This window comes from Kluyvera sp., assembly GCF_047971185.1.
In the GTDB taxonomy this organism is placed as follows: domain Bacteria; phylum Pseudomonadota; class Gammaproteobacteria; order Enterobacterales; family Enterobacteriaceae; genus Kluyvera.
In genome coordinates, this window is record NZ_JBKDZH010000035.1 from 57,672 (window position 1) to 114,715 (window position 57,044).

At 58.0% G+C, this 57,044-nt stretch carries 52 protein-coding genes and 2 pseudogenes (2 of these 54 cut by a window edge); 32 read left to right on the plus strand and 22 right to left on the minus strand.

Annotated elements, in window-relative coordinates; all coding sequences use genetic code 11:
* The 5 genes from ACK5JN_RS09895 to ACK5JN_RS09915 form a co-directional block, all read left to right on the plus strand.
* Positions 1-516 carry the 3' portion of a response regulator transcription factor gene (locus ACK5JN_RS09895; RefSeq protein WP_416870014.1) on the plus strand. It extends 159 nt beyond the left edge of the window, so 516 of the gene's 675 nt are visible here — the last part of the coding sequence; its start codon lies beyond the left edge, outside the window; it ends in the stop codon at positions 514-516.
* An 88-nt stretch (positions 517-604) separates the two neighbouring features.
* Entirely contained in the window at positions 605-1,099 is a 495-nt protein-coding gene (locus ACK5JN_RS09900) for a fimbrial protein (RefSeq protein WP_416870015.1), read from the plus strand.
* 103 nt (positions 1,100-1,202) lie between these two features.
* Positions 1,203-1,832, plus strand: coding sequence for a molecular chaperone (locus tag ACK5JN_RS09905; protein ID WP_416870093.1), 630 nt, complete (start codon positions 1,203-1,205; stop codon positions 1,830-1,832).
* 26 nt (positions 1,833-1,858) lie between these two features.
* Complete coding sequence (locus tag ACK5JN_RS09910) at positions 1,859-4,348, plus strand: fimbria/pilus outer membrane usher protein (RefSeq protein ID WP_416870016.1); 2,490 nt, start codon at positions 1,859-1,861, stop codon at positions 4,346-4,348.
* 6 nt (positions 4,349-4,354) lie between these two features.
* The gene (locus ACK5JN_RS09915; protein WP_416870017.1) at positions 4,355-5,362 is read left to right on the plus strand and encodes a fimbrial protein; all 1,008 of its coding nucleotides are present in this window, start codon (positions 4,355-4,357) and stop codon (positions 5,360-5,362) included.
* A gap of 74 nt (positions 5,363-5,436) precedes the next feature.
* Here the strand turns inward: ACK5JN_RS09915 and ACK5JN_RS09920 are convergent, their stop codons facing one another.
* On the minus strand, positions 5,437-5,928 hold the full coding sequence (locus ACK5JN_RS09920; RefSeq protein WP_416870018.1) for a winged helix-turn-helix domain-containing protein: 492 nt from the start codon (positions 5,926-5,928) through the stop codon (positions 5,437-5,439).
* Between the two features lie 270 nt (positions 5,929-6,198).
* The gene (locus ACK5JN_RS09925; RefSeq protein ID WP_416870019.1) at positions 6,199-8,457 is read right to left on the minus strand and encodes an FAD-dependent oxidoreductase; all 2,259 of its coding nucleotides are present in this window, start codon (positions 8,455-8,457) and stop codon (positions 6,199-6,201) included.
* A 62-nt stretch (positions 8,458-8,519) separates the two neighbouring features.
* On the opposite strand from ACK5JN_RS09925, the gene ACK5JN_RS09930 reads away from it, so the two are divergent.
* Positions 8,520-9,212, plus strand: coding sequence for an IclR family transcriptional regulator (locus ACK5JN_RS09930; protein WP_416870020.1), 693 nt, complete (start codon positions 8,520-8,522; stop codon positions 9,210-9,212).
* Here ACK5JN_RS09930 and ACK5JN_RS09935 read toward each other — a convergent pair.
* The 3 genes from ACK5JN_RS09935 to ACK5JN_RS09945 all read right to left on the minus strand — a co-directional run bounded on the left by ACK5JN_RS09935 (position 9,184) and on the right by ACK5JN_RS09945 (position 12,805).
* On the minus strand, positions 9,184-10,515 hold the full coding sequence (locus ACK5JN_RS09935) for an MFS transporter (RefSeq protein ID WP_416870021.1): 1,332 nt from the start codon (positions 10,513-10,515) through the stop codon (positions 9,184-9,186). The two genes, ACK5JN_RS09930 and ACK5JN_RS09935, sit on opposite strands and share 29 nt — an antisense overlap.
* A gap of 389 nt (positions 10,516-10,904) precedes the next feature.
* Positions 10,905-11,795 (minus strand): dihydrodipicolinate synthase family protein, encoded by an 891-nt coding sequence (locus ACK5JN_RS09940; RefSeq protein ID WP_416870022.1) that lies wholly within the window; start codon positions 11,793-11,795, stop codon positions 10,905-10,907.
* 122 nt (positions 11,796-11,917) lie between these two features.
* Entirely contained in the window at positions 11,918-12,805 is an 888-nt protein-coding gene (locus ACK5JN_RS09945) for a MurR/RpiR family transcriptional regulator (RefSeq protein WP_416870023.1), read from the minus strand.
* Positions 12,806-13,127: 322 nt separating this feature from the next.
* Between ACK5JN_RS09945 and ACK5JN_RS09950 the strand changes: the two genes are divergently transcribed.
* From ACK5JN_RS09950 to nanQ, 4 genes are read left to right on the plus strand one after another with little or no spacing between them, the layout of a single operon-like run.
* Complete coding sequence (locus ACK5JN_RS09950) at positions 13,128-14,618, plus strand: MFS transporter (RefSeq protein WP_416870024.1); 1,491 nt, start codon at positions 13,128-13,130, stop codon at positions 14,616-14,618.
* A 50-nt stretch (positions 14,619-14,668) separates the two neighbouring features.
* The gene (locus tag ACK5JN_RS09955) at positions 14,669-15,358 is read left to right on the plus strand and encodes an N-acetylmannosamine-6-phosphate 2-epimerase (RefSeq protein WP_416870025.1); all 690 of its coding nucleotides are present in this window, start codon (positions 14,669-14,671) and stop codon (positions 15,356-15,358) included.
* Positions 15,355-16,230 carry an N-acetylmannosamine kinase gene (nanK, locus tag ACK5JN_RS09960; RefSeq protein ID WP_416870026.1) on the plus strand — a complete coding sequence of 292 codons (876 nt, stop codon included), beginning with the start codon at positions 15,355-15,357 and terminating at the stop codon, positions 16,228-16,230. Before ACK5JN_RS09955 ends, nanK begins: the two co-directional genes overlap by 4 nt.
* Positions 16,227-16,694, plus strand: coding sequence for an N-acetylneuraminate anomerase (gene nanQ, locus ACK5JN_RS09965; RefSeq protein WP_416870027.1), 468 nt, complete (start codon positions 16,227-16,229; stop codon positions 16,692-16,694). Before nanK ends, nanQ begins: the two co-directional genes overlap by 4 nt.
* Before the next feature lie 90 nt (positions 16,695-16,784).
* Here the strand turns inward: nanQ and ACK5JN_RS09970 are convergent, their stop codons facing one another.
* The 3 genes from ACK5JN_RS09970 to ACK5JN_RS09980 form a co-directional block, all read right to left on the minus strand.
* Complete coding sequence (locus ACK5JN_RS09970) at positions 16,785-18,053, minus strand: MFS transporter (protein ID WP_416870028.1); 1,269 nt, start codon at positions 18,051-18,053, stop codon at positions 16,785-16,787.
* A 372-nt stretch (positions 18,054-18,425) separates the two neighbouring features.
* On the minus strand, positions 18,426-19,181 hold the full coding sequence (locus tag ACK5JN_RS09975) for an SGNH/GDSL hydrolase family protein (RefSeq protein ID WP_416870029.1): 756 nt from the start codon (positions 19,179-19,181) through the stop codon (positions 18,426-18,428).
* Between the two features lie 200 nt (positions 19,182-19,381).
* The gene (locus ACK5JN_RS09980; RefSeq protein ID WP_416870094.1) at positions 19,382-19,606 is read right to left on the minus strand and encodes an ECs_2282 family putative zinc-binding protein; all 225 of its coding nucleotides are present in this window, start codon (positions 19,604-19,606) and stop codon (positions 19,382-19,384) included.
* A gap of 156 nt (positions 19,607-19,762) precedes the next feature.
* Between ACK5JN_RS09980 and ACK5JN_RS09985 the strand changes: the two genes are divergently transcribed.
* Positions 19,763-21,067 (plus strand): diguanylate cyclase, encoded by a 1,305-nt coding sequence (locus ACK5JN_RS09985; RefSeq protein WP_416870030.1) that lies wholly within the window; start codon positions 19,763-19,765, stop codon positions 21,065-21,067.
* On the opposite strand, the gene ACK5JN_RS09990 is transcribed toward ACK5JN_RS09985, so the two are convergent.
* Positions 21,068-22,276, minus strand: a complete 1,209-nt coding sequence (locus ACK5JN_RS09990) for a multidrug effflux MFS transporter (RefSeq protein WP_416870031.1) — start codon at positions 22,274-22,276, stop codon at positions 21,068-21,070. It lies immediately after the preceding gene.
* A 187-nt stretch (positions 22,277-22,463) separates the two neighbouring features.
* Here ACK5JN_RS09990 and ACK5JN_RS09995 point away from each other — a divergent pair, with 187 nt between their 5' ends.
* A complete protein-coding gene (locus ACK5JN_RS09995) occupies positions 22,464-23,585 on the plus strand; it encodes a JmjC domain-containing protein (protein WP_416870032.1) in 1,122 nt (373 codons plus the stop codon).
* 133 nt (positions 23,586-23,718) lie between these two features.
* Here the strand turns inward: ACK5JN_RS09995 and ACK5JN_RS10000 are convergent, their stop codons facing one another.
* Entirely contained in the window at positions 23,719-24,861 is a 1,143-nt protein-coding gene (locus ACK5JN_RS10000; protein WP_416870033.1) for a cytoplasmic protein, read from the minus strand.
* A 132-nt stretch (positions 24,862-24,993) separates the two neighbouring features.
* On the opposite strand from ACK5JN_RS10000, the gene ACK5JN_RS10005 reads away from it, so the two are divergent.
* From ACK5JN_RS10005 to tauD, 9 genes and pseudogenes are all read left to right on the plus strand, one after another.
* Positions 24,994-26,544 (plus strand): bifunctional metallophosphatase/5'-nucleotidase, encoded by a 1,551-nt coding sequence (locus ACK5JN_RS10005; protein ID WP_416870034.1) that lies wholly within the window; start codon positions 24,994-24,996, stop codon positions 26,542-26,544.
* 167 nt (positions 26,545-26,711) lie between these two features.
* Positions 26,712-27,257: pseudogene (locus ACK5JN_RS10010) on the plus strand (outer membrane protein OmpK); the annotation flags it as partial.
* Positions 27,246-27,773 (plus strand): annotated as a pseudogene (locus ACK5JN_RS10015) (5'-nucleotidase C-terminal domain-containing protein); the annotation flags it as partial. The pseudogenes ACK5JN_RS10010 and ACK5JN_RS10015, both read left to right, overlap by 12 nt.
* 133 nt (positions 27,774-27,906) lie before the next feature.
* Positions 27,907-29,316 (plus strand): S-methylmethionine permease, encoded by a 1,410-nt coding sequence (gene mmuP, locus ACK5JN_RS10020; RefSeq protein ID WP_416870035.1) that lies wholly within the window; start codon positions 27,907-27,909, stop codon positions 29,314-29,316.
* Positions 29,303-30,235: a homocysteine S-methyltransferase gene (gene mmuM, locus ACK5JN_RS10025; RefSeq protein ID WP_416870036.1), complete on the plus strand. Its 933-nt coding sequence runs from the start codon at positions 29,303-29,305 to the stop codon at positions 30,233-30,235. The genes mmuP and mmuM overlap by 14 nt, the downstream gene beginning before the upstream one ends.
* A gap of 249 nt (positions 30,236-30,484) precedes the next feature.
* A complete protein-coding gene (gene tauA, locus ACK5JN_RS10030) occupies positions 30,485-31,450 on the plus strand; it encodes a taurine ABC transporter substrate-binding protein (protein WP_416870037.1) in 966 nt (321 codons plus the stop codon).
* Between the two features lie 10 nt (positions 31,451-31,460).
* Entirely contained in the window at positions 31,461-32,228 is a 768-nt protein-coding gene (tauB, locus tag ACK5JN_RS10035) for a taurine ABC transporter ATP-binding subunit (RefSeq protein ID WP_416870095.1), read from the plus strand.
* A complete protein-coding gene (tauC, locus tag ACK5JN_RS10040; protein ID WP_416870038.1) occupies positions 32,225-33,052 on the plus strand; it encodes a taurine ABC transporter permease TauC in 828 nt (275 codons plus the stop codon). The genes tauB and tauC overlap by 4 nt, the downstream gene beginning before the upstream one ends.
* Positions 33,049-33,900: a taurine dioxygenase gene (gene tauD, locus ACK5JN_RS10045; protein WP_416870039.1), complete on the plus strand. Its 852-nt coding sequence runs from the start codon at positions 33,049-33,051 to the stop codon at positions 33,898-33,900. The genes tauC and tauD overlap by 4 nt, the downstream gene beginning before the upstream one ends.
* 37 nt (positions 33,901-33,937) lie before the next feature.
* On the opposite strand, the gene ACK5JN_RS10050 is transcribed toward tauD, so the two are convergent.
* From ACK5JN_RS10050 to hypA, 9 genes are all read right to left on the minus strand, one after another.
* Positions 33,938-34,813 (minus strand): [formate-C-acetyltransferase]-activating enzyme, encoded by an 876-nt coding sequence (locus tag ACK5JN_RS10050; RefSeq protein WP_416870040.1) that lies wholly within the window; start codon positions 34,811-34,813, stop codon positions 33,938-33,940.
* Complete coding sequence (locus tag ACK5JN_RS10055) at positions 34,779-37,076, minus strand: formate C-acetyltransferase (protein WP_416870041.1); 2,298 nt, start codon at positions 37,074-37,076, stop codon at positions 34,779-34,781. The genes ACK5JN_RS10050 and ACK5JN_RS10055 overlap by 35 nt, the downstream gene beginning before the upstream one ends.
* 253 nt (positions 37,077-37,329) lie before the next feature.
* A complete protein-coding gene (locus ACK5JN_RS10060; protein ID WP_416870042.1) occupies positions 37,330-38,265 on the minus strand; it encodes an alpha/beta hydrolase in 936 nt (311 codons plus the stop codon).
* A gap of 180 nt (positions 38,266-38,445) precedes the next feature.
* Positions 38,446-40,527, minus strand: a complete 2,082-nt coding sequence (flhA, locus tag ACK5JN_RS10065; RefSeq protein WP_416870043.1) for a formate hydrogenlyase transcriptional activator FlhA — start codon at positions 40,525-40,527, stop codon at positions 38,446-38,448.
* Positions 40,528-40,603: 76 nt separating this feature from the next.
* Positions 40,604-41,614: a hydrogenase expression/formation protein HypE gene (gene hypE / locus ACK5JN_RS10070; RefSeq protein WP_416870044.1), complete on the minus strand. Its 1,011-nt coding sequence runs from the start codon at positions 41,612-41,614 to the stop codon at positions 40,604-40,606.
* Entirely contained in the window at positions 41,611-42,732 is a 1,122-nt protein-coding gene (gene hypD, locus ACK5JN_RS10075) for a hydrogenase formation protein HypD (protein ID WP_416870045.1), read from the minus strand. Before hypD ends, hypE begins: the two co-directional genes overlap by 4 nt.
* Positions 42,732-43,004, minus strand: a complete 273-nt coding sequence (locus ACK5JN_RS10080) for a HypC/HybG/HupF family hydrogenase formation chaperone (protein WP_416870046.1) — start codon at positions 43,002-43,004, stop codon at positions 42,732-42,734. Before ACK5JN_RS10080 ends, hypD begins: the two co-directional genes overlap by 1 nt.
* Entirely contained in the window at positions 42,995-43,867 is an 873-nt protein-coding gene (gene hypB, locus ACK5JN_RS10085; protein ID WP_416870047.1) for a hydrogenase nickel incorporation protein HypB, read from the minus strand. Before hypB ends, ACK5JN_RS10080 begins: the two co-directional genes overlap by 10 nt.
* 3 nt (positions 43,868-43,870) lie before the next feature.
* Positions 43,871-44,221, minus strand: coding sequence for a hydrogenase maturation nickel metallochaperone HypA (gene hypA / locus ACK5JN_RS10090; protein ID WP_416870048.1), 351 nt, complete (start codon positions 44,219-44,221; stop codon positions 43,871-43,873).
* A 215-nt stretch (positions 44,222-44,436) separates the two neighbouring features.
* Between hypA and hycA the strand changes: the two genes are divergently transcribed.
* From hycA to hycI, 10 genes are all read left to right on the plus strand, one after another.
* Positions 44,437-44,904 carry a formate hydrogenlyase regulator HycA gene (hycA, locus tag ACK5JN_RS10095; RefSeq protein WP_416870049.1) on the plus strand — a complete coding sequence of 156 codons (468 nt, stop codon included), beginning with the start codon at positions 44,437-44,439 and terminating at the stop codon, positions 44,902-44,904.
* Between the two features lie 83 nt (positions 44,905-44,987).
* Positions 44,988-45,596 carry a 4Fe-4S dicluster domain-containing protein gene (locus tag ACK5JN_RS10100; protein ID WP_416870050.1) on the plus strand — a complete coding sequence of 203 codons (609 nt, stop codon included), beginning with the start codon at positions 44,988-44,990 and terminating at the stop codon, positions 45,594-45,596.
* Entirely contained in the window at positions 45,593-47,419 is a 1,827-nt protein-coding gene (gene hycC, locus ACK5JN_RS10105) for a formate hydrogenlyase subunit 3 (protein WP_416870051.1), read from the plus strand. The genes ACK5JN_RS10100 and hycC overlap by 4 nt, the downstream gene beginning before the upstream one ends.
* 2 nt (positions 47,420-47,421) lie before the next feature.
* Complete coding sequence (locus tag ACK5JN_RS10110; RefSeq protein ID WP_416870052.1) at positions 47,422-48,345, plus strand: respiratory chain complex I subunit 1 family protein; 924 nt, start codon at positions 47,422-47,424, stop codon at positions 48,343-48,345.
* Positions 48,346-48,361: 16 nt separating this feature from the next.
* The gene (gene hycE, locus ACK5JN_RS10115) at positions 48,362-50,071 is read left to right on the plus strand and encodes a formate hydrogenlyase subunit HycE (RefSeq protein WP_416870053.1); all 1,710 of its coding nucleotides are present in this window, start codon (positions 48,362-48,364) and stop codon (positions 50,069-50,071) included.
* A 169-nt stretch (positions 50,072-50,240) separates the two neighbouring features.
* Positions 50,241-50,783, plus strand: coding sequence for a formate hydrogenlyase complex iron-sulfur subunit (locus ACK5JN_RS10120; RefSeq protein WP_416870054.1), 543 nt, complete (start codon positions 50,241-50,243; stop codon positions 50,781-50,783).
* Positions 50,783-51,550, plus strand: coding sequence for an NADH-quinone oxidoreductase subunit B family protein (locus ACK5JN_RS10125; protein WP_167576556.1), 768 nt, complete (start codon positions 50,783-50,785; stop codon positions 51,548-51,550). The genes ACK5JN_RS10120 and ACK5JN_RS10125 overlap by 1 nt, the downstream gene beginning before the upstream one ends.
* Positions 51,547-51,957 carry a formate hydrogenlyase maturation HycH family protein gene (locus ACK5JN_RS10130; RefSeq protein ID WP_416870055.1) on the plus strand — a complete coding sequence of 137 codons (411 nt, stop codon included), beginning with the start codon at positions 51,547-51,549 and terminating at the stop codon, positions 51,955-51,957. Before ACK5JN_RS10125 ends, ACK5JN_RS10130 begins: the two co-directional genes overlap by 4 nt.
* 34 nt (positions 51,958-51,991) lie before the next feature.
* Positions 51,992-52,690: a class I SAM-dependent methyltransferase gene (locus ACK5JN_RS10135; RefSeq protein WP_416870056.1), complete on the plus strand. Its 699-nt coding sequence runs from the start codon at positions 51,992-51,994 to the stop codon at positions 52,688-52,690.
* A 16-nt stretch (positions 52,691-52,706) separates the two neighbouring features.
* Positions 52,707-53,183, plus strand: coding sequence for a hydrogenase maturation peptidase HycI (hycI, locus tag ACK5JN_RS10140; RefSeq protein ID WP_416870057.1), 477 nt, complete (start codon positions 52,707-52,709; stop codon positions 53,181-53,183).
* Between the two features lie 42 nt (positions 53,184-53,225).
* On the opposite strand, the gene ACK5JN_RS10145 is transcribed toward hycI, so the two are convergent.
* Together ACK5JN_RS10145 and hemB are read right to left on the minus strand one after the other, a co-directional pair.
* Entirely contained in the window at positions 53,226-54,932 is a 1,707-nt protein-coding gene (locus tag ACK5JN_RS10145; protein ID WP_416870058.1) for a lysophospholipid acyltransferase family protein, read from the minus strand.
* A gap of 111 nt (positions 54,933-55,043) precedes the next feature.
* Entirely contained in the window at positions 55,044-56,018 is a 975-nt protein-coding gene (gene hemB / locus ACK5JN_RS10150; RefSeq protein ID WP_065357864.1) for a porphobilinogen synthase, read from the minus strand.
* A 393-nt stretch (positions 56,019-56,411) separates the two neighbouring features.
* On the opposite strand from hemB, the gene ACK5JN_RS10155 reads away from it, so the two are divergent.
* On the plus strand, positions 56,412-57,032 hold the full coding sequence (locus tag ACK5JN_RS10155; protein WP_416870059.1) for a helix-turn-helix domain-containing protein: 621 nt from the start codon (positions 56,412-56,414) through the stop codon (positions 57,030-57,032).
* Here ACK5JN_RS10155 and ampH read toward each other — a convergent pair.
* A protein-coding gene (gene ampH, locus ACK5JN_RS10160; protein WP_416870060.1) for a D-alanyl-D-alanine-carboxypeptidase/endopeptidase AmpH crosses the window boundary here: on the minus strand, positions 57,029-57,044 show its 3' end. It continues 1,148 nt past the right edge of the window; 16 of the gene's 1,164 nt are visible here — the last part of the coding sequence; its start codon lies off the right edge, out of view; its stop codon occupies positions 57,029-57,031. The two genes, ACK5JN_RS10155 and ampH, sit on opposite strands and share 4 nt — an antisense overlap.

A 57,044-nucleotide genomic window follows, 5' to 3' on the forward strand; every position in this document is an offset into this window, starting at 1 on the left:
GCCGTTAACAACTGTAGCGCGCTGATTGTAGATATTCATGACGATCTCAGTGCGCAGACGATTAGCATTCTCAGCAGAATAAAAAGAGAGTATCCGAAGATTCGTGTGATGGTTATCGTAAATGAATTCTTTGACTATCAGAACCCTTTTACCAGAGTATTAATGTCATTATGCGACATTCTGGTTAATCGCCATGAAAGCATTTCAGGGATAAAGCGTAACCTGGTACAGTTGGGCGCATTAATGCAGCGCCGTTCAACGTTAATGTTGAATCGTTTTTCACGCTCAAAGCGTTTAATGATCAACTGCTCAGAATCTATGTTTTCAGGGCTGTCGAAACGAGAGCTGGAAGTGATTAACCATCTGGCGCAGGGAAAAACCCCGGCGGAAATTGCCGAAGAATTATATATAAGTACAAAAACGGTTTACACCCATCGACAGAGAATTTATGCCAAGTTGGGTGTGAAAAATATTATTGAGCTACATAAAATAATGCGTATCTCCTCAATAATATAAGCCCCTGGTTATGAATTAACATCATCAACAGCACCTCCATCAGCGGCATAAAAAAGCCGGGGAGGTTTTTATTTAGAAGGATACTTCCATGAAACACATCGCGTCTTTAGCATTTTTATTATGTAGCGCCAGTGCCTTTGCGAGCGATGGCACCATTACTTTTACCGGTAATATTACCGATACCTCCTGCACGATTTCCACGTCTGACGTCACCGTGGATTTCGGTACCATTGCCGCCAGCTCTTTTGCGGCAAAAGGGGATTCGGTTGGTGGACGTTCCTTCCAACTGACCCTGACCAACTGCCCTTATGAAAGCGCTACCGTTCGCTTTGACGGTAATGCCGACCCGGAAGGCAAACTGTTCCTGATCGATAGCGGTACGGGTAAAGCGAGCGATGTCGGGATTGCGCTCTATGATGCGAATAACCAGCTGGTGCTGCCCAATACGCCGTCCAGTGCTTATGTGCTGTCAAAGACTGCGGCAAATACGCTGAATTTCTCGGCCAAACTGCAATCTACCGCGGCCACCGTGACCAGCGGGGATATTTCTGCAACCTCTAACTTTACCATTGTTTATCCATAATTTATTGCGGGCTGGTGCTGAGCCAGCTCTTTTACTCCGGTTAATCTGCTCTGGAGAATAATAATTGAAATTATTAACTTCGCTACTGCTGATTATCTGCGGTATGCACCCGGTATGGGCGGGTATTACATTAAGCGCGACGCGTGTCATTTATAACGAGTCGGAAAAAGAAGCGACAATAACGATTAGCACCTCAGGAGAAAACCGACCTTATCTTGTTCAGTCATGGCTGGAGAATAGCGATCGCGGTACGTCGCCGATACCTTTCGTTATTACACCACCGCTTTTTAAATTAATGCCAGATACGACCTGGAAAATCCGCATGACAAAAATTCGCGAGGGGCTGGCGAGCGATCGTGAATCGTTATTCTGGCTTAACGTGAAAGCGATACCCGCGTCGGATAATCGTGAGCATAACCGCATGCTCATTGCCACCAAGAGCGTGCTGAAATTGATCTGGCGTCCGGCGTCGCTGAATGCAATGGCGGCGAGCTACTCGGTGAAGCAGGTTAGCGCTCAGGGCGATGGAAAAAATATCACGCTGCGCAATCCTACTCCCTACTTTATCAATATCGGTTCGCTGCGGGTGAATGGGCTTCCTGTGAATTCGCCGGGCTATATTGCGCCTTTTGCCACCCATGCCATTCCACACGGTCAGCGGCAGGGGCAGCTTGAGATTCAGGCAATCAACGATTATGGCGGGTTAACACCAGCGGTCACGCTGAATTTCTGAGCATCAGCAGAATACGGACATTGAAGATGAGAGTAAAAAAGCTGGCGCTTTTGCTGACCTGGGGCTGTACGCCCCTGGTTGCGTATGCCGATCTCTATTTTGATACCAACGCCTTAGATCTGTCTGATGAGCAAAAGCAGCAGCTCAATCTTCAGTCATTCAGCGATGCCACGACCGCATCACCGGGTACCTTAAACGTTGATGTGCTGGTAAACGGCATTTCAACGGGGCAGAGTAACATCGCCTTCGACGCCTGCGGGAAGACGCTTTGCGCGGTCTATTCACCAACGCTGCTCGCTGAGCTTGGCGTGCGTACCGAGCAATTCCCATCGCTGGCGGCGCTGGGGGCTGACCAGACGCTGACCGATATTGATAAGTATATTCCGCAGGCAACGAGCCTCTTTGACCCGGCACGGCAGCAGCTGTTGCTCTCGGTACCTCAGGCGGCACTAAAACCGCAGATCCGCGGCGATGTCTCACCGACCCGCTGGGACGACGGGCTGCCGATGCTGTTTACCAGCTACAACCTGAACGGCATGGAGTCGCGCTATGACGAAGGTAAAGAGAGCTCGCAATATCTCAACCTGCGCAGCGGCGCCAATCTGGGGCCGTGGCGGCTGCGCAACTACAGCTATTACAGCCACGATAACCATGACGGCGATCGCTGGCAGAGCATGCAAACCTGGCTTGAGCGCGATATTCACGCGCTGCGCTCCCGCCTGAAAATCGGCGAAAGCGCGACGACGGCGCTGGTGTTCGACAGCTTTAACTTTAGCGGGCTGATGCTGGCTTCCGACGACGGTATGCTGCCGCAGAGCCAGCAGGGCTTTGCGCCAATTATCCGCGGTATCGCCATGAGCCACGCGCAGGTTGAGGTGCGCCAGAAGGGCAACATTATCTATCAGTCCTGGGTTCCGCCGGGGGCGTTTGAGATAACCGATCTCTACCCTACCTCATCAAGCGGTGACCTTGAGGTCATTATTCGTGAAGAAGACGGCAGCGTGCGCTCGTTTGTGCAGCCGTTTTCTTCCGCTCCAGCGATGGTGCGCGAAGGGCAACTGAAATACGCCTTCAGCAGCGGCAAATACCGCAGCGATAACGCCGATGCGACGCAGCAAAAATTTGCCCAGGGTGAGGTGGTTTACGGCCTGCTGAACGCCACCACGCTGTACGGCGGCATGATGGGCGCGGAACACTACGCGGCGGCGGCGATAGGCGTCGGCCAGGGGCTGGGCGAGCTGGGGGCGGTGTCGCTCGACTTTACCCATGCTCAAAGCCGCTTCTCTGACCGGGATGCAGCGCAGGGTAACTCCGTGCAGTTCCGCTACAGCAAAAATATCACCGCTACCGATACCACCATGACGCTGGCGGGCTATCGCTACTCGACCTCGGGTTATTACAGCTTTGAAGAGGCCAGCGAAGCCTGGCGCGCCAACGATTCGCGTCAGTACGGCCAGCCGAAGCAGCGTATGCAGGTGATTCTTAACCAGAGCCTTGGCGAGTGGGGCGGGCTGACTTTCTCCGCGTATCAGCAAAACTACTGGCAGGGCAACGGCGGTAAAACGCGTTCAATGACGCTCGGTTACAACGTGAACATCGCCGGGGTGGGCGTGTCGCTGAGCTACAGCGATAACCAGACCCAGGGGCGCGACGGCAACGACAGAATTGCCTCACTGAACCTCTCCTTGCCGTTGAGCCGCTGGCTGAGCCCGAATAACACGGCGCTGGTGAGCTACAGCCAGACGCATTCGCAAAACGGGCGTAGCCAGAGTCAGGCCACGCTGTCGGGGACCGCGTTACGCGACCACAACCTCAACTACGCTCTGTCGCAAAGCTACAGCCGTGATGACCAGTCAGGGCATAGCAACGGCAGCGCCGCCAGCCTTCGCTACACCGGCAGTAAAGGCGTGGCGTCAGCGGGCTATTCCACGGAATACGGTGAAAACCGGCGCTTTAACTACGGCCTACAGGGTTCCGTCGTGCTGCATCCTTACGGCGTGACGTTAGGCCAGGAGCTGCCGGAAGGCGGCGCCAGCGCGCTGGTGCATGCGCCGGGCGGCGGCAACCTCAAAGTGGAAAATACCACCGGCGTTGCCACCGACAGCGCGGGCAACGCCATTGTGCCGTGGCTGACCGTCTATCAGGAGAACATCATTCCGATTGACGCGCAAAGCGCTGATGACGACGTAGAGATTGGCAATACCCAGCAGCGCGTGGTGCCGAGCCGCGGCGCGCTGGTGCTGGCGGAGTTTAAACCGCAGCGTGGCAACCGTCTTTACGCCCGGCTGCGCTGGCAGGGGAAAAACGTGCCTTACGGTGCGGTGGTCAACGCCGGGGACGGCCATAGCGGTATCGTCAATGAACACGGCGAGGTCTATCTGAGCGGGCTGAACGATCGGGCGGTGCTCAGCGTCGCCTGGGGCAGCGGTCAGCGTTGTCTGGCTTCTGTCGATTTAAGCACCGTCAAAAAGGTTAACGGCATCGCCCTGATGGATGTTGAGTGCCGGGCGAATTAAGGAGTGATGATGAGAAAATATGCGGTCTCTGCGGCGCTGGTTGCGCTCTCCATCAGCGCGACAAACGCGCTGGCCACCTGCACGCTGCAAAACGGCGGAAAAGCCGGCAGCGTGTCCGTCTCCTTTAGCGCTGAGACGTTCGATCCGGGCGTCAGCGCCGGCACCCAGAAACAGACGGTGGCGATAAGTAACGGAACGATGGCATCGGCGATGGGTATTAACTCTTCGCTGCGTATCGCCACCTGCACCGCGGGGGAAAGCTTTATGATGACGGACAGTTCCTATGCGCTGAAGGCCGGATATTCGCCGGGAAATACCGGTTATATTGAGACCGGTATTCCCAATCTCTATATGTATATTGTCTATACCCCCGGTACAGCGACGGGTATTAAATATCCGACAACCGCGGGTGGCGATTACACTCGTGCAGTAAGCACGATTAATAGCGGCTCCGGACGCTGGATGGATATTGGCAACGCCACCGTCTATTTGTATCAGGCGGGAAGAATTTCGCAGGGCGGCGTTGTACCGGCGGGAATATTAACCCGCTGGCGTACCTCCGATGGCGTGAATATGGTTGATATCATGCTTAACAGCTTTACCGTCAACGTCAAAAGCTGCCAGTTAATCAATAGCACGCCGTCAGTGTCCTTAGGGGAGGTGCACGTTTCGCATTTTAATGGTGTCGGCAGCAACGCAGGCAGCACGGGCTTCACGCTGGGGATGGACTGTGACTCCAGTATTAAGCCGACGATTACCTTTACCGGGGTATCGACGAGCACCGGCACCGTTTTGCCGCTCAACAACCCTGATGCCACCACCACCGCCAGAGGGGTTGGCCTGGAATTACTCTACGGGCAGAATAAAGTGACGCTGGGCGAGGCGCTGTCGCTAGGCACCACCACCAGCGGCATCAACAACTACGCCTTTACGGCCCGCTACGTGCAAACAGAAAGCAGCATCCAGGCCGGGGAAGCGAACGCTACGGCGAACTTTACGATTAACTATGAGTGATTATGCTGAGAAAAAATCATGGGTTAAGTACCGTTTTGAGCTTTTCTCATGACAATCTTTTGCCGTCTTTTTCGTTAGCCGATAATCATTGCGACCAGAATGAGCGTTAACATCACGTTCATGATAATCAGCGTGTACAGGATCCAGGAGGAAAGCGTCACGCCCGACAGTATTCTTTGCTCAGATGATGAGGCGATGTCGCTCGCCGCTTCATGATTGAACAAATCGACCGGCAATACCGCAACGTTAGGGCAAAGCTGAAACCCTTTACGTGGAACGGTAATAATCAATTCTCGCTCAATGCCGGCTTTTTTCAGGCGATGGCGCAACTGATAAATATGTTGATGGATAGTATTATTACTCATCCATTTTCCGCGCTCACCCCATATCTGGTTGCTGAGATAAGGATAACAACATATTTCTCCCTGCTTACTAATCAGTAATTTTAGACAGTGACTGGCGGGTTTGCTCAGCGCCACTTTACTGGAAAAACAAGGAGACGATGAAAGCTGGCCGCAAACGGGGTCAAAATAAATGTGATTATTGAGTAAGTATAATCCTTTCATATTAATACCTTATAATTATTTTAAGTAGTAAGTTATGAAATTATATACAGTCAGAAAGTTTTAACTGGCCTATTTTAAAAAGTTTACGTTCCCTTATGTTTTATACAGAAGCCGGGAATAGGGCGGTTAATATAATTGGCACAGTGGGTAATGATTATTTGTGATGGCTAATGCGTGGTGCTGAACTTATATGTTTTAAAGATGAAAACCCCTCACCCTGAAAAGGATGAGGGGCTGCCACGGCTATTTTTCACGCTTTAGCGTGGGCCGTTACTTCACGTTCAGCGAATAGACAGCAGGCACCGCCCCCGCCGATTTCACCAGCTCAAGGGTGATTTTTGACACCGTACGCGGTGCTTCCAGCGTGTGCTGGCACACCGAGTGACGGTTGTCGCTCACTTCGGCAATCAGCGTATCGTCGGCCCACAGGCGGTAGTGGGTGGTGCAGTGCGGCGTGACCGATTCCGCGTGGCCCATCTGCACGGTTTCCATTGCGTTATCAAAGTCGTTGTCCAGCAGCAGCGTCAGCGACTTGATGGTCTGCGGCGCTTCCCACTGCCAGGTCAGGCGCGGCGCAGCGTCATCCAGCGCGGGCGCCCAGCCGTTAATCTGCTGTTCCGGGCGCAGGCGGCCGTTCAGTAAATTCTGCACGTCATAGCAGCGCAGCGGCGTGGCGAACTGAATCGCTGGCATAATCTGGTGCGGGCGGCGGCGCGGCACCCAGAAATCAAACGCTTCCACGCCGTAATCACCGTCGACCACCTGGCGCGGGTGCTTGGCCACGCGGGCGTTCTGGCTATTAAACACCGTCATGATCCCCGGTAAGGCGATATCGCTCAGCGCCATCTCCACCTCGCTGTTGCGCTCGAAGGCGATAAACAGATAGCGGTCGGCATCGCTCTGCCAGCCAAATTCCACAAGATATTCCCCGGCTTCCTGCACTGTTAACGTCCGCTCGTCGAGCAGCGTGTCGGCGCAGTAGTTGGCGGCTTTCTGGCTGCTTAACAGGCTGATGTGCACCGGCTGTGCGCTGGCGGCGCGCAGGGTAAAGCGCAGGGCGGGCAGCGATTCGCCCGCTTTCACCGGCAGCAGCAGCGCCATGCGATCGTCCAGCGCCATCCAGCGGCCGCTGGCGGGGAGGGCGGTCAGCGCCAGTTCGCTGCTGGCGGTGACCCGCGCGCCGCGCGCCGGGTCGCGCAGCTGCTGGCGTGGAATGTAGCAGCCGGTTTGCTGGAGATGCTGCTGCAGCTTGTCGATGTGTTTGGCCTCCGCCAGCTGCGGCGCGCTGAGCTGATGCTGCTGGCACAGGGCGGCCGCGCGGCCCACTACTTCACCCAGCAGGCCGCAGGTGCACATCACGCGGGCGCTGCCGAAGGCGACGTGCGAGGCGGAAATCAGACGCCCGGTCAGGAACAGGTTGTCCAGCGAGCGGCTGTAGAGGCTGCGATATGGAATGGTGTAGGTGCCTTTGCTGTGGAACTGACGGCAGCCGTCGTGCTGGCTGTAGACGCCGTCCGCCGGATGCAGGTCGATAGACCAGCCGCCGTAGCCCACTGCGTCGTAGTGGTCGCGCTGCTCGATGATATCCTGCTGGCACAGCAGATGGTCGCCGATAAAGCGGCGGCTCTCGCGCTTGCCGGGAATGGAGCCGACCCACTCGATGGTCAGGTTCTCGGCCTCCGGGAATTCGCCGGAGTTTTTAATGTAGTTCCACACCCCCCAGACGATTTTCCACAGCTCCCATTTGATCTGCTCGCTGTCGTGGATGGTGTCGAGGCGGCCGCCCCATTCCAGCCACCACAGATCGCAGCCGTTGAGCGTCGAGGTCAGGCGCTTGTAGCGCGGGATAGCTTCAATATCCTGCAACGCAAAAGAGGGCGGCACAAACTTCACCGGCCCGTCGCTTTTGCGGGTATAGAAATAGATCGAGTGGCCGAGCTTGTGGCCGAAGTTATCGCCGGGGGCCATTTTTTCGCCCAGCTCTTCCGCGTCTTCCGCGCCGACGCGGTACTCTGCGCCCGCCAGATGGCCCAGCACGCCGTCGCCGGTAGCGTCGCAGAACTGCGTGGCCTGAATGTGATAGAAGGTTTCATTGACGGCGTTAAAGCCGGTGGCTTCGGTAATGCGCTGACCTTCACGCTCAACGGCGTAAATAGCGGTGTTCAGCAGCAGGGTGAGGTTCTTTTCGCGCTGCGCTAAATCCAGCAGCAGCAGGTCGAACATCATCGGGTTGCCTTCTTTATTGCGCCACAGGTTCTCTTCGAGAATCTCGCCCATAATGCCGCCTTCGCGCGACCAGCGGTTATTGTTACCCATGTGCGACGTTGCGCCGTTGGCCCACAGGCGCACTTCGCTGGAGGCATTGCCGCCGAGCACCGGGCGGTCCTGCACCAGCACCACCTGCAAACCGTCGCGGGCGGCGGCGAGCGCGGCGCAAAGACCCGCCAGGCCGCCGCCGGCGACTAATAGATCGGTACGCAGAGTCTGGTGGGGAAAATCACGTTCATGGGTTTGCTGGAAAATTTGCATAAATTGTAATTCCTGCCTTTCTGGCGATAAAATAACAGTCTTTAAAAAAATGGGGTCCTGCTATGTCGTCTCAGCCTAATCAAAGCCTTATCGACGGTATTCGCTGCCTGCAATATCTGGTCTCCAGCGATCGGGCTATCGGTTGTCGCGAACTGGCGCGCCTGATGGGCATTAACCCCACCCGCGTCAACCGCCTGCTAATGACCATGGCGGCCATCGGCCTGACCACCCAGGACGAACAGCGCCGCTACCTGCCTGGGCCCGGTATTCACGCGCTAGCCGCGCAGGCGATCCGCGGTTCAACGCTGTTCTCAAAAGCCCTCCCGTTGCTGGAAACCTACGCCCCGAAAGATATCGTGGTGGCGATGGGCGTCCTGTGGGAGGACCAGGTGATCTACATCTTCCACTCCCGCCCCGGCAGCCATATCAGCCAGGCGCTGGCGGGTTTCCACATGATGCCGGCCTGTCAGTCGGTCATCGGTATTGCGCTGCTCGCCGCCGAAGAGGACGAGGTGCTGGCCCAACGTTTCAGCGCGGAAGAGGTTGCGCGCATTGCGCCGTACCTTCAGCAGCAGCGTCAGCTGGGCCACGTGGTCTGGCCGCATGAGGACGGTGAACTTTCCCTCGCTCAGCCGATTCAGTTCGGCTCGCACAAGGCCGCGCTGGCTTTTGCCGGGATGTATGACCCCACCCCGGAACAGACCGCCGCGCGGCTGGCTGAGCTGATTACGCTTTGCGACCGACTGACGGCGTAGCGTTGTCGCCGTCGAGGTCAATTTTGCCGACCACGAACAGATAAGAGCAGATCCCCAGACAGGCCAGCACGGCGATAAAACCGAGCGCCGGGGCGAAGTTGTGGCCGTCGATCAGCGCGCCGATGGCAATCGGCACCACGATGGAGGAGAGCGCGCCGGTAAAGTTGAACACGCCGCCCGCCAGGCCAATCAGATGGCGCGGCGCCAGCGCGGTCACAAACACCCAGGTAATCGTTGCCAGGCCGTTGCCGAAGAAGGCGATCGACATAAACAGGATGATCAGCGTCGGGTCATCGGTGTAGTTGGCGCCAAGGATAAACAGCGTCAGCGCCATGCCGAGGATCACCGGCGCTTTACGGGCAAAGCTGGCAGACACACCGCGACGAATCAGGCGGTCCGACACAAAGCCCGCCAGCAGCACGCCAACGAAGGCGGCGAGGTATGGGACCGAGGCAACGTAGCCGGACTTAATAAAGTCCATATGGCGATACTGCACCAGATAGGTCGGGAACCAGGTCAGGAAGAACCAGAAGGTGGCCGAGATGGTGAACTGGCCGAAGTAGATGCCAATCAGCTTACGGCTTTTGAACATCAGCCCCAGATCCTGCCAGTTGAACGGGCGCCTGGCGGCGCTCTCGCGGCTCTCCATCACCGCGCCGCCTTCACGCAGGTGATCCAGTTCGGCTTTAGATACTGATTTATGATCCAGCGGATCGCGATACACGCAGTACCACAGCACGCCCCAAATCATCCCCACCACGCCGGTAATTAAGAACAGCCCGCGCCAGCCGAAGAGATCCTGTACGTGGAACAGCACCGGCGTCATCAGCGCCATGCCGACAAACTGGGCGGAAGAGTAAATACCGATCGCCGTGGCGCGCTCCTGTTCCGGGAACCAGCTGGAGATTACGCGGTTGTTCGACGGCATGACCGGCGCTTCAAATGCGCCGACGCCCAGGCGCAGGCCCACCAGCGCGCCAAAACTGCTGGCGATGGCGTGCAGCGCGGTAATTAGCGACCAGATAAACAGCCCCACGCCGTACACCAGACGGGAACCGAGACGGTCAATCAGGAAGCCGCCGGGGATCTGCAGCGCGGCGTAGATCCAGCCGAATGCCGAGAAAATCAGCCCCATTTGTAGCGGGGTAAACTGCAGTTCGCCGGACATCTGCGTGGCGGCGACCGAGAGGTTAGTTCGGTCCATGTAGTTGATAATAATATTAATAAACACCAGGCCTAGCACAAAGAAGCGTACCCGTCCGGTCGAGCGGGCGGTAGATCCTGTTATCGGTTGTTCTGACATAGAGGTGTTCTCATCATTTTAAGGTTTTAAAAGGTACGAGGCGTCATATCATTGTTGTTAGTGTTTCTTTTATAGAAACAGTTGATGAGATGCAAAGTGGGATGTAAAGAAGTGTGATCTCCCTTGGATTTGTGCAGAAATAAAACCGGTTTCTGGTGTTGGGACGGAGTACGCCCCCTCACCCTAACCCTCTCCCCAAAGGGGCGAGGGGACTGTACGGTGCGGTGGGTGGGATTAATGCAGGTTTTTGCCCTCTCCTGAAAGGGGAGGGGGACTGTACGGTAGAGTTGGTGGGCTTAATGCAGGGTTTTCTCCCTCTCCCTTTCAGGGAGAGGGCCGGGGTGAGGGTTCAGCGCGCACGGCCTCCGCACTGGCGGAAGCCGTAACGGTTAAATAAACTCGGCCGCGCGGAATTTCGCCAGCACATCCTGTTTCTGCTCCGCCGTCATGGGCCGCAGTGGACGGCGCGGGTCACCCACGTCAATGCCGTGCAGCTGCATGGCCAGCTTCCCGGCTGCCACGCCGCCGTACTGCACCAGTACGCGAATAATGGCGATCACTTTATCCATGCAGGCGGCAACATCGGCGTGATTGCCCTGATTAAAGCTGTCGATCAGGCGATGATACAGCGGCGCTGCATAGTTATAGGTGCTGCCAACGGCGCCAATTGCCCCGCAGGCCAGCCCCGCCGGTAAAAATTCATCCACGCCGAACGGAATATCAAACCGGCCGTTATTGACCCGCAGGCAGCGCTGGAACTCGTACATGTCGCTGGAGTTAAACTTCATGCCGGACAGGTTCGGAATTTTATCCGCCGCAGCAATCAGGAACTGTTCCATATCAAGGCTCAGCCCGGACATGCCCGAGTGATAGTAGTAGAAACCTTTCGATGGCGCGGCGGCGGCGTTAAGTCGGCAGTACTCCACCAAATCGTCGACGCTGGAAGGTTTGAAGAAACATGGGCCAATGACTGAGGTGGCGAAAATATCTAACGTCTCGGCGTGGCGGCTTAGCTCAAGCGAGTCGGCGATGCTCAGCGCTCCGGTGTGTAGCGTAATGCTGAGCTTACCGTGGCTAGCGGCGACCCAGCGCTCGGCCACCTTTTTACGCTCCGCGACGGAACAGTGGATACCCTCGCCGGTGGTGCCCAGCACGTACACGCCCTTCACGCCCTGGCCAATAAGATGCTCGGCAATCTGGTCAATGACCGGATAGTTAATTTCACCATGGGCGTCGAAAGGGGTATGCGGTGCGGCGATAAGACCTGTTAGCTTTTCCATGTAAACCTCAGTTGGTGTTTTGCTTCTTAAATAAAAGTTAAATGAAGCATGACTCCAATTTGAGGTTAAAGGATACCCACCATGAAAAGCGAGAGTATCAGAGTGTGATCGATAGCACTAAATCAGGTCTGACGAGGAACCGCCAGCGCATCCATAGTGCGCAGTTTATTGGCTTTCGCCCGCTCCGGATCTTTTTGCACCAGCAGGGTGTAGATCAGATCCAGCACGAACAGCTGCGCCGTTTTGGTACCAATGGAGTCGCCCTGAAGCCGCCCCTGTCGATTGCCGTTAATCAGCGTGAAATCAGCCACTTTGCTAAGCGGCGAGCCGAGGTTGTGGGTTAACGCGACCGTCGTCGCGCCCGCTTCTTTCGCCAGATGCAGCGCGTGCGTGGTTTCCGGCGAATGGCCCGAGTGGCTGATGCCGACGGCGACATCACCCGGCTTGAGCAGAGAAGCCTGCATGTACATGAAGTGGTTGTTGGTCAGCGCATCCACGCGCATGCCGATACGCATCAGCTTGTGCTTCATGTCTTCAGCGGTGACGCCGGACGCGCCGACGCCAAAAATATAGGCGCTGTTGCAGGCGTGCAGCGCATCGACTACCTGTTCAACCTGTTGCATATCCAGCAGGTTAAGCGTTTCGGAAAGCACGTTGGCGATGACCCCCTGGAGCTTCAGGCCGATGGTGTGGGCATCATCGTTTTCCACCACCTCGGCGTCCAGCAGCGTACTGCTGTCATCGCTATCGACCATCGCCAGCTCAATAGCCAGCTCCATTTTAAAATTCTGAAAGCCCTTATAGCCAAGCAGGCGGCAGAAGCGGATCACCGAGGCTTCACCGGCGTTGATCTCCTGTGACAGATCGGCGATGGAAAGCTGCGTCACCTTATGCGGGGAAGTCATGATGTAGTGGGCAATACGCTGCCCGACGCGGGTCAGACTGCTCTGCATTGCCCCCAGAGTATCAAGTATTTTTCCGGCTTTGACCGGTGAGTTCGGACTCTCCATTGCTTCCTGCTCTTCACGCTGACTGTGGGGAGTAATGATGGGGCAGCGTCTGCGGCCAGGCAAGAAAATCGGTGTAAAAACCGTGTAATAGCTGCCATTTTGCGCGCGGCAGCGCTGCTGATGGCCATCTGCTGTGACGCAGATCGATTTTTTTACCTCCCTGACGCTGACCGCTATGACACCGTTCACACATTTCACCACGTCCTCTTGTGGTGTTTTGCTTCTTGTAAAATTATTAAATGGAGTTTTACTTCATTTGGGCGTGTCGCATGCACGCTTCAGGCACGTAGGTATAGGAATTTGCTCATCACAGGAGAGCAACATGAGTGGAATAACAAAGGCCATTCCATGGTACAAACACCTTAATAAATCCCAGTGGCGGGCTTTTTCTGCCGCATGGCTTGGCTATTTGCTTGATGGTTTTGATTTTGTCTTAATTGCCCTGGTATTAACCGAAGTACAGAGCGAGTTTCAGCTCACTACCGTTCAGGCGGCGAGTATTATTTCCGCCGCGTTTATCTCTCGCTGGTTCGGCGGCCTGCTGCTGGGGGCGATGGGCGACCGCTATGGTCGTCGCCTGTCGATGGTCACCAGCATCATTCATTTCTCCGTCGGGACGCGGGCCTGCGGCCTGGCGCCGGGCTATACCTCGATGTTTATCGCCCGCATGGTGATCGGTATGGGGATGGCGGGGGAGTATGGCTCCAGCGCCACCTATGTCATTGAAAGCTGGCCAAAACACCTCCGTAATAAAGCCAGCGGCTTTCTGATTTCCGGCTTCTCGGTCGGGGCGGTCGTCGCCGCGCAGGCCTACAGCTTTATCGTTCCGGTCTGGGGCTGGCGCGCGCTGTTTTTCATCGGTATTTTGCCGATCATTTTCGCGCTGTGGCTGCGCAAAAATATCCCGGAAACGGAAGACTGGAAGGAGCGTCAGGCCAACAAAACGCCGGTGCGCACGATGGTCGACATTCTTTATCGCGGCAAGCAGCGGGTGCTGAATATTGCGATGAGCGGCATCGCCGTGGCGGCGCTGTGGTTCTGCTTCGCGGGCAACCTGCATAACCCGGCGATTATCCTGCTGTTAGCGCTGGTGTGTACGGTGATTTTTGTCAGCTTCATGGTGCAGAGCAGCGGCAAACGCTGGCCAACCGGCGTGATGCTGATGGTCGTGGTGCTGTTTGCTTTCCTCTATTCCTGGCCGATTCAGGCGCTGCTGCCGACCTACCTGAAAAGCGAGCTGGGATACAACCCGGCGACCGTGGCGCAGGTGCTGTTCTTTAGCGGCTTTGGCGCGGCGGTGGGCTGCATCGTCGGCGGTTTTCTCGGCGACTGGCTGGGGACGCGTAAAGCCTACGTCTGTAGCCTGCTGGCCTCGCAGGTTCTGATTATCCCCGTTTTCGCCATCGGTGGTTCCAGCATCTGGGGGCTGGGGATCCTGCTGTTCTTCCAGCAGATGCTGGGTCAGGGGATTGCTGGCATTCTGCCGAAGCTGATCGGCGGCTATTTCGATACCGACCAGCGCGCGGCGGGCCTCGGATTTACCTACAACGTCGGGGCGCTGGGCGGCGCGGCGGCACCGGTGATTGGCGCGCTGGTGGCCCAGCATCTCAGCCTGGGTTCGGCGCTCGGTTCGCTCTCCTTTGGTTTAACGTTCGTGGTGATTTTGCTGATTGGCCTGGACATGCCCTCTCGCGTTCAGCGCTGGATCCGTCCGGAAGCACTGCGCACACATGACGCTATCGACGGTAAACCCTTTAGCGGCGCGCTGACGCGCCAGGCAGAAAAATCCGTTCCCGTTTGCGGTAAGCATTAATTACAGGCGCCCGGACGCGCCGGGCGCGTATTGAAGTTAAGGATGTACTTATGTCGTTGTTAGAGAATCTGGATGCAAGCATTAAACAGCAGGGCGGGCTGATCGTCTCCTGCCAGCCGGTCCCCGAAAGCCCGTTAGATAAGCCGGAAATCGTCGCGGCGATGGCGCTGGCGTCGGTCCAGGCGGGCGCGGTGGCGGTTCGCATTGAGGGAATCGAAAACCTGAAGGCCGCGCGTCCGCTGATTAGCGTGCCGATTATCGGCATCGTGAAACGCGATTTATCGGATTCCCCGGTACGTATTACCCCTTACCTTGACGATGTGGACGCGCTGGCGCAGGCCGGGGCCGATATCATTGCTTTTGACGGCACTGACCGCGAACGTCCGACGGCGGTCGCGGAAATTATCGCCAGGATTCATCATCATCAGCGCCTGGCGATGGCCGACTGTTCCTCGCAGCAGGACGCCGCTGACTGTCACCGGCTTGGCGCGGATATTATCGGCACCACGCTCTCCGGTTATACCACCGACGTGGTGCCGCAGGCCCCGGACCTTCCGCTGGTAGCGGCGCTAAGCGCCAAAGGCTACCGCGTGATTGCTGAAGGCCGCTATAACTCACCAGCGCTCGCCGCGCAGGCCATGCGGCACGGAGCCTGGTCGGTGACCGTTGGCTCCGCCATTACCCGGCTTGAGCATATTTGCCAGTGGTACCGTGATGCGATCGCCGAGGAAGCGGTATGAGTACGCTGGCGATAGATATCGGTGGCACCAAGCTTGCCGCCGCGCTGATTGATGTGCAGCGGCAGGTGACGGCGCGTCGGGAGCTGCCGACGCCCGGCAGCCGCACGCCGGCGGCGCTGCGTGAAGCACTCGGCTTGCTGATTGCGCCGTTTGCCGGGCAAGCGCAGCGCGTGGCGGTGGCCTCAACCGGCATTATTCGTCATGGCATCCTCACCGCCCTTAACCCGGATAACCTCGGCGGACTGGCGCAGTTCCCGCTGGTGGATACGCTCACGCAGCTTAGCGGGCTGCCGTGTGTGGCGATAAACGACGCGCAGGCTGCGGCGTGGGCGGAGTATTGCGCGCTGCCGGGGGCGATTCGCGACATGGCGTTTATCACGGTGTCGACCGGCGTCGGCGGCGGCATTATCAGTAACGGTCAGCTGCTCTCCGGCCGGGAGGGGCTGGCGGGGCATATCGGGCATACGCTGGCCGACCCGCTTGGGCCGCCGTGCGGCTGCGGTCGCCGGGGCTGCGTCGAGGCCATCGCATCGGGCCGCGCTCTTGCCGCTCAGGCCGTAGGCGATCTGCGCGGACTGGATGCGAAAACGATCTACGCGCATTCTCTACAGGGGCACCCGCAGGCCAGGCGTCTGATTGAACAGTCGGCCCGCGCCGTGGCGCGGCTGATTGCGGACCTGAAAGCCAGCAGCGACTGTGAATGTGTCGTGCTTGGCGGCAGTGTAGGGTTGGCCGAAAGTTATTTATCGCAGGTTTGCGCGTTTCTGGCGCAAGAGCCCGCGCCGTTTCATACCCCCGTTATTGCCGCCCATTACCAGCACGACGCGGGTTTGCTCGGCGCGGCGTTATGGGCAGAGGAGTATCAATCATGATTATCGGCGATAGCCGCAACCCTGAATGCGCAGGTTTGCCTCCCGCGCTGCTGGCGGCGATAACGCTGGCTTTACAGGCTGAACCCGCGCGCTGTGAACCGGGCTGTCATGTTTTACAGGGCGATGACATCTTTATGAATGTAATGCAGTTTATGACGCAACCCGCGTCAGTAAAGCGGGCCGAGCTGCATGCGGACTATATTGATGTCCAGATCCTGCTGGCGGGTGAGGAGCGTATTGATTTTGGGCTGAGTGACAGCGCCCGGCAGTGCGATGAATGGCACCGTGAGGATGATTATCAGCTGTGTGATGACATTGCCGATCGACAGTCCATTACGCTGCGCCCGGGAATGTTCGCGGTATTTTTCCCCGGCGAACCGCATAAGCCAGGCGTTCAGGTGAATTCGCCCGTTGAGATAAAAAAAGCGGTGGTGAAAGTGCAGCGAAAGCTGCTTGAGAGGTAGGCTTTTGAGCTACCCCGGGGTCGGCTAGCGCCTCGCCCGGGCTACATGAACGGTAGCCCGGCCAGGCGAAGCGCCGCCGGGGTGGTTCGGTCAACTGGCCGGGTTTACTTCCAGCTCGGGCTCTGGCGAACGCAGCAGCGCCCACAGGATAATCGCGCCGATGACGTCAAACGCCGCCAGCACCGCAAACAGTGGGCTGAAGCCTAAGGTGTCGGCCAGCGCGCCAACCACCAGCGCGAACAGCGTGCTGGCGGTCCACGCCGCCATGCCGGTAAAGCCGTTGGCGGTGGCGACTTCGCCTGCATCGAACATATCGGAAGAGAGGGTAATCAGCGCGCCGGACAGCGACTGGTGAGCAAAACCGCCGACGCACAGCAGCGCAATGGCGACGAACGGGCTGCTGAACAGGCCGACCATGCCCGGCAGAATCATCAGCGCCGCGCCCATGGTGACCACCAGCTTGCGCGACACCACAATATTGACGCCAAAGGTACGCTGGAAGATCCCCGGCAGATAGCCGCCGATGACGCAGCCCATATCGGCGAACAGCATCGGGATCCACGCGAACATGGCGATATCCTTCAGGTTAAAGCCGTAGGTGTGCACCATAAACAGTGGGATCCACGCGTTGAAGGTCCCCCATGCCGGTTCCGCGAGGAAGCGCGGCAGGGCGATGCCCCAGAATTTACGCTGTCGCAGCAGCTGGCCGATGTGCACTTTATCGACGGTTGTTTTCTCCGGCTGCCCTTCCGTAATGTAGTTGTACTCTTCTTTGCTCAGGCTTTTACACTGGCCAGGACGGTTATACACCAGGTACCAGCCCAGCGCCCAGACGATACTGGCAATCCCGACGATAACGAACGCCAGACGCCAGCTGTGAATGTAAATCGCCCATGCCACCATCGGCGGCGCAATGATCGCGCCCATTGAGGAGCCGACGTTGAAGTAGCCTACGGCGACGGAGCGCTCGCGATCCGGGAACCATTCGGTGACCGATTTCAGCCCGGCGGGAATCATCGCGCTCTCGGCGAAGCCGCCTAAACCGCGAAACAGCGCCAGCCCCTGCCAGCTATTGGTGAACGCCGCGCCGATGCAGAAGATGCCCCACATCGCGCCGAACAGGGTGTAGCCCACTTTGGTGCCCAGCGTATCCAGCACATAGCCCGCGATCGGCTGGGCAATGGTGTAGCAGGCGGAGAAGGTTGCCACGATCCATGAGTATTGCTGAGTGGTAACGTGAAGATCGCTCTGTAGCGTCGGCGCGGCCGCCGAGATGGTGTTGCGGGTTAAATAGCATAAAATCGTGCCAAGCGTGACAAGAGCCACCATAAACCAGCGCGTATGACCAGTAGTGCGCATAAAACTTTCCTTTACTTCTTAGAATATGAGACGGCCTGCGGGGTAAACAGGCGCAACTGTGGTCATACAGAGAGAAGATAAAACGCCTGCCGTGCGGGAGCATCGGCGGCACACTACGGTCCTTTTATGAGATTTTGTGAATCCGTGTCACATTTTTTCTGAATACTAAACCTATGTTTCAGAAATTTTTGTGATCTAATTCAAAATTATCAGGATGGCATACCACTTAAGTGTATCGGGGTAAGTAATGGCGTAATGAGCCGTTAAGGAAGGTGTCATTGTGCCTGAATCAGGGCGCCATGAAGGGGGCGTCAAAAAGCCCGCGTTGTGGCGCGACCGCGGGCTGCTGACGCCACCGCATCATCGATGACATCATACGCCTGGCAGATCGATCGGCAAATCCGCATGGCGGGTGCTGCGTGCCAGCGCGGTGCGAATGGCGTTTTCGGCCAGTGGAATCATCACCTGATAGCCGTCGGCGTTCGGGTGCAGGCCGTCGTCGGCGTAAGCGGCAATCAGCTTGCCGGAAGCGTCCGTCATTGCCGAGGCGTAGTCCAGCCACACCAGCCCCTGGGCCGCGCACCAGCCTTTTAGCCAGCGGTTCAGCGCCACGATTCGCGCCTGCGGGCGCTGGGCGTAGAGGTCTGACGAATCGGGGTTGGCGTCATGGACCGGGAGCACGGACGAAATCACCACCTGAATCCCGTGCTGCGTGGCCAGCTCGGTCAGCGTCATGATGTTCTCTTCGATATCCAGATTGCTCACCGGCCCTGTATTACCCGCGATGTCGTTGGTGCCGGCGAGGAGCACCACCACCTGTGGTCGCAGATTGAGGACGTCCTGGCGAAAACGCACCAGCATCTGCGCGGTGGTCTGCCCGCCGATGCCGCGGTTGAGGTAGTTTTTCCCCGGAAAGCTCTGCGCCAGATCCCAGCCGTCGGTAATGGAGTCGCCAAAAAAGACCACCTGCGGGCTAACATTCTGCTGAAGCAGCGCTTCATTGTGCTGGCGATAGCGGGCGCGTTGGCCGTAGTCGTCGCTATACAACGCGGCCTGGCGGCTGCGGTAGTCATCAAGGGCGGGAAACCCGGTGCCGGGAATGAAGGCGGTAATCAGTGGCTGTGACACGATGTGCCTCTCCTTGCCGTAGTGAATGGAGAAACCACGTTAGCAAACGGCGTTTTTTTGCGCTATCACTTCCGTGCGCTTGTGGGGACCGGATCCAGACAGAAAAAATAGATTAGCGAATATGAAGGGAAATAAAGAAATAGCGCTACAGGGATGAGTTCTCATCTTTTTCTGGATTAACCGAAAGAATAAAAAATGAGTTATTTATTTCCTTGAGTCGAAGCGTTTTTTAACTGAAATAAGGCTTCGTTAATCATTTCCTCGGCTTTCTGACGGGCAAATTTGATAAGCGCGTCTTTACTGAAGGGCATCCCGCAGCCGTGACAGGTTAACGGATATGTATCTTCCGCATTCTTTATTTTTTCAATGTCAGTTATTTCAGTGATGACGGAACATTTGGGACACAAATATTGAATTGCAATCACAGGCATCGCTCCTTTATCTTTGTTATAAAGTAGTTCAGCCGTCGGAATCGTAAAAGTCTTCACGACGATTAAATAACCGGTCATTTTGTTTTGGTTGATGCAATGGTTAAAAAACAACCATTTCGTCGGGCCGGTCGCGCCACAGGAGAGGGATGAATGACAATGGAGAAGCCGTTCGTACAGCAAAATCAAATGGATTCCGGCAAGCTGGCCGACCTCCTCAACCATAACACCGACTGGGTGTGGGAAGTGGATACTCAGGGGCGCTACGTTTGGGTTTCTGAAGTGGTCATGCGGTTGCTTGGCTACACGTCTGAAGAGGTGCTGGGCCGTACGCCGTTTGATTTTATGGTGCCAGGAGAGGCCGCGCGGCTGGAGAGAACCTTCCGCGACGCGCTGGCGTCGCGTAAACCCTTCTCCGGCGTGATTAACCGTAACCTGCGGGCGGACGGCAGCGCGGTGATCCTGGAAACCAGCGGCATTCCGCTGTTCGATGAAAACGGCCAGTTGACCGGCTATCGCGGCACCGATCGGGATATCTCCCAGCTGGGCGAGCGGGTTTTGCAGCTGGAATCTATCTACCAGAATACGCCGCTGGCGCTGTGCGTGATTGACCGCCACGGCCAGCTCACGAAGGCGAATAAGGCGATGGGCGAGCTGCTTGGCCAGCCGGAAGAAAAGCTGGTGGGACAGTATCTTAAAACGCTGATGCCGGAATGGCACCTGCTGTTCCAGCAGGATTTCATTCTGCTCGATAGCGGCGAAGAAATTGCCAGCAAAGAACTGTTTCTCTACGGACGCTACTTTTACATTAAGCCCATGGCGGTGTACGACGCGGGCGGGAACGTGGCGGGCATCTCTTCGGCGTGGATGGATATCACCGACCGCAAACTGGCGGAGCAGCAGCTGGCCCGCGCTAACCAGACGCTGCTGCAGTACGCCGAGCGCGACCACCTCACCGGCCTGTTCAACCGACGCTATATGGATGAGCGTCTCAGCTATGAAATTACCCGCGCGCAGCGCGAGGGCACGTCGCTGTCGCTGTGCATGGCGGATCTCGACTTCTTTAAGCGCTACAACGACACCTACGGCCACCAGGCGGGCGACCGCGTGCTGCGCGCGGTCGCGGACGCGCTAAAGGGCGGCCTGCGCCCGGACGATAGCGTCAGCCGCTACGGCGGTGAAGAGTTTCTGGTGATGCTGCCAGACACCGATGCGGAAGGGGCGCTGGCGGTGGCCGAGCGCCTGCGGGAACGGGTGATGGAGCTGGCGATTGAGCACGAAACCAACCCCATCGGCGGCGTGCTGACCATCAGCCTGGGCGTCATGACCTGGGATTCCCCGCTGTCGGTGTGCAGTATACAAAGCACCGCGGATATCGCCGCCGAGCTCATCAGCAGCAGCGATGCGGCGCTGTACCGGGCGAAGCAGCAGGGGAGAAACCGTGTTGTCAGCGCTTGATTAGGCGCCGGCCCTGGCGCGTGCCGTCAGGGCGATGGCGGTGCTGGCGAGGGTAAACAGCGCCATAATCCACGCCATCGTCCACGGCGTACCGTCGCTGAGGGTCGCCAGCAACAGGGACGAAATAATTCCGCTGCCGTACTGCAATGCGCCGATCAGCGCAGACGCGGAACCGGCGACATTCGGCGCGGCGTCCAGCGCGGCGGCGGTAGAGGTGGCGGCAATAATCCCATTCATCGAAAACAGCACAAACACCGACACGACGATCAACAGCAGCCCGCCAATCTGCCAGCGTACGCCGGCCGCCAGCACGATAGCCGCCGCGCCGGCCACCAGCAGCGACGCTTTCAGTAGCGTCTCCAGCGGGTAGCGGTGGACGATGCGTCGATTCACCACGCTCATCAGCATCACGCCGACTACGTTCAGCGCGAACAACCAGCCGTAGTGCTGTGGGTCGACGCCGAAGTAGCTGATATAGACGAACGGTGAACCGGCGATAAAGGCGTAAGCGGCGACGTAGAAGCAGGTCAGACACAGGGTGTAGCGCATAAAGGCGATGTTGGTTAACAGCCTGCCGTAGTTTTTAAACACCCCGCCCAGCGACGCTTTCACCCGCTTTTCCTCCGGCAGGGTTTCCGGTAGCCAGAAGAGGGTGATAAACATCAGTACGCCAATCACCGCCAGCAGCCAGAAAATAGCGTGCCAGCTGGCAAAGACGATGATCTGCCCGCCGAGCAGCGGCCCGGCGATAGGGGCGATGGCCATCATCAGGATCAGCGTTGACAGCATCTGCGCGGCGCGGGTGCGGCTGAACAGGTCGCGGATCATTGCGCGCGCCAGCATTGGGCCGGTGCAGGCCCCCAGCGCCTGGAATACGCGCCAGAAAACGATCTGCTCGATATTGCCAGAAAGCGCGCAGCCGACCGAACCGATAATAAACAGCCCAATGCCGATAAACAGCGGCAGGCGACGGCCAAAGCGGTCGCTCAGCGGCCCCCAGATCAGCTGGGCAATGCAGAAGCCGACTAAAAATCCGGTAATCGTCAATTCGACGTTGCCGTGTAAATCCCGTGCCATCACCGGCATGGCGGGAAGGTAAATGTCGGTTGAGAGCGAGGTAAAAGCCATTAAGGCGCTGAGAATGACGACAAAAAGCAGGCCGTGGGTCTGGCTGCTGGCGGGCGTTGTCCGCGCCGGGGTACGAGTCATAGTTATCCGTTTGAGAGCGTTGAAGGCCGATAGGATATATTGATTTCATGAACGGATAATTAGGCAAAATAGTAAGACGTTATGAATGCTATTCATAAGTGTGCATCCGCAATTGATTCATCACAAAGCGGACGCCGGGTTGTGCTCTTTATAATCGAGCCTACCCCTCTACTGATGGTATGAAAATATGGCTTATCAACTCAACCTTAACTGGCCGGAGTTTCTGGAGAAATACTGGCAGAAGCAACCGGTGGTCCTGAAAAACGCGTTCCCGAATTTTGTCGATCCGATTACGCCTGATGAACTGGCCGGCCTGGCGATGGAGATGGAAGTCGACAGCCGTCTGGTGAGCCACGTCGACGGCAAATGGCAGGCCAGCAACGGCCCGTTTGAAGATTTTGACCATCTGGGGGAGAAGAACTGGTCGCTGCTGGCGCAGGCGGTCAACCACTGGCACGAGCCTTCCGCCGAGCTGGTGCGCCCGTTCCGCGTGCTGCCTGACTGGCGGCTGGATGATCTGATGATCTCCTTCTCGGTGCCGGGTGGCGGCGTGGGCCCGCATATTGACCCGTATGACGTGTTTATTATTCAGGGGATGGGCCGCCGCCGCTGGCGCGTGGGCGACGCGCTGCCGTTAAAACAGCACTGCCCGCATCCGGCGCTGCTGCACGTTGAGCCGTTCACGCCGATTATCGACGTTGAGATGGCGCCGGGCGATATTCTCTACATTCCGCCAGGATTCCCGCACGATGGCTACACCTATGAAGATACGCTGAACTACTCCGTCGGCTTCCGTGGGCCGAACGGTCGGGAGCTGATCAGCAGCTTCGCCGACTACGTGCTGGAAAACGATCTGGGCGAGAAGTACTACACTGACCCGGATCTTACCTGCCGGGAACACGCGGGTAAGGTGGAAGAGCACGAGCTGGAGCGCCTGCGGATGATGATGATCGACATGATCCGTCAGCCGAATGATTTCAAACAGTGGTTCGGCAGCTTTGCCAGTACGCCGCGCCACGAGCTGGATATTGCCCCAGCGGAGCCGCCGTTTGAACCGGAAGAGGTGCTTGCTGCACTGGAAGAGGGTGAAACCCTGCGCCGTCTCAACGGGTTGCGGGTACTGAACGTGGGTGAGAGTTTCTTTATCAACAGCGAGAAGCTGGAGACATGCGAACCGCAGGCGGCTGACGCGCTGTGCCGCTATACCGAGCTGGATAAAACCCACTTTGGGGAAGCGCTGCGCAACCCGGCGTTTATTGTGGAACTGACGGCGCTGATTAATCAGGGGTACTGGTTCTTCGACGAGTAAGCGCGTGATGAGGTGAGGGTGCGCGGCATCCTCACCTCAAAAGAGGAAGGTTTAAGGTGAACAGAAAAGAGTCCCCGTTTTTCTATTGAAAGCCGTCGACTTCAGTGAGACAAAGGTATAACGCAACCGGGAATTAATCAGCGGAAGCCGTTCCTGTCAGTTTATCGTTATAGTCAGATGCCAGGGAGTGCAGTATCTGTGTTACGTGCCCAGCGGAGCACTGTGCGCTTTGCACAAACGCCGGTTGTTGATAGAGCCAATGAATATAGCGCCTGCTGGCCGCTAAAGAGAGCTCTTGCGCATGGTTCTTATTCCCTGTCGTTAATAAGCAGACCATCTTACTGTTTTTTTCCTGTTCCCAAAGCTGCCAGCGATTTTTCCACCAGCCATGATGCATTGCTCCCTTAAAATACCACGGGGTATGCGCATCGCTGTCGATTATTTCCTCTTCAACAAACCAAATCTCCCCCAGACGTTGGCGAAACAGTTCTGCCCACGCGGTAATCACCGCTCCTCTGATAAAACTTTCGTGCGAAATGGCATGAATTTTTACTGCAGGGAAACGGATATGTAATGCCCTGAAATGCCCGTGAGCGGTAATTACCGGACGTAAAATCGCGCCCCTGGCGTTACGTTTAAGTTGCGCGCTGCCATATTGAATCTCATCGAACTGACTTCGCCGTAGAAATTGTGCTGAGCGCATGTTGACGCGTTTTAAAATATCGCAATCATGCAGTTCTGGCTCACTATTTCCTTTCCAGCGGTAATGTAAGGTATCTCCGGATTGAAGCGGGGTAAAATTAGTAGAGAGGTGAAGGATATTACCGTTGAGGGCATCAAAGCTGAGGAGCACATACAGTTTCTGTTTTGCGCAACTCCCCTGAAATGGCACAATCAGCGCAACGGTTTCAATTCGTTCTGGCGGTGCGACGGCTCTTTGTAAGTGCCGTTTTGGCGTCCAGACCTTTTTACACGCGCGGCACTGAATACGCTGTGTTCCCAGCGGGTTATAACCGTAACAAATACTTTTATCGTGAAAACATACAGGGCAGAAATGGCCCTTTTCAAAGGCATCTGCGGATAAATGAGCAGATAACCATTTGCTAAATTGTTGTTCATCAAATAGAGGGGGATAACTACCACAGGCCCGACAGTGCAATGCTGGATATCCCAGTCTGTAGTCTGGCCAACGGTAATCCGCAGAGACTGACACCGGTAACCCTAAATTGCGGCAGCCGAATGTTTTACAGGTATTAATAATAAATAAGGTTGACATGGCCCACCAACGATTTAGAAAGGTTGCTGACTTTACCTTATTGCGCTATGTAGGATGTGTGAACGGCCGCACATAAAAAAGCCTTTCTGAATGTAAATTAGCAAACCTTTATATGACAGAAAGGAATTCGCTATGAAAATAAAGGCCCTTACCGCCGGTATTCTTTTGGCATTGCCACTTTTGGCCAGTGCAAAAGATGTGACTATTTATTATACCAACGATCTCCATGCTCATGTTTCTCCAGGCAAAGTCCCCGCCGTCGACAAAGAACGTGCAGTCGGCGGCTTTGCTAATATCGCGACCATCGTCAATGATGCCAAGAAAAAAAGTAAAGATGTATTTTTCTTTGATGCTGGGGATTACTTTACCGGGCCTTATATAAGCACTCTGACCAAAGGTGAAGCGATCATTGATATCATGAATGCCATGCCTTTCGATGCTGTTTCGGTGGGGAACCACGAATTTGATCATGGCGTTGATAATATGGTTAAGCAGTTATCAAAAGCGAACTTCCCCATTCTGCTGGGTAATGTCTTTTATACCAACAGCGACAAACCGGTCTGGGATAAGCCCTGGACAATTGTCGAAAAAGACGGCATAAAAATTGGCGTAATTGGCGTGCATCAGAAATTTGCCTTTTATGATACGGTGGCGGCTAAGGCTTACGCAGGTTCGGAAGCTCGTGATGAAGGGCCTTATATCCAAAAGGGGCTTGATGCCTTAAAAGGTAACGTTGATATTATTGTACTGCTTATCCACGAAGGTACGCCAGCGCGCCAGTCGAGTTATGGAAATAAAGACGTAGCCAGAATGCTGCAAGTCGATATCGATACCGCAAAGAAATTTAAAGGCATTGATGTGCTTATCACCGGGCATGCTCATGTGGGTACGCCTGAGCCAATTAAAGTCAATAATACCCTGGTTGTATCAACGGATGCGTATGGTACCGATATTGGTAAACTCGTATTGGATTTTAACCCTCAGACGAAAAAAATTGATGGTTATAACGGTAAATTAATCACCGTGTTTGCGGACGAATATAAACCCGATCCAAAAGTGCAAGCGAAGATTGATGAGTGGAACACGAAGCTAAAAAGTATCACCGATCAGGTTATTGGGTCAGCAACTGCACCCTTCACTCGCGCCTATGGTGAATCATCACCTGTTGGTAACGTCGTTCTCGACGCCATGATGGCTAAAGCCCCGGATGCCGTTGCGGGGTTCCAGAACAGCGGTGGCATGCGTGCTGATTTTCCACAGGGTAACTTAAAGTACGGCGATGTTATTACCACCTTCCCATTTAATAATGAACTGGTTGAAATGGATCTCACCGGTAAAGATCTCACTAGTCTAATGATTCATGCCACTAACCTCAGCAATGGGGTTTTGCAGGTGTCAAAAGGTGTCCATGTTGAATATGACAGTAAAAAGCCGTTGGGTGAGCGGGTTATTAAATTTACGATTAATAATCAACCCATCGATCCAACTAAAACATATCGCATTGTGACACATTCATTTTGTGCAACCGGCGGCGATGGTTTTGAAGCATTCTTAAATGGAAAGAATGTAAAAACGATAAGCGGCACCACCTCTGCCGAGTCAATTATTGATTATGTCAAAACTCATAGCCCATTAACCCCCGACCTTGATATGAGGGTGATTGATGTAAGTTCGACTAAATAAAATTAGTTTTTTAATAACGTTTCTATTTCGATACGTCCTGATATGACAGATGGATTCATATTACCTCTGCCATATCAGAACGCCATACTAAAAATACAATTATTATTTTACATTCTTTATTGTATAAATAGTTTTTATAACTTACCTCGATGAAAGGTACCATGCCTATGCCAAAAACAAAATTTATTGTATCAGGAGCCTTGATGCTTTTACCCATGGTAACATTTGCAGACTCTGGGAATGATGAATATCTATCAGGCTGGTGGCATCAAAGCATTAATATAGTAGGCAGCAACTCTACTCGCTTTGGGCCGCTTAAAAGATCAGATCTCTACCCAGAATATCGTGGCTGGGCGCATATAGATTGGTTTGATTTCTATGGTTACGCTGATTTACCTAAATTCTTCGGTTTAGGTAATGATAACGACATCGGCATTTGGGATAATGGCTCTCCTTTTTTTATGGAAATAGAGCCACGTTTTAGTATCGATAAACTAACGGGAATAGATCTCAGTTTCGGCCCATTTAAAGAATGGTACTTTGCTAATAACTATATCTATGATGCGGGTACTAATGAAGGGCAGCGTCAGAGTACCTGGTATATGGGGCTTGGCACCGATATTGATACCGGATTGCCGATGACGTTATCTGCCAATATTTATGCAAAATACCAGGGTAATCTCTTAACCCGTGCCTATGGTGAATCTTCACAGCTCGGCAATCTGTTTACCGATGCGATGCTTGTTGCTGCGCCGAAAGCGCAGATCGCGCTGATTAATTCCGGTAGCTTACGGGCCGATCTCAATGCGGGCCCTATTACCTTTGGTGATATTACCAGCACATTCCCCTTTAAGAATGAGCTTACCGAAATGGATCTCAGCGGCAAGGATTTGCGTAATCTGATGGAACACGGGGCATCGCTCACTAATGGCATATTACAAATGTCAAAGGGGGCTGAAATGCAGTATATGCCGCAGAAACCCGTAGGGCAGCGCATGGTGTCTTTCACTATCAACGGTAAAGCAATTGTGGATACTGAGACTTACCATGTTGCAACAACCACTTTCCTTGCCCTGGGGGGCGATGGTTTTCTGGCATTTAAAGAAGGGAAAAATGTACAAATTCGCGCCGGGCATAATATGTCCGATGTCGTCATTGATTATCTGAAGTCAGGACACAAAATTGTCCCTGAGCAGGTCAATGAAATGCGAGTTGAAGTTAGCAAGTAATCTTCAATCGATTTTATGGATTGCATCATTTCCATGTGCCGGTCATCGCCCCCTTTTTGCAATTCGCCAACAATCGTTGTATAACCTTCTCTTTATTTGGATGTTTAGACGTCCATACGTTTAGAAGGTAATAATGCAAACCACAACACAACAACAAGGTGGGCAGCTAAAGCGCACCATGAAAACCCGCCACCTGATCATGCTGTCGCTGGGTGGCGTTATTGGCACAGGGCTCTTTTTCAATACCGGCTATATCATCTCCACTACCGGCGCGGCGGGCACTTTACTGGCCTATCTTATCGGCGCGCTGGTGGTCTGGCTGGTGATGCAGTGTCTCGGCGAGCTGTCGGTGGCGATGCCGGAAACCGGCGCTTTCCACGTTTATGCCGCCCGTTATCTCGGCCCGGCCACCGGCTACACCGTGGCGTGGCTTTACTGGCTGACGTGGACGGTGGCGCTCGGTTCGAGCTTTACCGCCGCGGGCTTTTGCATGCAGTACTGGTTCCCGCAGGTGCCGGTATGGATTTGGTGCCTGCTGTTCTGCGTGCTGATTTTTGGCCTTAACGTTATCTCGACGCGGTTCTTCGCCGAAGGCGAGTTCTGGTTCTCGCTGGTGAAGGTGATTACCATCATCGCGTTTATTATTCTGGGCGGTGCGGCCATCTTCGGGTTTATCCCGATGCAGGACGGTTCGCCCGCGCCGGGGCTGCGTAATATCACCGCCGAAGGCTGGTTCCCGCACGGCGGGCTGCCGATTCTGATGACCATGGTGGCGGTGAATTTTGCCTTCTCCGGCACCGAGCTTATCGGCATTGCCGCCGGTGAAACCGAGAATCCGCATAAGGTGATTCCGGTCGCCATCCGTACCACCATCGCACGGCTGATCATCTTCTTTATCGGCACCGTCTTCGTGCTGGCCGCGCTGATCCCGATGCAGCAGGCGGGCGTGGAAAAAAGCCCGTTCGTGCTGGTGTTTGAAAAGGTGGGCATTCCCTATGCGGCGGATATTTTTAACTTCGTGATCCTGACGGCGATTCTATCGGCGGCCAACTCCGGGCTGTACGCCTCGGGCCGGATGCTGTGGTCGCTCTCCAACGAGCGCACGCTGCCGCGCTGTTTCTCACAGCTGACCGATAACGGCGTGCCGCTGGTGGCGCTGTCGGTGAGTATGCTGGGCGGCCTGCTGGCGCTGTTTTCCAGCATCGTTGCGCCCGACACCGTGTTTGTCGCGCTGTCGGCCATTTCCGGTTTTGCAGTGGTGGCGGTGTGGATAAGCATCTGCGCCTCGCACTTTGTGTTCCGCCGCCGTCATCTCCAGCAGGGCAAGGCGCTGAGCGAGCTGCACTACCGCGCGCCGTGGTATCCGCTGGTACCGGTGCTGGGCTTCGTGCTGTGCCTGGTGGCCTGCGTGGGGCTGGCCTTTGACCCATCGCAGCGTATCGCGCTGTGGTGCGGGATCCCGTTCGTGGCGCTGTGCTATGGTGCCTACTTCTTAACGCGTTCGCGCCAGACTCAACAGGAGCCGCAGCATGCCGCAGAATAATCCCTTCGACGCTATCCTTAACGACCATCCTTTCGTGCTGCTCGACGGCGCGATGGCTACCGAACTGGAGGCGCGCGGCTGCGACCTGGCGGACAGCCTGTGGTCGGCAAAAATGCTGATGGAAAACCCGCAGCTGATTTACGACGTGCACCTCGACTATTTCCGCGCCGGGGCGCAGGTGGCGATTACCGCCAGCTATCAGGCTACGCCGGACGGTTTTGCCGCGCGCGGGCTGGATGCAGCGCAGTCGCGGGCGCTGATTATCAAAAGCGTCGAGCTGGCGCGTCAGGCGCGCGATGCGTATCGCGCCGAAAGCCCGGCAGCGCAGGGGCTGCTGATTGCCGGTTCCGTGGGGCCGTACGGCGCGTATCTGGCGGATGGCTCGGAGTATCGCGGCGACTACCAGCGCAGCGCGCAGGTATTCCAGGATTTCCACCGCCCGCGCGTGGAGGCGTTGCTGGATGGCGGTGTCGACCTGCTGGCCTGTGAAACTCTGCCGTCGTTTGAGGAAATTCGCGCGCTGGCGCAGCTGCTGAGCGAATATCCGGTGGCGCAGGCGTGGTTCTCGTTTACCCTGCGCGACGCCGAGCACCTGAGTGACGGCACGCCGCTGCGCGACGTACTGGCGCTGCTGGCCGACTACCCGCAGATTCTGGCGGTGGGCATTAACTGTATCGCGCTGGAGAATTCCGTCGAGGCGCTGGAGTATTTGCATAGCCTGACGCCGCTGCCGCTAGTGGTCTATCCAAACTCGGGGGAGCACTACGACGCGGTGAGTAAAACCTGGCATCACCACGGCGAAGCCTGCGCGACGCTGGAAGGCTATCTGCCGCAGTGGCTGGCGGCGGGCGCGAAGCTGATCGGCGGCTGCTGCCGTACTACGCCGAAGGATATTGCGGCGCTGAAGGCGCACTGCTGATTCAGAATCCGCGCGGATCAACCTGTAGGCCGGATAAGCGAAGCGCCATCCGGCAGTTCGGTGCACATTGCCGGATGGCGCTTCGCTTATCCGGCCTACAACGTGCTCTGGGAAATCCCATTTCCAAACTATCCTTTGCCACTTTTTTTCTAAAAACAAATTGGCATTAACCAGCACTTTTAATTCCTTTATCAAACCCCCTCACGCCGGAAATACTGCTCACATAACAAGACATGGGAGCAGGACAATATGGCAATCGCATCGCGTTTCACCTTTATCGCCGCCACGCTGGCGCTGCTGGCTTTCCAGGCGCAGGCCGTGGACGTCACTATCGCGTATCAAACCTCCGCGGAACCCGCCAAAGTGGCGCAGGCGGATAACACCTTCGAAAAACTGAGCGGCGCGAAGCCGGACTGGCGCAAGTTTGACAGCGGCGCGGCTATCGTGCGGGCGCTGGCTTCCGGCGACGTACAGATTGGCAACCTCGGTTCCAGCCCGCTGGCGGTGGCCGCCAGTCAGCAGGTGCCGATTGAAGTCTTCCTGCTGGCTTCACAGCTCGGCAACTCTGAAGCGCTGGTGGTGAAAAAGGCCATTACCAAACCGGAAGATTTGATTGGCAAACGCATTGCCGTGCCGTTTATCTCCACCACCCACTACAGCCTGCTGGCGGCGCTCAAGCACTGGGGCATCAAGCCGGGTCAGGTACAGATTATTAACCTGCAGCCGCCGGCGATTATTGCCGCCTGGCAGCGTGGCGACATTGACGGTGCCTACGTGTGGGCGCCGGCGGTGAACGCGCTGGAAAAAGACGGCACCGTGCTGACCGACTCGTCGAAAGTGGGCGAGTGGGGCGCGCCGACGCTCGACGTCTGGGTGGTGCGGAAAGATTTTGCCGAGCAGCATCCTGAGGTGGTGAAGGCTTTCGCCAAAAGCGCGATTGACGCTCAGCGTGGCTACATCGATAACCCAGATAAATGGCTGGCGCAGCCGGACAACATCAGCAAGCTGGCGCGCCTGAGCGGCGTACCGGAAGCCGACGTCCCGGGGCTGGTGAAGGGCAATACCTACCTCACCGCTGAACAGCAGGCTCAGGCGCTGAATGGCCCGGTCAATAAGGCCATTGGCGACACCGCCCAGTTCCTCAAAGAGCAGGGCAAAGTGCCGGCAGTGGCGACCGACTACAGCCAGTACGTTACCGACCGTTTTGTGAAGTAAGGAGGCCATGATGCTGCAAATCTCGCATCTTTCCGCCGACTACGGCGGTAAACCGGCGCTGGCGGATATCAATCTCACGCTGGACAGCGGCGAACTGCTGGTGGTGCTGGGGCCGTCCGGCTGCGGCAAAACTACGCTGCTGAACCTGATTGCCGGATTCGTGCCGTATCAGCACGGCAGCATCATCCTCGACGATAAACGCGTTGACGGGCCGGGCGCCGACCGCGGCGTGGTGTTTCAGAATGAAGGGCTGCTGCCGTGGCGCAACGTGCAAGATAACGTGGCGCTGGGGCTACAGCTGGCGGGCGTCAGCAAGGCCGAGCGTCGCGAAACGGCGGCGCAAATGCTGAAGAAAGTAGGGCTTGAGGGCGCGGAAAAGCGCTTTATCTGGCAGCTTTCCGGCGGCCAGCGCCAGCGGGTCGGCATTGCCCGCGCGCTGGCGGCTAACCCGCAGCTGTTGCTGCTGGATGACCCGTTCGGCGCGCTCGACGCGTTTACCCGTGAGCAAATGCAGACGCTGCTGCTGAAACTGTGGCATGAAACCGGCAAAAAGGTGCTGCTGATTACCCACGATATTGAAGAGGCGGTGTTTATGGCTACCGAGCTGATCCTGCTGTCGCCGGGGCCGGGCCGCGTGCTGGAGCGCCTGCCGCTGGATTTCGCCCGTCGTTTTGTCGCCGGGGAATCCTGCCGCAGCATCAAGTCCGATCCCCGTTTTATTGCCCAGCGCGAATATGTGCTGAGCCGGGTGTTCGAGCAGCGGGAGGCCTTCTCATGAGCGTGGTGATTAACGATAAACCGCGCCAGCGCACATCGAAGCTGCGCTGGCCATTCTCGCGCCATCTGACGCTGAGCCTGACCACGCTGGCGGTGCTGCTGGTTATCTGGTGGGCGGTGGCGGCGTTAGCGCTGATTAGCCCGCTGTTCCTGCCGTCGCCGGGCCAGGTGCTGAGCAAGCTGCTGACCATCGCCAGCCCGCAGGGCTTTATGGATGCCACGCTGTGGCAGCATCTGGCGGCGAGCCTCGGGCGCATTCTGGTGGCGCTGCTGGCGGCGACGATCGTCGGGATCCCGGTGGGGATTGCCATGGGCTTAAGCCCGACGGTGCGCGGGATCCTTGACCCGATTATCGAACTGTATCGACCGGTGCCGCCGCTGGCCTATCTGCCGCTGATGGTGATTTGGTTTGGTATTGGCGAAACCTCGAAGATCCTATTGATTTACCTGGCGATTTTTGCCCCGGTCGCCATGTCGGCGCTGGCGGGGGTGAAAAGCGCGCAGCAGGTGCGCATCCGCGCCGCCCAGTCGCTGGGGGCCAGCCGCCTTCAGGTGCTGTGGCTGGTGATTTTACCCGGTGCGCTGCCGGAGATTTTAACCGGCCTGCGCATTGGTTTAGGCGTCGGCTGGTCGACGCTGGTGGCCGCCGAACTTATCGCCGCCACCCGTGGTTTAGGTTTTATGGTGCAATCCGCCGGGGAGTTTTTAGCTACCGACGTGGTGCTGGCGGGCATTGCGGTCATCGCAATCATCGCTTTTGGTCTGGAACTGGGCTTGCGCGCGTTGCAGCGTCGCCTGACCCCCTGGCATGGAGAAGTACAATGAGTGAACGTCTGGCCATTACCCCGCTGGGGCCGTACATCGGCGCGCAGGTGTCCGGCGCGGATCTGACCCGCCCGCTGAGCGATAACCAGTTTGAACAGCTGTACCACGCGGTGCTGCGCCATCAGGTGGTGTTTCTGCGCGAACAGTTGATTACCCCCGAGCAGCAGCGCGCGCTGGCCCAGCGCTTTGGCGACCTGCATATTCACCCGGTGTATCCGCATGCGCCGGGCGTGGAAGAGATTATTGTTCTGGACACCCACGACAATAATCCGCCGGATAACGACAACTGGCACACCGACGTGACCTTTATCGACACGCCGCCCGCCGGGGCGATTCTGGCGGCGAAAGAGCTGCCGTCGACCGGCGGCGACACGCTGTGGACCAGCGGGATTGCCGCCTATGAGGCGCTCTCCGCGCCGTTTAAAGCGCTGCTGAGCGGCCTGCATGCCGAGCACGATTTCCGTAAATCGTTCCAGGAATACAAGTATCGTAAAAACGAGGAAGAGCACCAGCGCTGGCAAGAAGCGGTGGCGAAGCACCCGCCGCTGCTGCATCCGGTGGTGCGTACCCATCCGGTGACCGGTAAACAGGCGCTGTTCGTCAACGAAGGGTTTACCACGCGGATTGTCGACGTGACCGAGAAAGAGAGCGAAGCGCTGTTGAGCTACCTGTTTGCCCATGTCACCAAACCGGAGTTTCAGGTGCGCTGGCGCTGGCAGCCGAACGACGTGGCGATCTGGGATAACCGGGTGACGCAGCACTACGCCAACGCCGATTATCTGCCGCAGCGGCGGATTATGCACCGGGCGACGATTCTGGGGGATAAGCCGTTTTATCGCGCGTCGTAGCGCGCAATAGCATTGGCCGGGCTGCCCGGCCGATGCTTTATCCGCCCATCACCACCCGATAGCCCGCGCGTTCCACCCTCGCCTGAATCGGGGCTAGCGCCTCGGCCCGTGGGGCGTTGATACCCGCCATCGCCCATTCGCGATCCAGCAGCGAATACTTCGGTTCGCCGTACGGATGAAACGGCAATAAATGCACCTCATCGATCGGCAGCGGCGCCAGAAATGCCAGAATTTGCGTCACGTTCTCTTCGTTCAGCGTGAAGCCGGGGATCAGCGGCAGACGCGGAATCACCGTAATACCTTCGGCGACCAGCAAACGGAAGTTCTCCAGCACCCGCGGCTGGTTCATGTTCAGTACGGTGCGGGCCTGTTCCGGGTCCATGATTTTCAGGTCAAACAGCACTTCGTCGCACGCCCTTGCCAGCCGCAGCAGGCGGCGAGGGGAGGTATCGCCCGCCGTTTCGACGGCGGTACGGATGCCCCACCGTTGTAGCCGCTGTAGCAGGCGAGCGGCGAATTCGGCCTGCATCAGCACTTCGCCGCCGGAGAGCGTGACGCCGCCGCCGGACGCGCGGAAGAACACTTCATCTTTTAATACCTCGCGCTCCAGCGCCTCCAGCGTGACGTCGCGGCCAATGTTCTCCCACGCGCCGGAAGGGCACTCTTCAGCGTCCCGCATACAGGTGGCGCAGTGCAGGCACTTGCTTTCCCGGCGCACGGTCTCAATTCTGGCCGACATCGACTCCGGATTCGCGCACCACGGGCAGGTATGCGGGCAGCCTTTGAAAAAGACCACCGTGCGGATACCCTGGCCATCGTTCAGCGAATAGCGCTGGATGTTGAAAATGCGCGCCGTGTCGGCGCGCGTCTCAATCACCTCACAGCTGATGCGCGGTGCGGCGGATAATGTCATCCTGAATCTCCTTCGACAGCTCGACAAAGAAGGCGCTGTAGCCCGCCACGCGGACCACCAGCCCGGCGAAATCCTGCGGCCGCTGCTGGGCTTCGCGCAGTGTTTCGGCGTTGACCACGTTGAACTGAATATGCTGCAGCTTCAGTTTGGTAAAGGCGTGGAGGAAATCCGCCAGCTTGTTGAGGCCGCTTTCACCTTCCAGCGTTGCCGGGGTGAATTTAACGTTCAGCAGCGTACCGTTGGAGAGCAGATAGTTATCCAGTTTGCTCACCGACTTCAGCACCGCCGTTGGCCCCTGACCGTCCTGGCCGACCATCGGCGACAGCCCGCCGTCCGCCAGCTGCTCGCCGGCAAATCGTCCGTCCGGCGTTGCGCCGACCACCGAACCCAGCGGCACGTGCGCGGAAACGGTATACGATCCCGGCGTAAACTGGCCACCGCGCGGATTGCGGTATTTTTCCACCTCTTTGCAGTAAAAACGCAGCAGATCGGCGCTGATGTTGTCCACATCGTCAATATCGTTGCCGTATTTTTCAAAGCGGTTGATCAGCCGCGCGCGCACCTTTTCCCCTTCCGGCGTGGCGAAGTTAGCCTTCAGCACCGCCAGCAGTTCATCGAAGCTCATCCGCTGCTGGTCGAACACCATGCCTTTGAGGGCGTGCAGCGAGTCGCTGAGGTTGGCGATACCGATGCCCTGCACGCCGGAGAAGTTGTAGCGCGCGCCGCCGGCGGTGATGTCTTTGCCGTTGGCGATGCAGTCCTCAACGAACGAAGAGAGCAGCGGCACCGGGGCCCAGTCGCGGTGGCCGATATCGCAGATGTTGCTGCCTTCGACCATCAGCCGAATGTAGTGGCGGATTTTGTCGCGAATGCTCGCCAGCAGACCGTCGTAGGTGATTTGCTCATCGCCTTCATGTTCGTGCATGACGATTTCCATCACCTTCAGCAGGTTGAACATGGCGATGTCGTGCAGCCCGTAGGTGCGGCCGGGAATCGACAGCTCAACGCAGCCGACCACCGCGTAGTCGCGGGCATCTTCCAGCGATACGCCGCGATTCAAAAAGGCAGGCACCACCACTTCATCGTTGAAAATCTGCGGAATGCCGGTGCCCAGACGCACGGTCTCGGCGGTTTTACGCAGGAACGGGCGGTCGATCAGCTCGTTGACCCGCACGCCGAGGTTGGGCTGCGGCAGACGCACCTGCTGATAGGCGTCGAGGCAGGTAAAGGAGAGCACGTTCACCGCGCTGCGGCCGTTTTCGGTTAAGCCGCCGAGCAGCGCGGTGTAGCCGGTCGGGAACCCGGCAAAGTAGCGGGCGCTGCTGGTGGAACGCAGCAGCACGATGTCGTTGCATTTCACCCACAGCGAGGCCAAAAGCTCGTGCATAAAGGCCGGATCGTCACCCCGGTTGAGCGACGCCTGCCAGAACGGCAGCATGTACTGGTCAAAGCGGCCGAGCGAGATGGAGCTGGCGTTCGACTCGTATTGCAGAATGATATTCATGTACCAGAACAGCTGGCAGGCCTGCCAGAAATCGTCCGGCTTCTGCCCGGCGTTGTGGCGGGAGATTCGGGCGAGGGTTTCCAGTTCCTGACGGCGCTGCGGCTCGCTGCACCGCGCGGCCATCGTCTCAGCCAGCGCGGCGTAGCGCAGAATGTGGCGCTGGGAGGCTTCCAGCACAATCAGCACCGCGCGGTAAAAATCGTTCTCCGGCTGCTGGCGCAGCTGGTCATGCATTTCGCTGACCAGCGCGTCGAGGCCGTTATTCAGCAGGCGCGGGTAGTCGATAATAATGTGGCCCTGGCCTTTGTCGGTCTGGTTAATGCTGAAAATTTGCGTGCTGACGGCGGTTTTTACGTCGTCGGTCATCTGGGCGTTGATGAAGTCTTTCATCGACCGTTTTTCCCAGTACGGGAACAGCTCTTCGCGGTACAGACGCTTGTCGTCATCGCTGATGTTGAAGCGGTCCTGCGGACGGGTTGGGAACTGGTCCAGCTCTTTAAGCAGCCAGTACGGGTCCATCTCCGGCGACATAATGCCTGCGCGCGGTTTCACCGTGCGGTTACCGGCAATCAGCTCGTCGTCGCGGATGCTGATGGCGACCTTATCGAGAATATGCGCGGTGGCCTTGGCGCGGCGGATGATGACCGGCTCGCCTTCGGTCTGGCGGTGGCTTTCGGTGTACAGCACGGCGCGTTCGAGGGAAATTTCGCGCGGGTTGGCAAAGAGGGCCTCTTTCAGGCGCTGGATACGGGTTGTCATTTTTCTGGCTCCTGGGCGATTAACCTGACGTTTCTTATGGCTTCTACGTTAGGCAAATGCGCGGAGGCGAGACAGAAGAGAATGGGGTGATTTACTGGATTATTGTGATCAAAAAGAAAAAATGCGATCTGAGTTTTGTGCGGGGGATTTCCCGGCGTCGCGTTGCTCGGCCGGGCTACGAGAGCGGGCGGCTTTCCCCCGGTTAAGGGGGAGGGTTTTGTAGTCCGGCCGAGCGCAGCGACGCCGGGACGAATTACGGCAGCGACGCTATCCAGTTCATCGCCAGTTCCGGCCAGGCGGCGGCGGGCAGCCCTTTGGCGCCGCGAATCCCAAACCCGTGCTTGCCTTCGGCAAACAGGTGCAGCTCGGTCGGCACCTTATGCTCACGCAGGGCGTTGAACATCACCAGCGAGTTGTCCACCGGCACCGACGGGTCGTCCACCGCGTGCATCAGGAAAGTGGGCGGCGTCTGGGCGGTGACGTTCAGCTCCGGCGAGTAGTGATTGATCTGCTCGGCGCTGGGCATCTCGCCAATCAGCGCTTTCCTTGACCCCGGATGGGCGATGGTCTTATCCATTGAAATTACCGGATAGCCCAGCACCACGAAGTCCGGGCGGGCGCTCTGCTTGTCGACGGCATCGAGCGGGGCGTACACCGCTTCGTCGTAGCGCGTCTCCAGGCTGGCGGCGACGTGCCCGCCCGCCGAGAAGCCCATCACGCCGATTTTCTGCGGGTTAATTTTCCACTCGGCGGCGCGGGCGCGTAGCGTACGCAGCGCGCGCTGGGCGTCGGCGAGCGGGGCGTTTGCCCCTTCAGCGTGGCCGTCCGCCGGCATGCGGTAGGTCATCACAAACAGGGTATAGCCTTTGGCGTTAAACGGCGCGGCCAAATCGCTGCCTTCTTTGTCGAGCACCACCCGCTGGTATGACCCGCCTGGCGTGACCAGCAGCGCCACGCCGTTCGGGTGTTCCGGCGCGTAAACGGTGATTTCCGGCGCGCGAATGCCGGTTACCGCGCGGTCCGGCAGCGCGGGATCTTTGCTGCGTTCAACCAGCGCGTAGCTGACCGGGCTGTTTTTAGCGCCGGGCGCTTCGCCGCCGGGCCAGATGGAAAATGCGGGAAGAGCGGCGAAAGCCGTCTGCGCGGAGAAAAGCAGGGCGAGGGTAGCGGACAACGGTAAGCGAATCATAAGCGTCTCCCAGGGAAAACGCTTGTTTATCATTCATTAAGCCCGCAGAACGCGAAATGATTCACAAAACGGTGTTTCATAAAATAAGAAACGATGGGGTGTGATTCCCGGCGTCGCTGCGCTCGGCCGGGCTACGAGTGAGAGGTAGCCCGGCCGAGCAACGCGACGCCGGGGAAGGCATTACATCAGCGCGTCTTTATCGATGCCCAGCCGCTTCATGCGCGACAGCAGCGTAGTGCGCTTGAGCCCCAGACGCTGCGCTGCGCCTTTGGCTCCGGCGACCACGCCGTTGGTCTCTTTCAGCACCCGGACGATCAGCTGATATTCGTCTTCGCCGTCCTTCGGCGCTTCGGCTACCGGCGCGGGCTCCGGCTCTTCACCGGCAAACGCCAGCTCCGGCATCGACAGCTGCAACACGCTGCCGCGGGTCAGCAGCACCGCGCGTTCGATGACGTTTTCCAGCTCACGCACGTTGCCCGGCCACTCCATCTGGCTCAGGGTGCGCAGCGTTTCCGCCGGAATACTGTCGATGTTGCGCCCCAGGCGGCGGGCAATTTTAAAGGTAAAAGCCTTCACCAGCAGCGGGATATCTTCCGGGCGCTCGCGCAGCGGCGGCAGGTGGATCGGGAAAACGTTCAGGCGATAGTAAAGATCGCTGCGGAATTCGCGATCCAGCACCATCTGTTTGAGATCGCGATTGGTGGCGGCGATCAGGCGCACGTCGGTCTGGATCAGTTTATTGCTGCCGAGGCGCTCGAACTCCTGCTCCTGCAACACGCGCAGCAGCTTTGGCTGCAGCTCAAGCGGCATATCGCCCACTTCATCGAGGAACAGCGAGCTTTTATCGGCCAGCTCGAAGCGGCCAATGCGCTGGGCGCTGGCGCCGGTAAACGCGCCGCGCTCGTGGCCGAACAGGTCGCTTTCCAGCAGCCCAGCGGGCATCGCCGCGCAGTTCATTTTCACCATCCGGCGGTTGTTGCGGCCGCTCAGGTTGTGGATGGCGCGGGCAATCAGCTCTTTCCCGGTGCCGGTTTCGCCGAGGATCAGCACCGTGCTGTCGCTGGGCGCGACCATCTCCACCTGCTTGAGCACGTTAAACATCGCTTCGCTGCGGCCGATGATTTCACCAAATTCGCCGTCGACGTTGTTGAGCTGCTCGGTCAGCGCCAGGTTTTCATCCACCAGACGTTCCTTCAGGCGGTGAATTTCCTGATAGGCGAGGGCGTTATCCACGGCGATCGACACGCGTTCGGCAATCTGTTTAAGCAGCTTGAGGTTGGTGGCGCAGAACACCTTTTCGTCGCACTGGGCAAGCTTCAGCACGCCGAGCATTTTGTCGCCGGACATCAGCGGCAGCAGGCACAGCGTCTGGATTTTATCGTCCCACATCTCAAACAGCTGGCGCTCGTACGGGGCGAGTTTGTCCTGCTCGTTGAGGTTGAGCATCAGCATTTCTTTGCTTTTGAACACCCGCTCGGTCAGGGTGCCGGACTCGTTCACTTCGCTCTGGTCGTGCACCGGATCGTTGACGTCGATGTAGTGCGTCGAATAGATGTTCAGCTTGCCTTTGCGGCTGCTGCGCAGCACCACGCTGATGGCGTCGATATTGAAGTAGTAGTGGATCTCTTTCGCCACCGCGCTGACCAGTTCGTCCATGTCGAGGCGCGACAGCACGGCGTTGGTGATGGCCACCAGAATGCGGAAGTTATCGCGCTCGCGGCACAGCAGATCGTAATCGACGTTGTTGGTGACCCGGCTTTGGATTTGCTCGGTGACCACGGCGACAATCTGCGTGAAGGTATGCAGGCGCTGGTACTCTTTCTCGGTCCACGGGCGGTCGTCCTGGCGGATAAACTCGCAGCCGCCGAAGATGCGGCCTTCCGCCGCCAGCGGCAGCAGGCAGTAGTGGCCAAACGGCTGATACAGCTCGCTAGCGGCCAGCTGCGGCCAGGCCTCGCTGAACTCGCTATAGCTACAGTGCAGCGCGTCGGGGCGCGAAAGCAGGCGTCTGACCGGTCCGTTAGCCAGCACGTTATCGTCTTCGTAGGCCAGCGGTAGACCAGCCCCGCGCGACGTATGGTAGCCCGCGCGCAGGTTGCCCGGCTGCAGCAGGATGATCGCCGCGCGGTCGGCCAGCGCAGCGTGTTTAGCCAGATCTGCCAGCGTTTCGCTCAACGCCGCCAGATCGGGCTGTTGGAGAAGAGTCCGGGTGATATCAAACAGCCCTTGCTGCCCGAGATCGCCCATCGGTGTATACGACATTTAACTTGCCCATAAATGCACCGCGCGGGGTGCGATAAATAATAATAATAATAAAATGCGGACCTTGAGCGGTCTGTTAACAAATTCGCGGCAGCGGCTCGGCGTGAGGGAGGTCCAGCGTGCGCTTCACGCCGTATAATCCCGCCACGCGAACCCCACGGCGTTCGGTCACTTCGCCAATGATAGCGGCATCGCGGCCTAACGGATGGGCGCGCAGTGCGGCCAGCACCGCGTCGGCGGCCTCGCGGCTAGCGCCGATAACCAGTTTACCTTCATTGGCGAAGTTAAGCGCGTCAAGCCCCAATAATTCGCACACGCCGCGCACGGCGTCTTTGAGCGGCAGGTGCTGCTCCTGAATTTCTACGCCATAGCCGCAGGTGGCGGCGAATTCGTGGGCCACCGCGTTGACCCCGCCGCGGGTGGCGTCGCGCAGCGCTTTAACGCCGGCAATCGGCCGCAGGCTTTGAATCAGCGGCGTCAGCACCGCGCAGTCGCTTTGCAGCGCGCCGTCGAGGCCCAGCTGTTCGCGCAGGTTGAGGATGGTGGCGCCGTGGTCGCCCAGCGTGCCGCTGACGATCAGCACGTCGCCCGGCGTCAGCGTTGCCGCGCCCCAGTGGATATCGCTCGGGATCGCGCCCATCCCCGCGGTGTTGATAAACAGCTTATCCGCCGCGCCGCGGCCCACCACTTTGGTGTCGCCGGTCACAATCGCGATATCCGCCGCTTTGGCGGTTTCCGCCATGCTGTTGACCACCGCTTCCAGCGTCTCCATCGGCAGCCCTTCTTCGATGATAAAACCGCAGGAGAGGTAGCGGGGAACCGCGCCGCTCACCGCCACATCATTCGCGGTGCCGCAAATCGCCAGCTTGCCGATATTGCCGCCGGGGAAGAACAGCGGATCGATAACGTAGCTGTCGGTGGAGAAGGCCAGACGATCGCCGTGGGCGGTCAGCGACGCCAGCGACAGGCGCGCCTGATCCTCCTGTTCCGCCAGCCAGGGGTTGGCGAAGGCTTTCATAAACAGGCCGTCGATCAACTGCTGCATCGCCAGGCCGCCGCTACCGTGGGCTAACTGAATATTTTTCATGCTTCGGACTCCTGACTGCGATATTGATACCAGGCGGCGCACGCCCCCTCCGACGACACCATCAGCGCGCCGAACGCGCTCTGCGGGTTGCAGGTGGCGCCAAACAGCGGGCACTGGTGCGGCTTGCAGCGGCCGGTGAGCACGTCGCCGCAGCGGGCGCGCGGGTCGTCGCAGACGCGCTGCGGCTGCGGCTTAAAGTGCGCTTCGGCGTCGAACGCCTGATAGTCGGGCGTCAGCTGCACGCCGGAGTCGGTGATAAGCCCCAGCCCGCGCCATTCGCTGTCGCCTTTAACGGTAAACACCTCGGCGATAGCGTTTTGCGCCAGCGGGTTGCCATCGTCCGGCACCACGCGGCGATACTGATTCTCGACGCGGCTCTCCTCGGCAATTTTCTGCTCCACCAGCATGTTGACGCCCTGCAGCAGATCCACCGGCTCGAAACCGGCGACCACCAGCGGACGATGATAGTCGCTGGCGATAAAACCGTAGGCGTGAGTGCCAATCACCATGCTGACATGACCCGGCGCGAGAAACGCGTCGATGCCGTTATCCGGCTGATCCAGCAGGCTGCGCAAGGTCGGAATCAGCGTGATGTGCTGGCAGAAAAAGAAGAAATTCTCGACGTTCTGCGCTTTTGCCTGCTGCAGCGTAATGGCGGTGGTCGGCATGGTGGTTTCAAAGCCGAGACCAAAGAACACCACTTTGCGCGCCGGATTCTGCTGCGCCAGCTTGAGGGCGTCCATTGGCGAATAGACGATACGAATATCCGCGCCGCGTGATTTGGCCTGCATCAGCGAACCGTTTTTCCCCGGTACGCGCATGGCGTCGCCGAAGGTGCAGAAAATCACCTCCGGATGGCTGGCAATTTCAATACAGGTGTCGATGCGCCCCATCGGCAGCACGCACACCGGGCAGCCCGGCCCGTGGATAAATTCGATGTTCTCCGGCAGCAGCTGGTCGAGACCGAATTTAAAAATTGCATGCGTGTGGCCGCCGCACACTTCCATGATGCGCAGTGGGCGTTCGGCGGTGTAGGCCAGATGTTGCGCGCGGGATTTCAGGTGGGCAATCAGCTGCATCACCTGTTCCGGCGCGCGGTACTCATCAACAAAACGCATTACCGTTCCTCGCCGTAGAGCAGGGCGCCAACGTCCGGCTCGACTTCAAACATGTTTTCCAGCGCCGCGAGGGTGTCGCGCGCCTCGTCTTCATCAATGATGCTCATGGCAAAGCCGACGTGCACCAGTACCCACTGTCCGATGCGCGACTGGCCGTGTTCATCCACCGCGCCGACCAGCGTCAGGTCGACGTCGCGCTTAATGCCGCAGACGTCCACTTTCGCCTGTACGCCGTCAATGGCGGAGATTTGTCCCGGAATGCCTATGCACATCGCTGCGCCTCCAGCCAGTTTAGCCAGGTCTCCATGCCTTCTCCGCTGGTGGCGGACAGGAGGATGATTTCAATGTTCGGATTCACTTCCCGGGCGCAGGCGAGGCACTTCTCAACGTCGAAGTTGAGATATGGCAGCAGGTCGACCTTGTTCAGCAGCATGACCGAGGCGGCGGCGAACATATGCGGGTACTTCAGCGGCTTGTCTTCACCTTCGGTGACCGACAGCACCGCCACTTTATGACGTTCGCCAAGGTCGAAACTCGCCGGGCACACCAGGTTGCCGACGTTTTCAATAAACAGGATGCCGTTGCTTTCCAGCGGCAGACGCGGCGCGGCGTCGGCAATCATCTGCGCGTCGAGGTGGCAGCCTTTGCCGGTGTTGACCTGAATCGCCGGGGTGCCGGTGGCGCGAATGCGCGCGGCGTCGTTCACCGTCTGCTGGTCGCCTTCAATCACGGCGCAGGAGACGCGGTCTTTCAGGCGCATCAGGGTTTCGGTGAGCAGGGTGGTTTTACCGGAGCCGGGGCTGGAGACCAGATTCAGCACCAGCTGTTCGCGGGCGGCGAAGCGCGCGCGGTTGCGGGCGGCAATCTGGTTATTTTTATCCAGCACGTCGATTTCCACTTCCAGCATCCGCCGCTGGCTCATGCCCGGCGCGTGGGTGCCCGCTTCGCCGTGGCCGTAGTGCAGGTCGCCGTTATCCGCGGCCTGCGGCTGAAACTCTTGCGTTCTGACGCCGGTAATCGACAGCGCCGGACGGCCCGCCGGTGCGAAGGGAGCGCTGCGGAACAGCGAATGTGGGTTACGTTCATCGCCCTCTATATAGAGGTTGCCTTCGGCACAACCACAGGTGGTACACATACTTTACTCCTGATCAATTTCAATTCGCTGAATCTGTAAACCGTCGTCGGCGACGATGCGCAGGTTGTCGCTGTTGCACTGCGGGCAGCGGCGGACGTGTACCGACACGAGCTGGACATACTGCTGGCAGGATTCACACCAGCACTCCGCCTCCTGCTCTTCGACGTGGAGTTTACAGCCTTCAGCCAGCGTGCCGCGGCACACCAGATCAAAACAAAAGGTCATTGCGCTCGTCTCTACACAAGAAAAAGCGCCGACTTTTATCCAGACGCCAGTGACGCGCTTCGCGCCGTTCTGAACCGCCTGTTGTTCGACAATCTCCAGCGCCCGCTGGCAGAGCGTGATTTCGTGCATAACGCCTCCCGTTTCTCATTACTCGCAGACGTAATGCAATAACGATGCCAGAGCTATAAAGACGTCGTGAAAGACTGTCGATGACGATGTCACGCTGACGAAATGACATGTCGGCAACGGCATGTCATTTCGATAAAAATAATATAAATCAGAGTATTAAAAACATGGCATGAAAAGTGCTTAAGAGGCTTGTTTCTATTAACCGGGTAACCGACATGACTATTTGGGAAATTAGCGAGAAGGCCGACTATATCGCCGATCGTCACCGCCGCCATCAGGATCAATGGCGTGTGTACTGTAACTCTCTGGTTCAAGGGATCACGTTGTCAAAAGCGCGTCTGCATCACGCTATGAACTGCGCACCGGAGAAAGAGCTGAGCTTCGTGCTGTTCGAACATTTTGTGGTGTCCGTCAGCCTGTCAGGCGGCTTCAACAGCCACACCGTTGAGTACTACGTGGAAACGCGGGATGGCCTGAATAAAGAATGCGTTGCGAGCGCCGAGCTGAACGACAGCGGCTTTATTGACGGCACCGTCAATATCCGCGACCGCGAGCAGGTGCTGGAGCACTACCTGGAAAAAATTTCGCCGGTATACAACACCCTGTATGCGGCGCTGGAGAGCGACAGCCCGGTTAATTTCGGCAGCCTGGCGCAGGAATCTCATCGGGCGTCCATCGCCTGAATTATCGGTGTGTCGACGGGTGTCGAAATGACACCTGCTCTGCATGATTTCGTCAAAAATGACTGTCACCTGAGGAAGACCTGGTGAATCGTTTTGTAATTGCTGACTCTACCCTCTGTATCGGTTGCCGCACCTGCGAAGCAGCCTGCTCGGAAACGCATCGCCAGCACGGCCTGCAATCGATGCCGCGGCTTAGAGTAATGCTCAATGAAAAAGAATCCGCGCCGCAGCTGTGCCACCAATGCGAAGACGCGCCGTGCGCCGGGGTATGCCCGGTCAACGCCATTAACCGCGTCGATGGCGTCGTACAGCTCAATGAAAGCCTGTGCGTAAGCTGCAAGCTGTGCGGCATCGCCTGCCCGTTTGGCGCGATTGAATTTTCCGGCAGTCGCCCGCTGGATATCCCGGCGAACGCCAACACGCCGAAAGCGCTGCCTGCGCCGCCGGCGCCGGCCCGCGTCAGCACGCTGCTCGACTGGGTGCCGGGCGTGCGCGCCATCGCGGTGAAGTGCGACCTGTGCTATTTCGACGAAGAAGGCCCGGCCTGTATCCGTACCTGTCCGACAAAAGCGCTGCATCTGGTTAATAACATGGACATCGCCCGCGTCAGCAAACGCAAACGCGAGCTGACCTTCAACACCGATTTAGGCGATCTGTCGCTGTTCCAGGCGCAACAAGGAGAGGTGAAATGAGCGTGATGACCTTAATCAACAGCGCGGTGGCGTGGTTTGCCTTCGCCGCGGTGCTCTCCTTTTTACTGTCGTTTAAAAAATCGCTGAGCGGTTTTGTCGCCGGGATCGGCGGTGCGCTGGGCAGCGTTTACGCGCTGCTGGCCGGGGTGCAGGTGCTGGTTCACGCCTTTCCGGTGATGGGCCGCCTGTCGCTGGTGCACTACAGCGTGCTGGTCACGCCGCTGAATGCGGTCTGGCTGATTGCGCTGGGGCTGTGCGGGCTGTTTGTCAGCCTCTACAACATTGACTGGCACCGCCACCCGAACGTCAAAAACAACGGTCTGCTGGTCAATGTGCTGCTGGCTGCCGCGGTGTGCACGATTGTCGCCGACAGCGTCGGTTCGCTGGTGGTGATGGCGGAAATCATGGCGCTGTGCGGTGCGTTCCTCACCGGCTGCGCCTCCTCCGGCAAGCTGTGGTTCGCGCTGGGGCGTCTCGGCACTATTCTGCTGGCCATCGCCTGTCTGCTGCTGTGGCAGCGCTACGGCACGCTGGACCTGACGCTGCTGAACGAACGCGCGCAGCAGCTGCCGATTGGCTCTGACATCTGGGTGCTGTGCGTGCTGGGCTTTGGCCTGCTGGCGGGGATTATCCCGCTGCACGGCTGGGTACCGCAGGCGCACGCCAACGCCAGCGCGCCGGCCGCGGCGCTGTTCTCTACCGTGGTGATGAAAGTCGGGCTGCTCGGCATTCTGACCATCTCGCTGATCGGCGATGCGCAGCCGCTGTGGTGGGGCATCGCTCTGCTGGTGCTGGGCATGATCACCGCCTTTGTCGGCGGCCTGTACGCGCTGATGGAGCACAACATTCAGCGTCTGCTGGCGTACCACACCCTGGAAAACATCGGCATCATCCTGCTGGGGCTGGGCGTGGGCATTACCGGTCTGGCGCTGCAGCAGCCGGTGATGGTGGCGCTGGGTCTGGTCGGTGGTCTGTACCATCTGCTTAACCACAGCCTGTTTAAAACCACGCTGTTCCTCGGCGCGGGGGCGGTCTGGTTCCGTACCGGCCACCGCGACATCGAGAAGCTGGGCGGTATCGGTAAACGGATGCCGATGATCTCGCTGGCGATGCTGGTCGGTCTGATGGCGATGGCCGCGCTGCCGCCGCTGAACGGCTTTGCCGGTGAGTGGGTTATCTACCAGTCGTTCTTCAAGCTGAGCACCAGCGATGCCTTTATTGGCCGCCTGCTTGGGCCGCTGCTGGCCGTTGGCCTGGCGATTACCGGCGCGCTGGCGGTGATGTGTATGGCGAAAGTCTACGGCGTCACTTTCCTCGGCGCACCGCGCACCAAAGAGGCGGAAAACGCCTGCTGCGCGCCGCTGCTGATGGCGGTGAGCACCGTAGTGATGGCGCTGCTGTGTATCGTCGGCGGGGTGGCCGCGCCGTGGCTGCTGCCGATGCTGAGCTCCGCCGTGCCGCTGCCGATGAACACCGCGCACACCGTGGTTTCTCAACCGATGATTACCCTGCTGCTGATTGCCTGCCCGCTGCTGCCGTTCATCATTCTGGCGCTGCTCAAAGGCAACCGCCTGCCGAGCCGTTCGCGCGGCGCGGCGTGGGTCTGCGGCTACGACCACGAACAGTCGATGGTGATTACCGCGCACGGCTTTGCCATGCCGGTGAAACAGGCCTTTGCCCCGATACTCAAACTGCGTAAATGGCTCAACCCGGTCTCTCTGGTTCCAGGCTGGCAGAACGCGGCGGCGCCGCTGCTGCTGCAACGTCTGGCGCTGGTTGAACTGGCGGTGCTGGTCGTGATTGTCATCTCTCGAGGAGCCTGAACATGACGGTCTTATTTGCTTTATTGCAGGCGCTGGTGCTGTTCGCCGTCGCGCCGCTGCTCTCCGGTATTACCCGCGTTTGCCGCGCCCGGTTGCATAACCGTCGCGGGCCGGGCGTGATGCAGGAGTATCGCGACATCATCAAACTGCTGGGTCGTCAGAGCATTGGCCCGGATGCGTCCGGCTGGGTTTTCCGCCTGACGCCGTTTGTGATGGTTGGCGTGATGCTGACCATCGCCACCGCACTGCCGGTAGTCACCGTGGCGTCGCCGCTGCCGGGTCTGGGTGACCTGATCACTCTGATCTACCTGTTCGCGGTGGCGCGTTTCTTCTTCGCGATTGCCGGTCTGGACACCGGTAGCCCGTTCACCGCCATCGGCGCCAGCCGTGAAGCGATGCTCGGCGTGCTGGTGGAGCCGATTCTGCTGCTCGGCCTGTGGGTCGCCGGGCTGGTGGCGGGTTCAACGCACATCAGCAACATCACCGACACGATTTACCACTGGCCGCTGAGCCGCAGCATCCCGCTGGCGCTGGCCTTTTGCGCCTGCGCGTTCGCCACCTTTATCGAAATGGGCAAACTGCCGTTCGACCTGGCGGAAGCGGAGCAGGAGCTGCAGGAAGGCCCACTGTCCGAGTACAGCGGCAGCGGCTTCGGCGTGCTGAAGTGGGGCATCAGCCTGAAACAGCTGGTGGTGCTGCAGATGTTCGTCGGCGTGTTTATCCCGTGGGGCCAGATGACCAGCTTTAGCGTCAGCGGCCTGGTTATCGCGATCGTTGCCGCCATCGTCAAGCTGGTGGTCGGCGTGCTGATTATCGCCCTGTTCGAAAACAGCATGGCGCGTCTGCGTCTGGATATAACCGGCCGTATTACCTGGACCGGCTTCGGTTTAGCCTTTTTAGCCTTCGTCTCCTTGCTGGTGGCGTGATAAGAGAGTTTTGAGCATGTCTGAAGAAAAAGTGGGTCAACACTACCTCGCTGCGCTGCACCAGGCCTTCCCCGGCGTGGTGCTGGACGAAGCCTGGCAGACCAAAGACCAGTTAACGATTACCGTCAAGGTGAACTACCTGCCGGAAGTCGTCGAGTTTCTTTACTACCAGCAGGGCGGCTGGCTGTCGGTGCTGTTCGGCAACGATGAACGTAAGCTGAACGGGCATTACGCGGTGTACTACGTGCTGTCGATGGAATCCGGCACTAAGTGCTGGATCACCGTGCGCGTGGAAGTGGACGCCAATAAACCGGAATACCCGTCGGTCACGCCGCGCGTGCCTGCCGCCGTGTGGGGCGAGCGCGAAGTGCGCGACATGTACGGCCTGATCCCGGTCGGCCTGCCGGATGAACGTCGTCTGGTGCTGCCGGACGATTGGCCGGACGAGCTGTATCCGCTGCGTAAAGACAGCATGGACTACCGTCAGCGCCCGGCGCCGACTACCGACGCGGAAACCTACGAGTTCATCAACGAGCTGGGCAGCAAGAAAAACAACGTGGTACCGATTGGCCCGCTGCACGTGACCTCCGACGAACCGGGCCACTTCCGCCTGTTCGTGGACGGCGAAAACATCATCGATGCCGATTACCGTCTGTTCTATGTCCACCGCGGCATGGAAAAGCTGGCGGAAACCCGCATGGGTTACAACGAAGTGACCTTCCTGTCGGACCGCGTGTGCGGCATCTGCGGCTTTGCCCACAGCACCGCCTACACCACCTCCGTCGAAAACGCGATGGGTATCGTGGTACCGGAACGCGCGCAGATGATCCGCGCCATTCTGCTGGAAGTGGAGCGTCTGCACTCGCACCTGCTGAACCTCGGCCTGGCGTGCCACTTCACCGGCTTCGACTCCGGGTTTATGCAGTTCTTCCGCGTGCGTGAAGCCTCCATGAAAATGGCGGAAATCCTCACCGGCGCGCGTAAGACCTACGGCCTGAACCTGATTGGCGGTATCCGTCGCGACTTCCTGAAAGACGACATGATCCAGACCCGTCAGCTGGCGCAGCAGATGCGCCGCGACGTGCAGGACCTGGTGGATATTCTGCTGAGCACCCCGAACATGGAACAGCGCACCGTCGGTATTGGCCGCCTGGACCCGGAAATTGCCCGCGACTTCAGTAACGTCGGCCCGATGGTTCGCGCCAGCGGCCACGCCCGCGATACTCGCGCCGATCACCCGTTTGTCGGCTATGGCCTGCTGCCGATGGAAGTACACAGCGAGCAGGGCTGTGACGTGATCTCCCGTCTGAAAGTGCGTATCAACGAAGTGTTCACCGCGCTGAACATGATTGACTACGGTCTGGATAACCTGCCGGGCGGCCCGCTGGCGGTGGAAGGTTTCACCTACATTCCGCACCGCTTCGCGCTGGGCTTCTCCGAAGCGCCGCGCGGTGACGATATCCACTGGAGCATGACCGGCGACAACCAGAAGCTGTACCGCTGGCGCTGCCGCGCGGCGACCTACGCTAACTGGCCGACCCTGCGCTACATGCTGCGCGGCAACACCGTATCCGATGCGCCGCTGATCATCGGTAGCCTCGACCCTTGCTACTCCTGTACTGACCGCATGACCGTGGTCGACGTGCGTAAGAAGAAGAGCAAGGTCGTGCCGTACAAAGAGCTTGAGCGCTACAGCATTGAGCGTAAGAACTCGCCGCTGAAATAATTGGGGCATTGCGTGGGGGATTCCCCTCACCCCGACCCTCTCCCCAAAGGGGCGAGGGGGAAGGGCAGATCGCGTGCGTATTTACTGACGACACCGTTCTGTCCCCTCTCCCTTCCAGGGAGAGGGCTAGGGTGAGGGTAAAAACACCGCACGTAATCCGGGAGCAACTATGTTTACCTTTATTAAAAAAGTCATCAAAACCGGCACCACGACATCGTCTTACCCGCTGGAGCCGATGCCGGTTGATAAAAACTTCCGCGGCAAGCCGGAGCATAACCCGCAGCAGTGCATCGGCTGCGCGGCGTGCGTCAACGCCTGCCCGTCGAACGCGCTGACCGTAGAGACCGACCGCGCGGCTAACCAGCTGGCGTGGCAGTTCAATCTCGGTCGCTGCATCTTCTGCGGCCGCTGTGAAGAAGTGTGCCCGACGGCGGCGATCAAGCTGTCGCAGGAGTACGAGCTGGCGGTGTGGAAAAAAGAAGATTTCCTGCAACAGTCCCGCTTTGATATCTGCAACTGCCGCGTGTGTAACCGTCCGTTTGCCGTGCAGAAAGAGATTGATTACGCGATTGAAATCCTCAAGCACAACGGCGACAGCCGCGCGGAACACCACCGCGAAAGCTTTGAGACCTGCCCGGAATGTAAGCGTCAGAAATGTTTGGTGCCTTCCGACCGTATTGACCTGACCCGCCACATGAAAGAGGCCATCTGATGAGCAACTTAATTGGGCCGCGCGACGCCAACGGTATGCCGGTGCCGATGACGGTAGAGGAATCTATCGCCAGCATGAAAGCATCGCTGCTGAAAAATATTAAACGTTCCGCCTATGTTTACCGCGTTGACTGCGGCGGCTGTAACGGCTGCGAGATTGAGATTTTTGCTACTCTGTCGCCGCTGTTCGACGCCGAGCGCTTCGGCATTAAAGTGGTGCCGTCGCCGCGTCACGCCGACATTCTGCTGTTCACCGGGGCGGTCACCCGCGCTATGCGTTCTCCGGCGCTGCGCGCCTGGCAGTCCGCGCCTGACCCGAAAATTTGTATCTCCTACGGGGCCTGCGGCAACAGCGGCGGTATCTTCCACGACCTGTACTGCGTCTGGGGCGGCACCGACAAAATCGTGCCGGTAGATGTCTACATTCCTGGCTGCCCGCCGACGCCCGCAGCGACGCTGTACGGCTTCGCCATGGCGCTGGGCCTGCTGGAGCAGAAAATCCACGCCCGCGCGCCGGGCGAGCTGGACGCGCAGCCTGCGCAGCTGCTGCATCCGGACATGGTCCAGCCGCTGCGCGTGCAGGTTGACCGCGCCGCGCGTCGTCTGGCGGGCTACCGCTACGGTCGTCAGATTGCCGACGACTATATGCTGCGTCTGAACCAGGGCGATGCTCAGGTCCAGCAGTGGCTGGAGACGGAAAACGATCCGCGCCTGACGGAAATTGTCACGCAGCTTAACCACGTAGTAGAAGAGGCACGTATTCGATGAGCGAACAGGTGGTGTTCAGTCAACTGAGCCGTAAATTTATTGATGAGAACGATGCGACGCCCGATGAGGCGCAGCAGGTTGTCTATTACAGCCTGGCGATTGGCCACCACCTCGGGGTCATCGACTGCCTCGAAGCCGCGCTGACCTGCCCGTGGGACGACTACCGGGCGTGGATTGCCACCCTGGAAGAGGGCAGTACGGCGCGGCGCAAAATGGAAGGCGTGCCGAAGTATGGCGAAATCGTTATCGACAGCAACCACGTGTCGATGCTGGCCCACGCTTTTGATAGCGCGCGAGCGCGACAAACGCCGCAGCAAAAAGAGTGGAGCCAGGCGATGCTCAATATGCTGCACGCGATTCATCAGGAGAGCGCCATCTATCTGATGGTGCGTCGCCTGCGTGACTGAGCTACAGTGTTGCCATTGCTCTGTACAGAGATTGATGATGAACGCGAACAACTATGACGCCATGGCGGCAGCCTACAGCGCCGACAATGAAAATAACGCCTGGAATGCCGGCTATGAACGCCCGGCGATTCTGACCATGGCGGGAGACGTTGCCGGGCTGAAGGTATTGGATGCGGGCTGCGGTGCAGGGGCGCATGCGTTGGCTTTGCAGGCGGCGGGGGCGATGGTTGAAGGTTGCGATCTGAGCGCCGGGCTGCTGGCGCTGGCGCAGCGACGGTTGGGAGACGCAGTACCGTTGCGGCAGGTGGATCTGGCACAACCTCTGCCCTATCCGAACGCGCGATTTGATCTCATCCTCTCAGCGCTGGTGCTGCACTATCTTGAAGAGTGGGGGCCGCCGTTGGCGGAGTTTCATCGCCTGCTAAAGCCGGGCGGTCGGCTGGTTTTTTCTACACATCATCCGTTTATGGATCATGACCCCGCGCAGGGGGAGAGCTATTTTACCACCTACGACTTTGAAGAAACCTGGCAGCGTGGCGATTGCAATGTGACGATGCGTTTCTGGCATCGCCCGCTGGCATCCATGCTGCGGTCGATTACGCAGGCCGGTTTTCTTATCGAGCAGATTGATGAACCGATGCCACAGCCAGAAGTTGAGGCGGCGTTTCCGGACGCGTGGCACAAGCTGACGACTGCGCCTCGCTTTCTTTTTTTCTCTTTACGCAAAATTTGACGGTCGAGGTATTAACATGACTGACGTTTTACTCTGTGTCGGCAACAGCATGATGGGCGATGATGGCGCGGGTCCGCTGCTGGCAGAAAAGTGCCTTGCCCAGCCGAAAGGGGCGTGGGTGGTGATTGACGGCGGCAGCGCGCCGGAGAACGACATCGTGGCGATCCGCGAGCTGAATCCCGATCGCCTGCTGATTGTCGACGCTACCGACATAGGGCTGAACCCCGGCGAAATCCGCATCATCGACCCGGACGATATCGCCGAGATGTTTATGATGACCACCCATAATATGCCGCTGAACTACCTGGTGGATCAGCTGAAAGATGACGTGGGTGAGGTGGTTTTCCTCGGTATTCAGCCGGATATCGTCGGCTTCTATTACCCGATGACCGAGGCGATTAAAGACGCGGTGGAAGTGGTGTATCAACGGCTGGAAGGCTGGCAGGGGCACGGCGGCTTTGCGCAGCTGGAAGCGCAGGAGGATGAGGAGTAACGCGCTCCTCATCCTGACCCTCTCCCTTCAGGAGAGGGGAAACTACCCGCCCAGATGCGCCCCGATATAGCGCTGATAGCGGTTTGCCTTCAGATAGGTTAAGTCCACCAGCACCAGCCCATCCACGCAGTTGTTAAAGTCCGGGTCGCTGCCAAAGTCGATAAACTGCACGCCGCCCGGCTCGCAGACTTCAGAATATTGCTTGTAGAGCGGCGGAATGCCGCAGCCGAGGTTGCCGAGCAGCGACTTCAGTCGCGTCAGGTCTTCGCTATAATCTTCGCCGCCAAACTGCGCCAGCACGTCGGGTAACGACGCAGGGTAAGGGCGGCGTGATTCCGCCAGCGGATGCGTCGCCGGGAACCACAGGCGGTAGAATGCAACCAGCAGGTCGCGCGCTGACGGCGGCAGCCCGCCGGAGATCGACACCGGGCCGAACATGTAGCGGTAGTGCGGGTAGCGGGCCAGATACGCGCCGATGCCGGACCACAGATAGTCCAGCCCGCGGCGTCCCCAGTAGCGCGGCTGAATAAAGCTGCGTCCCAGCTCAATGCCGTGCTGAAGAATATCATCCATCCGCGTATCGTAGTGGAACAGGCTGTAGCTGTAGATACCGTCCAGCCCGCGCTGTTTCAGCTGCACGGCGGTGGGCATAAAGCGGTAGGCACCGACAATTTCCAGATCCTCGTCGTCCCACAGGATCAGATGCAAATAGTCGTCATCGTAACCATCTACGTCGCGGCGCTTGCCGCTGCCTTCGCCCACTGCGCGGAAGGCGATTTCACGCAAACGCCCCAGCTCGCGCAGCAGCGGCACGTCTTCCTGACCGTTACGCTGCCATAAATAGATCATTTTACCGTCCGCCGTGCGCCCCAGGCACTCCGCCTGCGCAAGCTCGCGTTTAAGCAGCGCGCGCGGTTCCGGGCGAGCAATCGCGCTTTCGGTTTTAAACACCCCCGGTAGCCCTTTGCCTAACTTGCGCAGGTGGCGATAGCATCTGTCGGTCATTTCGTGCGGCGTGGACTGCGGATTAAACCATGCGGCCCACGAAATTTGTTCGCCAAGGGTCAACGGCAGGCTGCTGTTGCGGCGGCGGAACATCTGCTGCATTAGCAGCAGCAGCGGCAGGTTTGGCGACACCAGCGTGCTGGCGTAAAACAGTGGGCTATTGCGCGCGTCAATCCATGCGGGCAGCAGCGGCGCGCGGTATTTGGCGGCTAGTTTTATAAAGCCGGAGTGCCATTTTTTATCGCGGATGCCGCGACGCGTCAGGCGCGACACTTCTCCTGCCGGGAAGAAGATCAGCACGCCGCCGCTGTGCAGCTGGCTGTCCATCTGCTGGAGCGCGGATTTGGCGGTACGGCCGTTGATATTGTCCACCGGGATAAACAGCGAGCTGAGCGGCTCAAGGTGCGTCAGCAGCCGGTTGGTGACCACTTTGACGTCGCGGCGCACGCGGGAAACCGCATACAGCAGGGCCAGACCGTCCAGCGTGCCGGTAGGGTGGTTGGCGATGATCACCAGGGGACCTTGCTCGGGAATGTTTTCCAGGCTGCGCAGCGGAATGTCGCAGTGGATATTGAGGTGTTCCAGCACCTGTTCGACGGTATCCAGACCTTTCAGGTGGTGGTGGCGGGCAGCAAACTGTTGAAACTCTTCTTCATGCAGCAGCTTTCTGAGCACTTTCTTTTGCCAGGGGGCGGGCCTCGCCTCTGGCCACAGGTCGTCGATGACATTGTCGAGACTAAACATAGCGGCTCCTCCTCTGTCCTGCTGTGACAGTAGAAGGGCGAGATGTCGATTCGATGGCGGTTTGGTGACGTTTTATGGCAAAACGCCCCGCATGGCGGGGCGTTGTGGGCATTAGCGCAGAATTTTCTTCTCGGCTAAATCGAGGGCGAAGTAGCTGAAGATGAGGTCCGCGCCCGCGCGCTTGATGGCGCCGAGGCTTTCCAGCACCACTTTCTCTTCGTCAATCGCGCCGGCCTGTGCGGCAAACTTGATCATCGCGTACTCGCCGCTGACCTGGTAAGCGCCAATCGGCAGTTCGGTACGTTCACGGATATCGCGCAGGATATCGAGATACGCGCCCGCCGGTTTGACCATCAGGCAGTCGGCACCCTGAGCTTCATCGAGCAGCGATTCGCGAATCGCCTCGCGGCGGTTCATCGGGTTCATCTGATAGGTTTTGCGGTCGCCCTTCAGCGCGGTACCGGCCGCTTCACGGAACGGGCCGTAGAACGAGGAGGCGAACTTGGTGGAGTAGGACATGATCGCGGTATCGGTAAAGCCCGCCGCGTCCAGCGCCTGGCGAATGGCCTGTACCTGGCCGTCCATTGCGGCAGACGGGGCGATGAAATCCGCGCCGGCAGCGGCGGCAACCACCGCCTGTTTGCCAAGATTGGCAAGGGTTAAATCGTTATCGACGCCGTGATCGCACAGCACGCCGCAGTGGCCGTGAGAGGTATATTCGCAGAAGCAGGTATCGGACATGACGATCATTTCCGGTACGGTTTGCTTGCAGATGCGCGACATGCGCGCCACCAGGCCGTCTTCTTTCCAGGCGTCGCTGCCGGTGTCGTCGGTGTGGTGAGAAATACCAAAGGTCATCACCGAGCGGATGCCCGCGTTAGCGATGCGTTCAATTTCGCGCGCCAGATGCTTCTCTGGAATGCGCATCACGCCCGGCATGGCCTCGATGGCTTTGTAATCGTTGATTTCTTCTTCAACAAAGATCGGCAACACCAGGTCGTTTAAGCTCAGTGTTGTCTCTTCAAACATGGCGCGCAGCGCAGCGGATTTGCGCAGGCGACGGGGGCGATGGAGTAAGTCTGTCATGGTATGCCTGATGTTTGTGAAATAAGAGCCTTAGTGTAACCGAATCAGCAGGAGGATGTTTTACTAAAGTGGTGGTTATGTATCGCGCACCGCCCGGCGAAACGTCGCACTGCGGTAAGATATTCCTTAATACCCACTTCGGAGTATAAATATCTATTTTTTATTATTGTACTGTGAAATATATTTAATCGTGAGGTTTGCATTTTATTTATGCGGGGTTGAGGTTTTTAAGGCGATTTTTTAAAAGTTTTTACTGTACAGCGTGAAAAAGTTTTTTATTATGTTGGCCTGGTTCTTTTTCGGACCTGCCGCATACAGAGCCGGATCTTCTCTGTGTATCTTAGGATGTTATATCCATCACGATGATGGGTATATTTGCACGGATTGCATAACATGCCTTATTTAAGTAAGCCACATAGCGAATTTATTGCGCTCGATAAACATCTCGCGCCGCGTGGCGTGAGCGTTAATCTGCTGCCGGGGCAGAATGTTCTGCCGGGTGACTGCAGCCTGAGCGAGATGACCCTTGTGCTGCAAAAAGGGGCGATCTCTTTGCGCCAGGAAGAGCGGCACATTGGCCTGATTCAAGGCCCGTCGATTCTGGGCCTCGCCGCGGCGGCCAGCCCGCTTCACAACCACTATACGCTTACCGCTGAAGCCGAATGTCGGGGGTATTACCTGCCGGCAAAAGAGACCCTCCAGTGTCTTGACCGCTACCAGCTGTGGCGAGAGGCCTTTTACTGGATGGCGTGGCAGACGCGCATGCTGGAGCAGCGTGATAAACAGCTGATTGGCGCCAACCATTATCATCAGATTCGCGCCACGTTATTAATGATGGTCAGCTGGGACGAGAATATTCGCGCACGTATTGGTGTGTTGAATTATATTCAGCAGCGTACAGGAATATCGCGCTCGGTGATTGCCGAAGTGTTAGCTGCGCTACGCCAGGGGGGATATATCCAGATGGAAAAAGGCAAACTCGTGGCGATAACGCGTTTGCCTTCTGAATATTAAGAGGCGGGAATA

Coding starts and splice junctions, on each gene's coding strand:
- ACK5JN_RS09900 (WP_416870015.1), top strand. CDS start 605: ATGAAACACATCGCGTCTTTAGCATTTTTATTATGTAGCGCCAGTGCC.
- ACK5JN_RS09905 (WP_416870093.1), top strand. CDS start 1,203: ATGCACCCGGTATGGGCGGGTATTACATTAAGCGCGACGCGTGTCATT.
- ACK5JN_RS09910 (WP_416870016.1), top strand. CDS start 1,859: ATGAGAGTAAAAAAGCTGGCGCTTTTGCTGACCTGGGGCTGTACGCCC.
- ACK5JN_RS09915 (WP_416870017.1), top strand. CDS start 4,355: ATGATGAGAAAATATGCGGTCTCTGCGGCGCTGGTTGCGCTCTCCATC.
- ACK5JN_RS09920 (WP_416870018.1), bottom strand. CDS start 5,928: ATGAAAGGATTATACTTACTCAATAATCACATTTATTTTGACCCCGTT.
- ACK5JN_RS09925 (WP_416870019.1), bottom strand. CDS start 8,457: ATGCAAATTTTCCAGCAAACCCATGAACGTGATTTTCCCCACCAGACT.
- ACK5JN_RS09930 (WP_416870020.1), top strand. CDS start 8,520: ATGTCGTCTCAGCCTAATCAAAGCCTTATCGACGGTATTCGCTGCCTG.
- ACK5JN_RS09935 (WP_416870021.1), bottom strand. CDS start 10,515: ATGTCAGAACAACCGATAACAGGATCTACCGCCCGCTCGACCGGACGG.
- ACK5JN_RS09940 (WP_416870022.1), bottom strand. CDS start 11,795: ATGGAAAAGCTAACAGGTCTTATCGCCGCACCGCATACCCCTTTCGAC.
- ACK5JN_RS09945 (WP_416870023.1), bottom strand. CDS start 12,805: ATGGAGAGTCCGAACTCACCGGTCAAAGCCGGAAAAATACTTGATACT.
- ACK5JN_RS09950 (WP_416870024.1), top strand. CDS start 13,128: ATGAGTGGAATAACAAAGGCCATTCCATGGTACAAACACCTTAATAAA.
- ACK5JN_RS09955 (WP_416870025.1), top strand. CDS start 14,669: ATGTCGTTGTTAGAGAATCTGGATGCAAGCATTAAACAGCAGGGCGGG.
- nanK (WP_416870026.1), top strand. CDS start 15,355: ATGAGTACGCTGGCGATAGATATCGGTGGCACCAAGCTTGCCGCCGCG.
- nanQ (WP_416870027.1), top strand. CDS start 16,227: ATGATTATCGGCGATAGCCGCAACCCTGAATGCGCAGGTTTGCCTCCC.
- ACK5JN_RS09970 (WP_416870028.1), bottom strand. CDS start 18,053: ATGCGCACTACTGGTCATACGCGCTGGTTTATGGTGGCTCTTGTCACG.
- ACK5JN_RS09985 (WP_416870030.1), top strand. CDS start 19,763: ATGACAATGGAGAAGCCGTTCGTACAGCAAAATCAAATGGATTCCGGC.
- ACK5JN_RS09990 (WP_416870031.1), bottom strand. CDS start 22,276: ATGACTCGTACCCCGGCGCGGACAACGCCCGCCAGCAGCCAGACCCAC.
- ACK5JN_RS09995 (WP_416870032.1), top strand. CDS start 22,464: ATGGCTTATCAACTCAACCTTAACTGGCCGGAGTTTCTGGAGAAATAC.
- ACK5JN_RS10000 (WP_416870033.1), bottom strand. CDS start 24,861: ATGTCAACCTTATTTATTATTAATACCTGTAAAACATTCGGCTGCCGC.
- ACK5JN_RS10005 (WP_416870034.1), top strand. CDS start 24,994: ATGAAAATAAAGGCCCTTACCGCCGGTATTCTTTTGGCATTGCCACTT.
- mmuP (WP_416870035.1), top strand. CDS start 27,907: ATGCAAACCACAACACAACAACAAGGTGGGCAGCTAAAGCGCACCATG.
- mmuM (WP_416870036.1), top strand. CDS start 29,303: ATGCCGCAGAATAATCCCTTCGACGCTATCCTTAACGACCATCCTTTC.
- tauA (WP_416870037.1), top strand. CDS start 30,485: ATGGCAATCGCATCGCGTTTCACCTTTATCGCCGCCACGCTGGCGCTG.
- tauB (WP_416870095.1), top strand. CDS start 31,461: ATGCTGCAAATCTCGCATCTTTCCGCCGACTACGGCGGTAAACCGGCG.
- tauC (WP_416870038.1), top strand. CDS start 32,225: ATGAGCGTGGTGATTAACGATAAACCGCGCCAGCGCACATCGAAGCTG.
- tauD (WP_416870039.1), top strand. CDS start 33,049: ATGAGTGAACGTCTGGCCATTACCCCGCTGGGGCCGTACATCGGCGCG.
- ACK5JN_RS10050 (WP_416870040.1), bottom strand. CDS start 34,813: ATGACATTATCCGCCGCACCGCGCATCAGCTGTGAGGTGATTGAGACG.
- ACK5JN_RS10055 (WP_416870041.1), bottom strand. CDS start 37,076: ATGACAACCCGTATCCAGCGCCTGAAAGAGGCCCTCTTTGCCAACCCG.
- ACK5JN_RS10060 (WP_416870042.1), bottom strand. CDS start 38,265: ATGATTCGCTTACCGTTGTCCGCTACCCTCGCCCTGCTTTTCTCCGCG.
- flhA (WP_416870043.1), bottom strand. CDS start 40,527: ATGTCGTATACACCGATGGGCGATCTCGGGCAGCAAGGGCTGTTTGAT.
- hypE (WP_416870044.1), bottom strand. CDS start 41,614: ATGAAAAATATTCAGTTAGCCCACGGTAGCGGCGGCCTGGCGATGCAG.
- hypD (WP_416870045.1), bottom strand. CDS start 42,732: ATGCGTTTTGTTGATGAGTACCGCGCGCCGGAACAGGTGATGCAGCTG.
- ACK5JN_RS10080 (WP_416870046.1), bottom strand. CDS start 43,004: ATGTGCATAGGCATTCCGGGACAAATCTCCGCCATTGACGGCGTACAG.
- hypB (WP_416870047.1), bottom strand. CDS start 43,867: ATGTGTACCACCTGTGGTTGTGCCGAAGGCAACCTCTATATAGAGGGC.
- hypA (WP_416870048.1), bottom strand. CDS start 44,221: ATGCACGAAATCACGCTCTGCCAGCGGGCGCTGGAGATTGTCGAACAA.
- hycA (WP_416870049.1), top strand. CDS start 44,437: ATGACTATTTGGGAAATTAGCGAGAAGGCCGACTATATCGCCGATCGT.
- hycC (WP_416870051.1), top strand. CDS start 45,593: ATGAGCGTGATGACCTTAATCAACAGCGCGGTGGCGTGGTTTGCCTTC.
- ACK5JN_RS10110 (WP_416870052.1), top strand. CDS start 47,422: ATGACGGTCTTATTTGCTTTATTGCAGGCGCTGGTGCTGTTCGCCGTC.
- hycE (WP_416870053.1), top strand. CDS start 48,362: ATGTCTGAAGAAAAAGTGGGTCAACACTACCTCGCTGCGCTGCACCAG.
- ACK5JN_RS10120 (WP_416870054.1), top strand. CDS start 50,241: ATGTTTACCTTTATTAAAAAAGTCATCAAAACCGGCACCACGACATCG.
- ACK5JN_RS10125 (WP_167576556.1), top strand. CDS start 50,783: ATGAGCAACTTAATTGGGCCGCGCGACGCCAACGGTATGCCGGTGCCG.
- ACK5JN_RS10130 (WP_416870055.1), top strand. CDS start 51,547: ATGAGCGAACAGGTGGTGTTCAGTCAACTGAGCCGTAAATTTATTGAT.
- ACK5JN_RS10135 (WP_416870056.1), top strand. CDS start 51,992: ATGATGAACGCGAACAACTATGACGCCATGGCGGCAGCCTACAGCGCC.
- hycI (WP_416870057.1), top strand. CDS start 52,707: ATGACTGACGTTTTACTCTGTGTCGGCAACAGCATGATGGGCGATGAT.
- ACK5JN_RS10145 (WP_416870058.1), bottom strand. CDS start 54,932: ATGTTTAGTCTCGACAATGTCATCGACGACCTGTGGCCAGAGGCGAGG.
- hemB (WP_065357864.1), bottom strand. CDS start 56,018: ATGACAGACTTACTCCATCGCCCCCGTCGCCTGCGCAAATCCGCTGCG.
- ACK5JN_RS10155 (WP_416870059.1), top strand. CDS start 56,412: ATGCCTTATTTAAGTAAGCCACATAGCGAATTTATTGCGCTCGATAAA.